Genomic DNA, 57,671 nt, shown 5'->3' with positions numbered 1-57,671 from the left:
GGATGGGCCATTGGTGAATATAGTCAGCTGATTGGTCCAGTTGCGGATCATTTTAGCGTATTCAAAAGCGCCGTCGCCATTGGCCAGGATACCGGTGGGGGTGTCTTTTATTTCATAGCCATGGCAATAGGGGCAATGCAGTGCGGAAATCCCCCAGCATTCTGCAAATCCTTTGATAGCGGGCATTTCATCTTTTACGCCGGTAGCAAACAGAAGTCTTTTAGCTGCAAACTGTTCGCCTGCAGCGGTGGTAACTGTAAAGCCTTCCGTGGTGGGAGTGGCGCCGGTTATTGTTCCTTCCTGGAAACGTACGCTTGGGTATTGCAATACCTGGGCTTTGGCCGCAGCCGCTATGGCGGCGGGTGTAGCGCCGTCCTGGGTGAGAAAGTTGTGGGAGTGCGGCGTTTGCCGGTTACAGGGTTTGCCGCTGTCTACTATCAGTACCTGCCGGCGTGCGCGGCCCAGGGCCATGGCGGCCGACAACCCCGCATAGCTGCCCCCGGCAATGATCACATCGTATGTTTGCATATGGTGGTATTTAATAATCATGTAAGAAGACAAAAATAAGATATTGCAACTTTGTTGCAAAATTAAAATGCGTCATACGTTATCGCCGGCGTTGGCGCGGATAGTGGAAATATGTTCTGCTATAAGGTGAAGGCGGTAATAGTATTTTTCAAAGATATCATCGTACATGCGGTGCCTGTTTTCCAGGAAAGCGTTCAGGGCTTCATAAATAAACTCTTCAAAAGTATGGTGTTCACTCACTTTGATCACGCATTCAAAGACGGGCTCCATGCTGGTGGCAAACTTCGTTTTCACCTGGATATCCGCCATACAGGTGATCATATCTTTATACAGGTGAGGGGCTTTGGCAAACGGAACATAATGGATAGCGGTAAAGCCATCTTCGTCATACACGTATTTATTCACTTCTTCCGACAATAAAAACTGTACTACCTCCCGGTTATTATTATGCCGGGTAGCCAGCAGCAAAGGGGTATCCATACTGGCCAGTACAAAATTGAAGTGGATGTTGTGCTCGATGAGGATCAGCAGTATGTCCGTGATGGCCGCCAGCCGGTGATGTTTGAAGATATAGGCAATGGCAAACAGGTAATCGGCGTTGCTGATGTGAAGGGAGGCGCCTTTTTTCAGCAGGTATTGTACAGCCTGCGGCTTATTGGCGCCTACTGCACAGAAAATGATTGGAATAATACCTTCCTTTTTATAATGGATGTCGGCCCCGCCTTCTTCAATCAGCAGTTCTGCTGCCTCAAAAAATATTTCCTGGTATTCCAGTAAATCGCATAGTAGTTGCGACCGTTCCTCCCGTGAAAAAAACGAAAGGTTATATCCGAGGAGGGTGATCATTTCATCTGGCTCCTGACTGTTTCTTAGCTTACGTTTCAGGTCGTACAGTGAAATTTTTTGCATAGCGTTTTCATAGTGTAATATCAGCAGGGAGAGAACCATTACATAGGATGAAAGCGTGACTGTAATGATACTGCAATATTAGCAAAAAAAGTTATTTGTTTTCCTGGTGTCTCCAAAGCTCCTGGAAAGCGGCGCTGTTGGCGCGCAGGTAATGGAAAGTACCTTCAGACACAATGCGGCCCTGGTCCAGCACATAGATATAATCGAACTGCGGGAGCAGGTGGAGTCTATGCATGGCTGAAATAATAGCTTTGTCGGAGAATGCCTGGAACATTTTTTCGTAGATCATGGCCTCGGTTTTGGGATCTACGCTGCTGGTAGGTTCATCCAGGAGGATCACCTGGCTGTTGCGCGCTGCGAGGATACCACGGGCAAGCGCCAGCCGTTGTTTTTGTCCGCCGGAAAGGTTCACGCCTTTTTCACGGATATCGGAAGCCAGTCCCTGTGGCAGCATTTCCACTACTTCCGAAAAGTGGGCGCTGCTGCACACAGCCATGATTTCATCCGGCTGAAAGGGCAGGCCGAGCGTAATATTATATTCGATGGTATTTTCAAAGATTTCGGGTTCCTGCGGGAACAGGGTGACGCTTTCATTCACGGTAGCCAACGGTAATGCGGCTCCGTTTACCTGTATCATCACGCCGGGTTCGGGTTCATAGAGTCCGCGCAAAATAGCCAGCAGCGTACTTTTTCCACTGCCGCTTTCCCCAATTAAAGCGATCTTTTTCCCTTTCTCCACCAGGATGTGGAGGTCGTGTAGGCGTTGCGGCGCTGCGTTATCCTCATAGGTAGCCGTGTGCGAAAAGCTCAGGGAGCTGATGGTGATCTGCTGCCAGTCGGCCGGCAGTTCCGGTGCAGCATCTGCCCGGTGATGCTGCGTATAGGCGTCGCTGATATTGCCGGCGGTATCCACCGCGGTATTGTATTGCACTACGTCGGTATATTGCCAGGCAACATCCTGGAACACGCTGGTGAACTGGTTTACATAGCCCAGCAAGGTGACGAGTCCCGCTACATAGAATATTTCTCCCGGTACCCAATGCTGGAAAACATAACCTATAGCAATAACACAGTAAATAAGTGAAATCATCATTTCTGCTACAAACCATTTCCATTCGTTGATCACCGTGTTTTTCCGGAAGGGTGGCCATATGCGTTTTATCTTTGCCAGTAAACCGTTTTCCATGCTCTTTTCCAGCCGCAGGGTAATAACGGTCATGATATTGGAAAGGCTGTCGAACAGCGTGGCAGATACTACGTGTTCGCCTTCATTTATTTCATTGAGTGTTCTGATAAAGGGGCGGTCGAACCGCAGCACAATCCATATACATAGCACGCCCAGCGCAATGCCGATACTTCCATAGAGGGGAGAAAAATACAGCATGGCGATCATGGAAAACAGCAGTTTACAGATCGCGTGGAGGTACATAAAGCCGCGTTCAAAGAACTCTTTCAGGGCTTCGTATGCTTTCCTGATACGGTTGATCACGGCGCCGCTATGGTTATCCTGGTGCCATTTTACGGGAAGATGGAGGGCCTGGTGATAGCGTTCCTGCAGGAAGTTCCGGCTCAGGTTAAATGCCAGGTGGCGCTCCATTACGCGGGCGGGGCCATGGAAGCACCATTCCAGGAATTTAAGTCCGAAGTAGGAGGCGCCAAAGATCATTGTATACCGGGGCAGATGGGCGCTGTCGCGTTGTATGCTCCCGATAAACCAGCCGAACAGCACCGGGTTCAGGGAAAAGATCACATTGGCCATCAGGAAAAGGAAATAGACCAGGAGGTATTTCTTACGCTCTTTCCGGGCATATTTCCAGGCGGTTTTCAGTAACGAGACATATGGGTTGGGCATGTTTCCGGGTTTAATCATTGGCCCTTAAAAGTAATGTTTTACGCTCAATTTGTATCGCAATGGCGATGAACAAAACGAAGTTCCTTACTGTTATGGTACGATATTAGCATTCCCTCTTACGTAAAAACTTACCATATGAAAAGGTTCTTTGTATTAAAAACAATGGTGCTCCTGCTGATGGGAGCCGTTATATCTACCGGCCTTTTTGCACAGGAAACAAAAGCGCAGCAAAAAGCGGATAAAGTAGCTAAGATCAAATCCCTGATTGACTCGCAGAATTACGTTTTTGTAGCGCAGAATGCTCTGCCCATGAGTGGCCGCATGCGTAATCTTACATCGGAGTACAACGTAATAGTAGCGGCCGACTCCGTAATTAGCTACCTGCCTTATTTTGGCCGTGCCTATACATCGGTGGACTATGGCGCCACCAGGTCGCCACTGGATTTCAAAACCAAATCTTTCGACTATAACGCCACTCCCGGCAAAAAGGATGGCTGGAATATTACCATTAAGCCCAAAGATCACAGATCAGTACAATCGATGAACCTGAGCATTTCCGGCGAAGGCTATGCATCGCTCCAGGTAACCAGCAGCGACAGGTCGCCGATCAGTTTTAACGGGTATATAACAGAAAGAAAAGTTAAAAAGAAGAAATAACGCAGCGCGGAGGTTGTCTTACTCAGGATTAAACTTATTACATTGATTACGCTGATTTGATCACTTTGGATTTTAGAAGATTTTGGGAAGATAGAAGCGGAGATTGTCTTACTCAGGATTAAACTTATTACATTGATTACGCTGATTTGATCATTTTGGATTTTAAAAGATTTGGGGAGATAGAAGAATAGGTTGTCTTACTCAGGATTAAACTTATTACATTGATTACGCTGATTTGATCACTTTTTGATTTAAAAGATTTGGGGAGATAAAAGCGGATATTTTCGCTTATATCTCCCCAATTATTTAAAATCCTTTATAAAATCTAAAAGTAAAAATCAGTAAAATCAGCGTAATCAGCGAGAAAGACAAAATCCGCGTCTCCCCAAATCTTTTAAAATCCAAAGTGATCAAATCAGCGTAATCAATGTAATAAGTTTAATCCTGAGTAAGACAACCTCCGCACAAATCCTTACATTAGCGTAGCAATAAATTTTTCTGCAGATGGACAACCATGTAAAGATTACGACGCTGTTCCTCGACATAGGCGGCGTATTATTAACTAACGGATGGGACAGGGCCGCGCGTAAACTGGCTATACAAACTTTTGGGCTGGATGCATTGGAAACGGAAGAACGGCATCACCTTACCTTTGATACTTACGAAGAAGGTAAACTCACGCTGGACGAATACCTGAGCCGCGTAGTGTTTTATGAAGACAGATCCTTTAGCCGCCAGGATTTCCGCGAGTTTATGTTTGCCCAGTCGGCGCCGTACCCGGAGATGCTGGAGCTGATCCCACAGCTGAAAGAAAAATACAAACTGAAAATTGCTATCGTTAATAATGAAGGCAGGGAGCTGAATGAACACCGGATCCATCATTTTAATATCAGCCGTTTTGTTGACTTTTACATTTCTTCCTGCTTTGTACATTTCCGCAAACCCGATGCAGATATCTATAAGATAGCACTCGATATTGCACAGGTTAAACCTGCGGAAGTGGTGTATGTGGAAGACCGCTCCATGTTCATCGATGTAGCTGCGGGTCTTGGTATCAACGGCGTTTGCCATACAGATTATGAAAGCACCGTAAAAAAACTGGCGGCTTTCGGATTGGTATTGTAGATTGTCGCGGATTTTGTCTTTCTCAGGATTACGCTGATTTTACTGATTTTTACTTTTGGATTTTTAGATTTAATAATTAGGGGAGATATAAGCGGACAAATTCGCTTTTATCTCCCTTAATCCTTTATAAAATCTAAAAGTAAAATCAGTAAAATCAGCGTAATCCTGAGAAAGACAAAATCCGCTTATATCTCCCCTAATAATTAAATCAAAAAAAATCCAAAAAGTAAAAATCAGTAAAATCAGCGTAATCCTGAGAAAGACAAAATCCGCCAGGTTTTTTACCGCTGGTGTAATTTTTTTGCTCCCACTGACTACTTTCTTGTAATTAATTTCTATTTTGGCACCCGTGATCAAAATTAGTCCAGTCCCACGTTTAGCGATAGTTGAGAATTTAAATTTCATTAACAATTGGGGTTGCCTATATAGAAAATAATGATGTATTAGCTATAGAGCTAAATGCATTTAGCAATCAATGTAAACTTTTTAAAAAAAATCCAGATCTATGCTTAGATGGAACAAGTTCCGTCCAAAGTTGAAACAGTTACGTGTGTACGACCGGAGAACTTTGGTATTGATTTTAAGTATTGGCAGTTGTCAACAGATGATGGCACAGAACAAATTGCCATTAACAGATTTATCTGCATTTCAGCAGCCCGCAGCCAACTGGCGTATAGCCGGTGGCGTTAAAGCAGACCTGCAACAGAACAACCTGCTGCAAACAACTGCAGGTACAGGCATCCTGGTAAACCTGCCTGAAAAGAATGCACATGGACAGGACCTTTTCAGTACACTGCAACATGGCGACCTGGATCTCGAACTGGACTATATGATGTCCAAAGGCTCCAATTCAGGTATTTATTTACAGGGAAGATATGAAATCCAGCTGCTCGACAGCTGGGGCACTTCAGCTCCCCGCGCTTCCGACAACGGAGGGATCTACGAACGCTGGAACGACAGCAAACCGGAAGGACAGCAAGGCTACGACGGTCATGCTCCCCGCCAGAATGTAAGCCGCGCGCCCGGCTTATGGCAGCACATGAAAATTTCATTCCAGGCGCCCCGCTTTGATGCCGCCGGCAATAAAACCGCCGATGCCATTATCCTGAAGCTGGAACTGAACGGCGTAACTATCCAGGAAAACGTAGTGCTTTCCGGACCTACCCGCGGCGCCGTACAAAATAATGAAGTGGCTTCCGGCCCGCTCCGTATCCAGGGAGACCACGGCACCGTAGCTTTCAGGAACATCGTGATCAATAACTACAGCGCTCCCAGACCAACACTGGAAGGCATAAAATACAGCGTGTACAAGGGAGGCTTTGATAAAGAACCCGACTTTGCTACCCTGAAACCCTTAACTACCGGAACTTCCGCGCTGCTGACCTCCAACATTGCAGGTTTGCCGGACAACGACTTCCTGGTGCGTTACACCACTACCATCGCCATTAAAACCGCTGGTAAATACAACTTTAACCTGCATACCTCCGGCGGCGGCGGCGTATTGAAGGTAAATAACCAGCCTGTTGTCACACCACGGGGCTGGGATGGCCACGGCAGCATTGAATTACAACCCGGCAGTTACCCGGTGGAAGTGCTGTATGTCAAAAATACCGACTGGGCAAAACCGTCCATCACTTTATCCGTGAGCGAAGCCGGTATCCGCGAATTTGTGATCAGCGATGCCAACGTACCGGTGGATGATCCTACTGATCCTATCCTGGTAACAGCCAACGAAAACACCGTGTTGCGCAGTTTCATGGATGTACCTGGTGGTAAACGCGTGGTACACGCCGTATCTGTGGGCAGTCCTGCTAAAGTGCATTACACCTACGATATGGACAATGGCTTACCCTTCCAGGTGTGGCGCGGCGAATTCCTGAACACCACGCCTATGTGGCACGACCGCGGCGATGGTTCTTCCCGTCCGCTGGGTACTGTGCAGGTAATTACCAATCAACCTGCGCTGGCCATTGGTAAACTGGCCACCAAAGAAACTGCCTGGAGCTCTGATACCGCCGGTACCGGCTTCCGTCCAACCGGCTATTCACTCGATGAAAGCGGCAAACCTACTTTCCGCTACAATATCTATGGTACTGCGGTAACCGACGATATCAGCGTGCTCCCGGAAAACCAGGGTATTCACCGTACCGTTACGGTGAAGCAACCTGCATCCGACCTGTATCTGCGTATAGCCGAAGGCGATAGTATTGAGCAGGTGTCTCCCGGATTATATGTGATCGGCGACAAATCTTATTATGTGAAGATGGATGATGCCAAAGCGAATCCTATTATCCGCAACCAGAACGGCCGCGCGGAGCTGATAGTGCCGGTACAGGCGAAAACAGGTTATGCGGTTATCTTCTAAGCAGCAACACTAATGACTATTATGAAACTGAATTATAAAAGAATTACAGCAGGAATAGCCGCAGGCATGTTCCTGATGACAACGGCCATCACGCCTGTAAAAGCACAGGAGTCCCCGAAGGAAGAGGACTTTTTCCGCATCGCGCGTATCAGCTCACCCGAAGGCACCCTGCTGGAAGTGGGTGGTTTATGCACCCTTCCCAATGGCGACCTGGGTGTAGCTACCCGCCGCGGCGATATATTTATAGTAGAGAATCCCACCAGCAAAACACCCTACTTCAGGAAAGTAGCTTCCGGGCTGCATGAAGTACTGGGACTGGCTTACAAAAACGGTTCCCTCTACTGCGCACAACGCGGTGAACTCACCAAAATGACCGATACCAACATGGACGGTAAAATGGACCTGTTTGAAACCGTATACTCCTGGCCTTTATCCGGTCACTATCATGAGTACAGCTTTGGTCCGGTTCTGGGCACAGACGGCTCCTTCTTTGTTTCCGGCAACGTTGCCTTTGGCGATGAAGAATGGTGGCGTGGTGAAAGCAAGGTACCCTGGAGAGGCTGGATGATGCATATTACAGAAGACGGTAAAATGGAACCATTTGCGACCGGTTTCCGCTCTCCATGCGGACTTGGTATGATCGATGGAGAACTGTTCTACACAGAAAACCAGGGCGACTGGATGGGATCGGGTGGGTTAACCCACGTGAAGAAGGGAAGTTTTGTTGGACATCCCGCAGGCTTACGCTGGACCAATCTGCCAAATTCCCCGGTAAAACTCACCACGGAAGAACTGTACAGCAAAGTAGATCCGCGTTTCCGCAGGGATGCAAACGGTCGTGCTATCAAGCCTGAAAACGTAGAGAACGAAAAGTTTGTAACGCTGTTTGATATGAAGAAATATTTCCCTGAAGTACAAGTGCCCGCTGTTTGGCTGCCACACGGTATTTTAGGTATTTCCAATGCACAGCTCACCACCATCCCCGAAGGTGCTTTTGGTCCGTTTGCCAAACAAGTGCTGATCGGCGATCAGGGACAGAGCAAAATTGTACGTGTATTCCTGGAGAAAGTAAAAGGTGAATACCAGGGCGCTGCCTGGGATTTCAGAAGCGGCTTCCAGTCGGGCGTACTGCGCCTCGCCTGGGGTAAAGACGGTTCCCTCTTTGTAGGTGAAACCAACCGTGGATGGGGTTCTGCCGGTGATGCCAACCAGGGCCTGCAACGCCTGGTATGGAACAACAAAGTACCGTTTGAAATGAGAACGGTAAGCGCCATGCCTGACGGTTTTGAAATTACTTTCACTTTACCGGTAGATAAAAAGTATGCAGAAGATATCGCTTCTTACAATGCAGAAAGCTTTATCTATAAATATCACCCGGTATATGGCAGTCCTACTGTTAACTCAGAAAAGCTGACCATCAAAGGTGTGCAGGTATCTCCCGATGGTATGAAGGTTCGCCTCGTGATCGACGGGCTGCGCCAGTACTACATCCATAAGCTGTCGCTGAATGGTATCCGTACCCAGGAAAATTCCTATTCACTGGTACATCCTGACGTGTACTACACCCTGAATAACATTCCTGATGGTGCAAAGCTGGCAGTTGCCGCACTGAGCACTAAAAACTCTGCTGCCAAACCAGCTACTACGGCTACCAAGGTGGCAGATGCAAAAGCAGCTTCCACAGCAGCCAAACCAGCTCCTGCAAAGACGCTGACCTACGAGCAGATCAAGCCATTGCTGAACAAGTACACCTGTTCTTCCTGCCACAATCCTGATAAAAAGCAGGTGGGACCTGGTTTCCGTGATGTAGCAAAAAGAAATTATTCTGTTGCCAAGATACTGTCGCTGATTAAAAATCCGCAGGCGGAGAACTGGCCTGGCTATGCTACGCCAATGCCTCCGTTCCCGCAGGTGCCGCAGGCAGATGCCACGAAAATTGCTACGTGGATCAATTCACTGAAATAAGCGGATTTTGTCTTTCTCAGGATTACGCTGATTTTACTGATTACCTGGATTTTTACTTTTGGATTTTATTTGATTAAGATAATTAAGGGAGATAAAAGCGATATCCGCTTCTATCTCCCTTAATCCTTTATAAATCCAAAAGTAAAAATCCAGGTAATCAGTAAAATCAGCGTAATCCTGAGAAAGACAAAATTCGCTGCACCCGCTGAACTTTTTTCCGTTATCCCTGTTAACTATGTATCACTATGAAAAACACCTATAGCGGCAATGCCCACCTGTATATGTTTTTCCCTTGCACGATATTACTGAAATGATGAAGATACGGTTGATAAACAGGCACAACATCTTGTAAGAGATGTGCAGGGGCGGGCCCTTAAGCGATGTAGCGCCCGCCCTTTTTTATTAAGTAAGACTGAACATGAACCCAATCCCATAAATATTCCGGATACTGATATTTTCATTCCCCTGGAAGTATTTGCGGAAGCGGGATACAAACACATCTAAACTTCTTCCTACAAAATAATCATTTGCTCCCCATACCTCGTGCAGGATATCTTCGCGGCGGATTACCTTATTGCTGTTGTGATAGAAGTGCAGCAGCAGGTCGCTTTCCAGCGGGGTGAGAATAGTTTCCTTGCCATTACCAATGAGCTTCAGGGAGTCTTTATGAAAGCGCATGCCCCCAAGTTCAATGGCATTGCTGGTGGCGATGCTGTTTACGATCTGGTTTCTTTTCAGGATATTTTTTATGCGGAGCACCAGTTCATCCACATCAAATGGTTTTACAATGTAATCGTCTGCTCCGATCTTCAGGCCGTACAGGCGGTCCTTCTTTTCACCACGCGCGGTGAGGAAGAGGAACGGAACGCTGGGTTGTATTTTCACCAGTTCCTGCGCCAGTTCGAACCCGTCCATTTCGGGAAGGTTGATGTCTATCAGAATAATATGCCAGGCAGTAGGAGTAGCGGTAAACGCCTCCAACGCCGATCGCCCGCTTTGTTGCCAGTCGACGGTAAAGTCCATCAGCTCCAGGTATTGCTTTACAACGTTACCGAGGTCCGTTTCATCTTCTACCAGCAGAATGTGATGTTTCATAGCGTTATATTTTTGAAGGTATGTTAATTACGAAAGTACTGCCAGTACCGGGTTCACTGCTCACCTTAATCGTCCAGCCATGCGCATCCACGCATTGTTTTACATAATAAAGGCCCAGCCCCAGGCCTTTGGTGGGCCTGGACAGGTTAGGCTGATGCCGGTAGAATTTTTCGAAGATATGGCGGAGGGTAGCAGCGTTCATGCCGATACCATTGTCTTGTATGATCAGTGCGATGGATTCTTTTTCCTGCAGCGTGGTAATGGTAATGACCTTCTCTGCCTGGTCGTTGTACTTCACGGCATTATCCAGGATATTTTGCAGCAGGGTGGTAAAATGAAAGGTGTCTGCTTCAATCACTACCGGTTGGCCGCTGTTGTGAAAATGGAAGCGGACAGGCTGTTTCATGGTATTAAGACTATACACTGCCAGTATCCCGCTGATCAGTTCATTGAGGTCGGTGGTGGTGGTTTTGAGCGCCAGTTTCTCCGTGGCGGCAATATTGATCACTTTTTCTACCAGTAGTTTCAGGCGTTCTGCCTGGCGGTGGATGATTTCGGACAGCGCGGTAACGCTTTGTTTGTTATCCAGCGTTTTTTCATTCTGGATATTTTTATTGGCAACGATGATAGCGGTGATGGGCGTGTTAAACTCGTGCGTAATGTTATTGATGAAATCGGATTTCATATCTGACAGATGCTTTTGCCGGATCCATTTGAAGAGTGTGATGGCAAACAATGTGATCACCGCCAGCAGGGTAAGCAGGCCGGGGAGGATGGTATATTTCATTTGCCGGAGCACCAGGGTGCGGCGGTTATAGGGATCTGCGTAAAATGAGAACGACAGGGAATAAGAATAGGGCAGGGGCGAATTGGCCACCAGCGAAGATGCCGCGCTGTTCTCATTGAGCTTCGGCAGGTTGCCGCAAATAAAGAGTCCCATTTCCTTTTGCCTGTCGGCCGGGATGAGCGGGTACTTTTTAAAGCGGTTGTATACGTTTACATACTGGCTGTCTTTGAACTTGATATCCAGCCGGTGAATGCATAAAGCAAACAGGAGGGAATCTTTGATCCCGTCGTTGGCCTTGATGGCTTTCAGCATGCTGTCGGTGTTCTCATGCTTTACCAGTTCCCGGATGATGCGGTTCACGAGGTGTTGTGCGGCGGTGTCGAAGCCGTGGCGGTTGGTGTTATACAGTTGTTCCAGGTAAGGGTACTGCGGCACAATGATACTGTCCAGCAGCGGCTGTCCTCCCGGGAACAGCTTATCATTGGCGATGGCCAGGTTATAGGCTTCGCCGATCCTTCCTTTTTCCACGTAGTTAAAACGGCTGTCCAGCAACTGATAGGTATTATATATCAGGAAAAACTGTACAATAGCCAACGCGATAATACAGATAACAGCTGTCAGGATATACAGCTTGATAGAATGCCTCATGCTTCGCTTTATTACTTTTGGTTGACTTTTCCTGTTCTTCACTTGATAACGACGTCCGCTCCCGATGCTTTTAAGTTTTGTTTACAATCCGTTAGGGATTTTTTAAAATTGATTCGATTCCTGTTGGCTATTTTCACCATTAAGATACTACTTTTTTGATATCAGAAAATCGATTTAGCATTTTTTATAAAATCCCTGTATGAAGAGATATTTATGTAATGTATTATTAGCTGGTTGCAGTCTTTTTACCCTTGCCACTTTTGCTGCAAAAAATGCAGGATGGATGGCGCCCGTGGTGAAGGATACTACCGCTATGCCGCCGCTTACCTGGAAAGAGCATTGGTTTGAGCATGCGCAGGTGATGCGCCGGGTATTCAGCAACTCGTCGGTGACGGTGTATTACGACAAAGAAACGCCTGAAAGCATTACCTGGCCGGACACGTTGTTAACGAAGGTATGGAACTACACTACTAAAACTTATGGCGCCTTTGGTAAGGATAACCGCCTGTTTGTGCTGTTGCATACCGGCAAATATGGCGGCGGGCACCCGTCTACCTATTTCGATGGTAGTCACGACTACCGCAACGTGATTGATGTGGGGCATGAAGGTGATTGGGTGAGTAATACCGGCTGGAACCTGGATGCCGCTGTGCATGAGGTGGGGCATATTGTGGAGGGCGCCGCCAAAGGAGTGCATGGGTCGCCTGCCTTCCCGATATGGAAAGACAGCAAGTGGATGGAGATCTATCAATATGATGTATACCGCGCATTGGGCTGGGATGCGGAAGCGCAGCGATGGTTTGATACGCAGATGAAGAATACAGATAATTTTCCACGGCCGGGTACACAATGGTTTAAAAACTGGTTTTACCCGGTTTACCATCAGTATGGCGGCGCCAAAGTATTAAACAATTTCTTTACCATACTGGCCGCCAATTTTCCCCGTAACGGTAATGGCTATACGCGCGATATGAACTGGGGAGAGTTCATACATTTCTGGAGCGGCGCTGCAGGTGTAAACCTGAAACCGCAGGCCACCATTGCTTTCGGCTGGCCCGCCAGTTGGGAGGAAGAGTTCCTGCAGGCGCAAAAGGAATTTCCCGGCGTAAAATATTAAAATCAAAAGCGGAGGGAAATTTCCCTCCGCTTTCAGCGTGTATAATACTTGCGCGCCATGAAGGAAAGTGGTAATCCGATCATGACCATCAATATGAGAATATTAATAACGGAGTTGACTAAACGCAGTGGTCCATGCGGTACCTGGCTTAACGGCAATACCACCAGGTTCATCACGCACCACACCAGTAACCCGTAAACGAGCCCTGTTGCCACCGGGTGCTTACGCAGTCCCGGTATCTTCGGATAAATGAGGAAAAAAACAAACGACCAGGCGAGCGCAATAAGATAGTGAAACAGTAATCCCCACCACATCATGGCCGGCTCCCCGCTAAAGGCCGCTTTACCAAATACACCGCTGCTGATGTATACCAGTATCCTGGTGACCGGCTGACCGTGGGTAACAATAAAAAAATGTACAAACGCAGAAAGAATGTCCAGGGTACCGGCAATAAGGCCGGCCAGTAAAACAGTTCCCGGAAAAGAGGAAACAGGACGCATGTGATTTGTTTTTATATGGTAAAACAGGATAGTGTGACTACATCTCTTAAATTAAAAAATTTTACTATAAAAACCTCACCATTGATAAGATTTTCACCGCTTTTATTAATAGATTATTAATAAATATTAAAAACAGCTTAAAATTTCAAGTGATTTTATTGATAATCATGCATATATAGTTGTAAATAATCAAAATTTAAACAAAGAGTTAAATAAACGCTTGTTTAAATTAAACGTTTGTTTAACTTTGTGAAGTCAAATTTAAAAAAGGAACATGGAAGAGTATAGTGAAAAACAGCTCTCAATTTTAACGGTTGCGGAGCGGCTATTTGCCGATCAGGGCTTTCATGGCACATCGGTAAGGGATATAGCCCAGGAGGCAGATGTGAATATCGCCATGATCTCCTATTATTTCGGTTCAAAGGACAAATTGCTGGAATCTATTTTCAAATATAGAATGGAGACTTCCCGGAAGTTCATCAATGAATTGTTGGAGAACGATACGATGGAGCCACTGGAGAAGATAAACAGTCTGATTGACCGGTTCGTCAACAAAATGCTCGGGGAGCAATACTTCCAGTGCATTATGAGCCGTGAACAGTTGAACAGCCAGCAAAGCCCGATCAGGGATCTTATCTGGCAACTGAAAGGAGAAATGCTCGGTCTGATGCGCCCCATCGTTACAAATGCCCAGGAAGCAGGCATCTTTTATAAAGATGTAGACGTGGAAATGCTGATGACTTCTTTATTCGGGACTATTCATCAGGTAATACCTGCCAAACATATATTGAGAACAAACCCTGAGGCGAAGGATTTGAATGACGATGAATACAGGGAGTATTTGAAAAACAGAGTAGGTACACATTTAAAAAAATTGTTCAAAGCAATCCTAACACATGAATTCTAAAAGCATATACACACGATTATATGCGCTTGCATCGGGAATACTGCTGACTTTTTTCTTTCAGACAGCATCCGCACAACAGAGCGTAAAACCGCTTTCGTTAAATGAAGCCATATCGCTGAGTATACAAAACAGCAAACAATTAAAGGTGAGTCACGCTAAAGTAGATCAGGCTACTGCCTCACTGAAAGAAGCCCATGAACGCCAGTTACCGGACGTAAGTGTTTCCGGTTCTTATTTGAGGCTTGCACAGCCTAACATCGACATGAAACTTAAGCTGGGAGATGATAGTAATGGTGGCGCCAAAAGTGAAAGCCCCAAAGTGAATTCGGCAGCTTATGGTATCGCCAGTGTATCCCTTCCCATCTTTTCCGGTGGATTGATACAAAGCGGTAAAGAATCTGCCCGTTACCTGGCAGAAGCTGCACGGCTGGATGTGGACAAAGACCGTGAAGATGTAATTCAGAATACCATTGCCGCCTACAGCAATCTTTATAAGGCAAAAGCCGCAGTAGCACTGGTACAGGAAAACATCCGGCAGTCGGATGAAAGAGTGAAGGAGTTTTCCAACAAGGAAAAGAATGGTCTCCTTGCCCGTAACGATCTTTTAAAAGCGGAGCTACAGCAATCCAATTACCAGCTGGCACTGATGGACGCTGAAAACAACCTGAAAATTGCGAATCTGAATATGGATATCATGCTGGGCCTTCCGGATAACACCGTGATCCAGGTAGACAGCACCGTATTTAAAGTAGATGATAAAGTAGATGGCCGCGGAGTGGCAGAGTTTGAACAACTGGCTTACCAGAACCGTAAAGATGCAGCTTCTCTCAGCGCACGTGAAAAAGCCGCCAATGCAGGAATCAAAGGAGCGAAAGCAGATTATTTCCCGTCACTCGCAGTAACCGGCGGATATGTGGCAGCTTACATTCCTAATGTAATCACCATTACCAATGCGGTAAATGCAGGCGTAGGACTGAAATACAATCTTTCTTCCCTCTGGAAAACAGGATCAAAAGTAAGTAATGCAAAGGCGCAACTGGCAGAAGTGCAGGCCAATGAGGCGAAGCTCGTGGATGGTATTCACCTGGACGTATATCAATCTTACGAAAACTACCTCCTGAGCCACAAGAAGATGGATACTTATATCAAAGCGATAGAACAGTCGGAAGAAAATTACCGGATTACGAAGAACAAGCATGATAACAACCTGGCTACCACAACAGACCTGCTCGATGCCGACGTTGCAAATCTGCAGGCGCATCTCAACTATGCGTACGCGAAGGCAGATGCACTTGTAGCATATAACAAACTGTTACAGTCTGCAGGTATACTGGAATCCAACAATAAATAATACCAACAAACCAATAAATATCAAAGCCGTGGAAACGCAAACTCAAACAAAACCTACTAACAATATAAACATGCAGGAAACAACCGCCCCTAAAAAGAAAAGCAAAGGGTTCGTCATAGTGCTGGCAGTGCTGGTGCTGGGTGGCGGCGCATTCGGTATCACCAAGTATGTTCATGGTCAGCATCATGAAGAAACTGATAACGCGCAGATCGATGCCAATGTGAGCCCGGTTATACCCCGTGTATCCGGTTATGTGAAAGAAGTAAGGGTGAAAGATAACCAGGTAGTGAAGAAAGGAGATACGTTAGTGATCCTGGACGACCGCGACCTGGCCATTAAAGTACAGCAGGCTGAAAACGCCCTCTATGCCGCACAGGCTAACCTGGGCGCCGCACAGGCTACCACCGCCGCTGCTGAAGCCGGTATCAGTACCGCACAGGCGCAGGTAGGAACCATTGATGCACAGATCGAAGCAGCAAAAGTAAACCTCTGGAGAGCCAGCCAGGATTACGACCGCTACGCCAACCTGATCAAAGATCATTCGATCACCCAACAGGAATTTGAACAGGCCTCTGCTGCCAAGCAAACTGCTGAACGTCAGCTCGATGTACTGGCCAGGCAAAAAGCCGCCGCCAGCCGCCAGACAAACGTGGTTAGCTCCCAGAGCGGCGCTACCTCCAAGCAGATCAACGTAGCCAATGCAGGTATCAAACAACGTGAAACAGATGTGGAAGATGCAAAGCTGAACCTGTCTTATTCCGTAATCCTCGCTCCGGAAGATGGCGTATTATCAAAAATCTTCGTACAACCTGGACAGTTTGTTACGGCGGGCCAGTCTTTATTCAGCGTGGTACTGAGCACTACTCCATGGGTAGTGGCCAACTTCAAGGAAACACAGCTGGATAAAATGAAACTGGGTCAGAAAGTGACCGTGCATATCGATGCTTATCCTGAAAAAGGACTGGAAGCAAAAGTAACTTCCTTTTCTCCGGCAACCGGCTCTAAATTCGCCCTGCTGCCTGCGGATAATGCCTCTGGTAACTTCGTAAAAGTAGTGCAGCGCTTACCGGTAAAAATCGAGTTCGATAACCCTAACGATGAACTGGTAAAACAGTTGCGCCCGGGTATGAACGTGCTGGTAGACGTGCATCTCAACTAATCATATACATGAATAGCAACGTATCCGGAGTTAATAATTAGTGGGAACCATGCAATAATTAACAGGCAGGCGTAATCGATTAGCTCTAACAACAGATCCTCAACAGAAAGGTCATGTTCGTCATTAATTATTAACTCCGGGTAGGGTTGTTCTCATTCAAAATATAATTGCTGCATGCAACAAGAATCATTGATAGAATACGGCTCACGCAGGGTGATCATTACGATCACCGCTATATTCTGCGCTTTGCTGGAGATAGTGGATACCACTATCGTAAATGTGGCGTTGAATGACATGCGTGGTAACATGGGCGCTACGCTCAGTGAAATCGGATGGGTCATCACTGCATACGCTATCGGTAACGTAATCATAGTACCGATGACCAGCTGGTTATCACAGCAATTTGGTCGTCGTAACTACTTCGCGGCGTCTATTATTATATTCACCGTTTCCTCTTTCCTCTGCGGTAACGCAACTGCCATGTGGGAGCTGATCATATTCCGCTTCATACAGGGTTTGGGTGGAGGTGCTTTGCTGGTAACTTCTCAAACGATTATCACAGAAAGTTATCCGCCTGAAAAACGCGGTATCGCCCAGGCCATTTACGGGTTGGGTGTAATCATCGGCCCAACATTAGGCCCTCCGTTAGGCGGTTTTATTACCGATAACTATTCCTGGCCTTATATCTTTTACATCAACATTCCTATCGGTGTAATCGCTACCCTGCTTACTTTGCAGTTTGTGCGCAGCCCGAAGTACGGAGCGAAAAGAGCGATGTCGGAGATAGATTTCCTCGGTATAGGGCTCCTGGCGGTGATGGTAGGAAGTTTGCAGTTTGTGCTGGAACGTGGGCAGGAAGACGACTGGTTCAATGACTCCACTATTACGGCCCTCACCGTTACAAGTGCATTGGCCCTGTTCTTCTTTGTATGGCGTGAGCTTACCTATAAGAACCCTATCGTGGAGCTGAGGGTGCTCAAAAACGGGAACCTCCGGGCAGGTACCATTCTCTCTTTCATCATGGGCTTTGGATTATATGGATCTACCTTTATTATCCCGCTGTACACACAGGGTTCGCTGGGATGGACCGCTACCCAGTCGGGTATGCTGATGATTCCCGCAGCATTGACTACCGCAGTAATGATGCCGCTGATAGGTAAAATGCTGGAGAAAGGTATTCCACAACAATACATGGTGGCAAGTGGTATGTTCCTCTTCTTTGTTTTCTGTTTCTGGGGATATAAAATTATCACACCGGCAGATACCGGCTCAGATGCCTTCTTCTGGATGCTGATCGTTCGCGGTATAGGTATGGGATTACTCTTTATTCCTATCACCACGTTGTCACTGTCTGGTTTGAAAGGGCAGCAGATTGGCCAGGGAGCAGCTTTTACTGGTATGATGCGTCAGCTGGGAGGTTCATTTGGGGTGGCTTTGATCACTACCTTTATGGCCCGCCAGAATATGCTGCACCGGAGCGACCTGGTATCAAAACTGGATACCAACAACCCTGATGTGATTAACCGGGTAAACGGCTTACAGCAAAGTTTTGGCGCGAAGGGAATGGACCCGCACCAGGCACTGAATACAGGTTATAAATTACTTGATTTTAGTGTTACGAAACAGGCCGCCATATTATCTTATATGGATGTGTTCCTGTACCTGGGCCTGATATTCCTCATTTGCGTACCGTTTGTACTCATGGTAAAAGCTAAGAAAGCTGCGAAACTCGATCCGTCTGCTATGCACTAACGGAAACAGTTTTTCAAGATAAAATATTGTTGCAATAACAGTGTAACAGTTGTAGGTTTAGGTAAATAAGCCCCGATTTTAATCGGGGCTTTTGTTTTTTCAGGGGCAATGAATTAAATTCATAGAAATACCCCGCTATGGAAACATTCGGCCATGTAAGAATGGTGATAGGATTTATCCTGAGCCTCAGCATTGCACATCTGCTCAAAGGCACTGCCAAATTCATCCAGCATCCCAACCGGGAAAAGCCTTACTGGATACACCTTTCATGGGTAGCCTACATCTTTGTGATGCTGGTGCATTTCTGGTGGTGGGAAATGCCGTTGCATGCACTGAAGAAATGGACTTTCCCGGAATATATCTTTATCATCTCCTTTATTACCACCTTTTTCCTGCTCTGTGCACTATTGTACCCCGACGATCTGAAAGATTATAAAGGATACCAGGACTACTTTTACTCACGACGAAAGTGGTTCTTTGGGGTGCTGGCGTTTTCGTTTATTGCAGATGTAATAGATACGCTGATAAAAGGACACGATTACTTTCATCATTTCGGGATAGAATACCCGATCCGTAATATCACGCACATTGTCCTCTGCCTGCTGGCCATCAGGATCAGTAACCGGACCTTTCACGGGGCGCTGGTTATTTTATTTATCTTATACGAGATGAGTTATGTATTACGGCTTTATTTGTCGGCTGCCACATGAGGCATTTACAGGCGGATGCCCACTTTTTTATAGATGAAACTCAGCAGCCATGCCGGCCCGATGAGCAGAAATTGCAGGTCCTTGAAGAAAGAAGGTTTTGCGCCTTCTATTTTATGGCCGATAAACTGCCCGATCCAGGCTGCTACAAAAATAAACAGCGCCACCTGCCAGATCACCAGCTGAGTGGCCGCTATAAGGCGCCATAGCCATAAGCAGATCACCCCTATCAGCAACATGCCAGCCGCCAGGGAAGGAGAGAGGCGCAAATAGTAAATGATCAGTAACAGCAATACCACATGCGCTACCGAAATGTAGGAACGTACGCCACCAATGGGCAATGGGATCGCGTATAAAAATCCGACGATACTAAAAAAAATAGCGGGTACACAAATCCAGTGAATCAGTTTGTTGGTATGGTTACGGTGGCTGCTGCCGTACTCGTCCAGCCATTGATGGATTGTTCTCATAGCGGTGGCGGTTTATAAAGTGCAGGTATTAAAATACGTTAAATAAGCGAAAATGAGTACTTCAGAAATTTCTTTACTAACAAAGCAATATCCAAATATGTTCCTATTAATCGTTTTGAATTGATAGATTTGAATCAGGAAGTCATTAACTGAAGTATTATGGAAACCATTGGATTTATCGGCACTGGCCATTTAGGCTATCCCATTGCAGAGAACCTGCTGAAGGCAGGATACACTTTAAGAATTTATAACCGTACGAGGGAGAAGGCGTTGCCGCTGGAGCAGCTGGGCGCTATACTGGTGGGCGGCCCGGAGGAAACCGCCGTTAAAGGAGGAATTGTACTGAGCCTGGTAGCGGACGACAAGGCGCTGGAAGCAATAGCTACCGATGCGCTGGTGCAGGCCCTTGGTGAAGGTGGTATCCATGTGTCTATGAGTACGGTATCACCGGATATTTCCAGGGAGTTGTCGGCGGGTCATGCAAAGCACGGGGTGTTATTTGTAGGGGCGCCGGTATTTGCGCGTCCGGAGGCGGCGACCGCGAAAGCGGGTAATTCGGTAATTTCCGGTCCGGCTAAGGCTAAAGAAAGGATCCGTCCTTTATTGGAGGCAGGATTTGCCCGCAATATTTTTGATCTCGGAGAAGACGCGGGCAGCGCCAATGTGCTGAAGCTGATGGGTAATTTTATGATTGCCGGGGCGTTGGAACTGATGGCAGAAGCTTTTGCGCTGGCGGAGAAAAACGGGGTAGATCCCAGGGAGGCATATGAAATGCTCACGACTACTTTATTTTCGGGTCCCATCTTCAGGAATTATGGAGCCATGATCCTGGACCGTAAATTTACCGGTAATCCTTCTTTCAGTGCGGAATTAGGGTTGAAAGATATGGACCTGGTATTGCAAACGGCGCGGAAATCGCATACGCCGATGCCGCTGGCTAACCTGGTGCAGAACCGGCTCACAACCATCCTGGCGAAGGATATACATGATGCCGACTGGACCGCACTGGCTTCCGGTGCGCTGGAAGACGCCGGACTTACGGTTTAACCTTTATCGGCCATAGCCGCTACGGTCTTTTCTTTGGACGCCTGGCGCGCTATGGCATCTTCCCGGTGCATGTTTCCCCAGTCGGAGATATGCTGCAACATACTTTCCATACTCCATCCCAGCGGGGTGAGTTCGTATTCCACCCGCGGGGGCACTTCCGGGTACACGATCCGCTTAACGAGGTGGTCGTTTTCCAGTTCCCTTAACTGCAACACCAGCACTCTTTCCGAAATGCCGGTGATCGACTTTTTCAGTTCGTTATAGCGTAGTTTACCATCCAGCAATCGCCACAGTATGCTGGGTTTCCAGCGTCCGCCGATCAACGACAGGGTATATGCTGTGCCGCAGTCGCCGCGCAGCTGCTTTCCGTTGATGGCATTAGAGGAATTTTCTTTTCGCATACGTTCAAATTTTCTTTTTCCGGGTATAAACGGGTATAAAGATACGCAATGCGCTGCTATCGTGAAGGATAACGCTATCCTTTTGGTAACCCTGTCCAGGGAAGCTTTATTTAACAACAAGGGAAGGCATCACGGCCCTCCCCTTGTTGTTATGCTTGCGGCAGTGACTATTCTGCCTGTTTACCGGCTTCGTTTTTCTTTGCCACATCTTCCAGCAGTCTGAGTCCGAGCAGTCCGCTGATCGGGCCGTTGGCGCTGTCTCCACCGTTGATGAGTACATCCGGCATGATACGGATCTGCTGCGTGCCGATGGCTTCCATTACTTTCAGTTGGGTAAAGTTGTTGCCACCCATTGCTTCTACCGCCAGTTTATAGGATTCTGCGCTGGACTGACCAATAGCCAGGATCTTTTCTGCTTCTGCCTTACCAGTGAGGGCAATTTTTTCTGCATCCGCTTTTGCAATCCATTCAGTACGTTCCGCTTCTGCTTTTGCCAGCAGGCGTACTTTTTCTGCTTCACCGCCGGCCAGTAATTTCATCCGGTCGCTTTCCGCGTTGGCTTGCAACCGCACACTGTTGGCATCGCCGGTCGCTTTTTTCACGGAGGCGTCTGCATGTCTTTCCGCAATCCAAACACCCTGGTCGGCTTTTACAATTTCCTTCTGCATTTCTGCAATGGCGGTTTCTTTTTCCAGCGTCTGGCGGGTTTCCTGTGCCAGTCGTTCTGTGTCGTAGGTGATTTTCTGTTCTTCCGCAATTTTACGGTCGGTCAGTGTTTTCATCAGTGTTTCCGGTGGCACAATGTCACCAATGAGGGTATCTACCCCGAACACATTATACTGGTCCAGTACCTGGCCGATATGCTCCTTCGCGGAGGTTTGCCGTTCCTTACGACTGGTGAGGAAACTGATCACGTCTGATCCCTGGGCGGAGTTACGGAAGTAGTTACCGATAGTGGGTTCCAGCACCTGTGTGACCAGGTTGCTCATATTACCAAAGCGGGCAATTACTTTGGGGGCTTCGGTAGTAGGGATGTGGATGATCTGTGCTACGTCGAGGTTAAAAGTAAAACCGTCGCGGCTCCTCACGGTGATGGTAGAGAGGTTCTTATCCAGCTGGTGGGCTTCACTTCTGGCGGTGGCCCAGTTCAGCACCAGGTTGGTGGTAGGTACCAATTCTACTTTCATGATATAGGGATTAACAGGATACTTACCGGGTCCCAGTGGTTCTGCCCATACGCCTTTGGTACCTTTGGCCACAATATTACCGTGTTTGAATTCTGCGCCGCTGAGATCCACGCCATCATTACCCACGAAGGAAATGACCACGCCTACATGGCCGATCGCGATTTCCGTCATGCGAACCATTTCCAGTTTGGCAAACCAGGGGTTAATAAAGTAGGAGCCGGCCAGGATCACCTGTTCCTGCAAGCCTTTGTAACCGCCTTTTTCGAGGAAGGCATCCACATCCTGGAAGTTGTTGTGTTTGTCGATGGTTTTACCCGCAATGGAGCCGGTTTCAATGGCTTGTCCTTCGAGGGTAGTCACAATTCCTACCGCATTATCGGGGATGGACAGCATGTCCGTGATTTCCACTTCAAACAGGAAGGTATTGATACGGTACGATCCGGGCGTGATAATAGCAGTTTGCCGGCCTTTGCGGCCACCATTCTGGAGAAAGGCCACTGCGTCCTGGAAGGAGTCGCAGGGAACCTTGCGGGCCAGGATAGCACCTGTTTCCAGTTCTGAACCGTCTTTAGCCAGTACCAGTCCTATTTTACCGGTAGGGATGATGGTAAATGGCTGGAAGGTAACGCTGTACTGCCAGATCCATTTCCAGAAGTATACGCCGGGAGCAAGTGTTTGCGCCTGGAAGCCAGCTTCGCCGTTGGTGGCGAGGATGCGGCCTTCCGGCAGTTCCTGTTTACCGATCAGTACAAATTTTTTAGTAACCAGACCAATACGGTCTTCCGGTACAATGACTACGCCAAAGCATATACGAAGAATTACTTTGTACAATACAAGGCAAAGAATGGGCAGGCCGATAAGCAAAGCCCATCTGAGAAATGTGTTTTCCATTTGCAGGGTTGTTGTTAAGGTATGTATTTGTGTAAGATGAATTTAACGGCATGGCGATACGGCTGACGGACTTGTCAGATCAGGGTTTGGGCCATGCAGGTATGTTTCAGAAAAGTGGGGGCGAAGTGTTGAAGTTCGTAGCGATATAAGATATCAGGATGTTGTTGCCGGAGCAATGATCAGATTCCATTGAAGAATGAATTACGATGTAAAAGTGATGATTATTTTTCATCTGTCAAAATAATTCCGGGCAAACGATAGTTTCTTTAGCACGGATTTTCAGATAAGTTGTTCCGGATCATTTTTGCAAACTGTTTCAGATAATGCCGGGCAGTTTTTTTTGATATCCGTTGAAAATTTGTCCGTTTTTTTTGATTTTTGGAAAAACGCCCTATATTGGGAGGAGTTTAACCATTATTCACTCTGCTAAAACGATTTTTCCAAGCATGTCAACCAAATAGTTTTTTATATTTGTATAGCTTTAACGATTTAGCAAAACATTCTATTATTGAATTTATGACAAATTCCACGGCGTTAGGAATAGATATCGGCGGCTCTCACATTACCGCAGCACTCGTAGATCTTGGCACAAGATCCATCATAGAAAGTTCATGGAACCGTACACGTATTAACTCACAGGGCGAAGTAGCAGATATCATCGATGGCTGGGCGGCTGTTATCAGTGAGGTTTTCGCCCACGCTTCTGCAGATGTACGGCACATCGGCATCGGGATGCCAGGCCCGTTCGACTATGAGCGGGGGATCAGCCTCATGAAAGGGCAACACAAATATGACGCTTTATACAACCTGAATGTAAAGGAATTACTGGCAACGCGCCTCGGAATTTCCCCCCAGCAAATCCGCTTTATCAATGATGCCGGCTGCTTCCTGCAGGGCGAAGTATTCAGCGGCGCCGGCAGGAATCACCAACAGGTAATTGGCCTTACACTGGGTACAGGACTGGGTTCTGCCATTTATCGCGACGGAGCAGCCAACGATGCCAATCGCTGGTGCGCTCCCTTTAAAGAGGGTATGGCGGAAGACTATCTCTCTACGCGCTGGTTTGTAAAACGCTATGAAGAAATAAGCGGCGAAGCAATAGCAGATGTAAAAGCGCTGGTAGCACGTATAGGCGTTGACGATAGGATACCGCAGCTGTTCAATGAGTTTGCGGTAAACCTCGGTACTTTTCTTACCACCTTTATTAAAGAAGAACAACCTGAAATTGTAGTGATCGGCGGAAATATCGCCAATGCGGCAGAACTGTTTCTTCCCCAACTAAAAAAAGAACTGGAAAAACAACAGATCACCATCCCGGTAGTTATAGCTACCCTCGGCGAAGCCGCAGCACTGATCGGCGCAGCCAGCTTATGGCATGCCTTCCAGGAAGCATAAGCACCCCCCGTTCAGCAAAAGCATAAAATAAAAAGAAGCTATTGGCGCAATGACCAAAGCAGGTAAGTTCCCGGAGCATATTCATCTCCGGAAAAAATATCCGCTCCGGTGCCTGTGCCAGTAGCTTTTTGTTTATTGCTTTCAGCTTTCTGCTTTTTCCTTTATATTAGGGGCATCAACCACTTCTAAATATTTACTGTTTGAAAGACCGCCTAATTGCAGCTGATAATATTTTGTGGAACAATGTCATCCTGGGGGATCAACAAGCCTACAGGGAGTTGTATGAAATGTATGCGGATATGCTTTTCCGGTATGGCCTGAGATATATAAAAGATACCAGCACGATAAAAGACTGTATCCAGGAGCTTTTTACCAGTCTTTATCACTACAGGAATAACCTGGCGCATGACGTGAACATCCGGTTTTACCTGCTCCGGTCATTCCGCAGGAAAATCCACCAGGCCGTAAAAAAGAATGCCACTATGCTGCATACTGCCAATCCGGAAGACTATTTCTCGATCTTCTATGAGCCGGATGCAGAACAGCTGCTGATTGCAGCGGAACAGCAGCAGGAATTGCTCCGGCTGCTGGCCCGTGAACTCAACGAATTACCCGCCCGGCAGAAAGAAGTCCTTTTCCTCAAATTCAACTGCAGCTTGTCGTACGAAGAAGTGGCGGGAATCATGAAAATAAGTGTACCAACCTGCCGCACTCTCGCCTACAGAGCGTTCCGGCAACTGCGTGCCAACATGGAAAAGGTACCGGTGCTGCCGTTAATGATCCTCTTAATGTCCTGGATTTCCCGGGAGCATCCCTGAATAAAAAAAAGTTTCGTTCCGGAGTCTATATCCTGTTTGTTTGTTGCTCTATATAGCAAAGATGCCGAAAGATGCCTGATAAGAAACACCTGAAACTGGAAGACCTGCTTGGTAATGACCATGAGCCGCCTGCACAAAGCGATGATCCCGTGCAACAGCAAATGGCAGATGCCGTGCAACGCATGATCACAAACGCCGCCACAGAAACGTGGGACCCGGCCGATAAAGCCCTGCTGTGGCAGGATATCGCCGCGGGATTAGCAGCCAAACCATTTGTGCACAGATACCTGTTCCTCAAAATCGCCGCTGCCGTCTTGCTGTTGTTGTCCGTGGCCACCTGGTTGTTCTGGCCCCAGGCTCCGCACTCACTGGTACAGTTTGCTCAGCAGCAACACCTGGAACGCGCCACCGATACCCGCCTGATCCTTGGGAAGCAACCCGCGATCGTAGTAAAAGGAAAAAACGCATCACTGGTGTATGGGGGTCAAGGCGTAACCATCAACGCGGATAGTACCCTGTCGTCCACAGCTCCATACAATACGCTGTTGGTACCTTACGGCCGCCGCGCCCGCCTCCAGCTGGAAGATGGCACCATCGTGCTGCTGAATGCCGGCTCCCGCCTTGTTTATCCCGCTACCTTTCACCGGAAAAAACGGGAAGTATACCTGGAAGGGGAAGCCTTTTTTGAGGTAGCCCCCAATGCCGGATCGCCATTTTTCGTATATGCTTCACGTATAGAAACAGAAGTGCTCGGCACCTCCTTTAATATCAGCGCTTATCCGGACGACCACCAGCAAAGCCTGGTACTGGCATCGGGAAGTGTGCGCCTCCACCTGCCTTCACAGCGCCGCTTCGGGCAACATTCCCGTCAGCTGCAACCCAACGAAATGGCTACGGTAGGCATGGAGAGCGAAAACCTGCAGGTAAGCACCGTGAACGTAGCTACCTATACCGCCTGGAAAGACGGGCGCCTGCTGTTTTACAGCACACCGCTGAAAGAAATCCTGAAAAAATTAACGCGTTACTATAATATACAGCTGGACCTTGCATCAACACAACCCGGACTGGAAACCTGTTCCGGCGACCTTGACCTGGAAGATCATCTTGAAAACGTACTTGACGTGATATGCGCTACCAACTCGCTGCGCTATGAGCGCCAGGGACAGCGCATCGTACTGAAAGAGAAAGACTAATTACCATACATATCACCAAAAAAAAGCCGGAAGATGGTGGGACATCTTCCGGTTGCACAGCCCCGCCGAAGCGGGGACGGGCTTGTCTTTTTGTTTAACTAAAAAAACTGTAGTGAAGTTATGAAAAAAATCTATGCACAATGGCGGGTACCGCCAGGCAATGTTTTTGCCATTAAACTCCTGAGAACAATGAAACTGACTGTAATTTTACTGTTCATCGCTATCCTTGGGGTTTCTGCTACCGGCAAGTCGCAGGACGAACACCTCAACATCAAACTACACCAGGGAACCTTACCCCAGCTGTTTAACCAGATCCAGTCGCAAAGCCGCTGGCGTATCTTTTATAAAGATGAACTGGTAAACAGGGAACAACCGCTGACGCTTGATCTGCAGGACAAAAAGATCAACGAAGTACTGGACAAAGCCCTGTTAAATACAGGTCTCAGCTACCGCATCATGCGCAACCAGGTAGCCATCATCCCGAAGGAAAAAGGTAAGCCGGAGCAACGCCTGTCCACCATCTCGCTGTTGGAAGACAGTACCTATCTCATACGCGGACGGGTATACGATACGCATGAACCTCCGCAGGCGCTACCGGGAGTAACTATCCGGGTAAAAGACAATAACAGTCTTGGTACCACTACCGACGCTGATGGCTACTTCACCTTCCGCGCTAAAAAAAATGCGGTGCTTGTTTTTACGCAAATGGGGTACCTCGCGCAGGAATATACCATTATCCGGAGCCACAATGCACTGAATATTTCCCTGAAAGAAAACGTAGCTGCCCTCGATGAAGTAGTAGTGGTGGGCCTTTCAGAACAGCAACGGAAACATATTGCCAGCTCCATCAGCTCTGTAAATATTGCACAGCAAACCAATGGCAAGCCCATTACCGCATTATCACAGGCATTGCAGGGAGGCGTTACCGGTTTGCAGGTAACGCAAAGTTCCGGTCTGCCCGGTGGCGATGCTGCTATAATAAAGATCCGTGGCATCAGCACGACGAACGCCTCCAATCCATTGGTAATGGTGGATGGCGTGCCGATGGACATGAACTATATTGATCCCGTTACCGTGGAAAGCGTTACCATCCTGAAGGATGCCGCCGCTGCCGCTGTGTACGGCGCCCGCGCCGCCAACGGTGTTATACTGGTAACTACCAAACGCGGCGTAGCCGGAAGGGTAGCCGTTACCTACGATGGCTATTATGGTGTGCAGTCGCCCTCCTCCATGCCGGCGCTGGTGGAAGCGCCGCAATATATGCGCATGTTTAACGAAGCACAGGTGAACGCCGGCAACGCGCCATTCTATTCGGAAGAAGATATTCAACATACAGCAGCCGGCGACGACCCGGTAAAATATCCTAACACCGACTGGCAGAAGGAAATCCTGAACCGCGCGGCGCCTATTACCAGTCACTCGGTGGGAGTGAGCGGCGGTAACAGCCTCGCACGTTTTGCCTTAACGGCCAACTATCAGAACCAGCAAGGGATGATTCCCCTCAACCACTCCAATAAGTATAATATCCGCGCCAATACCTCCATTACCCTTACCAAAAAGTTCCTGGTATACATGGACATGCTGGCCATCAAACGAAATACTTTTTACCCTAACCGTCCCAATGGGAGTAATGGAAACAGGATATTGGAAGATATTTTCCGGGTACCGCCTACTATTCTTCCCAAATACCCGGCAAAAGATGGCGCACCGGTCATGTATGGCCGCTACGTGGATATTGTAAACCCGGTGGCCTACGCAGAACATGGCGGTCAATCTGCCAATGAGTACGGTCAATCCAGTATTAACCTGCAGCCTAAATGGGAAGTATTGCCTGGCCTGAATCTCCGCGGACAATTCAGCTTCCGGTTGAACAGCGACGTGACCCGCACTTCCCGTGACAATTATTACTTCTTTGATTATTATACCGGTAAACTGGTGCAAACATGGGGTGTGCAGCGGACTGCCGCTATGGATAGGACTACGTACTATTACGCAGGCGTAACGGCCGACTATACCTATGACCTGAAAGATCATCACTTTTATCTGATGGGTGGCTATTCACAGGAAGAGAACAATAGTAAATTCTGGGATATAAATTCCCTGTTATCGTTTTATGGAAAAGTAAATTATTCTTATAAAGATAAATACCTGCTGGAAGGAGCCATTCGTACAGATGGTTCATCACGTTTTGGTCCGGGTCATAAATACGGTACATTTCCTTCCGTAGCGTTGGGCTGGAATGTACATAAGGAGTCCTTTATGGCGCCCGTATCTGTTATTAGCAGCATGAAGCTCCGTGCATCTTACGGCCGGCTGGGTAATGAGAATATAGACCTTTACCAGTACCAGAATATGATCAGCGCCACAGATGGCGTGGAATCAATTTTCGGTAACCCGGATATTACCTGGGAAACAGTGGACATGTTGGATCTGGGACTGGACCTGGCTTTGCTGCAGAGTAAACTGGAGCTTACGTTCGACTTCTACAACAAAACTACCAATGGTATTATTCTCAAGCCACCGGTATCTTATGTAGGCGGTATGGGCACTCCTCCCATCAACGCAGGCAAATTGCGGAACAAAGGAGTGGAGCTGTCGCTGAATTATAATGGTCGTATTGGTAAAGATGTCACCCTCTCTGTACGCCCTGGCGTTTCTTATAATAAAAACACCTTCCTGACGGTATTGGGCGGCCCTTATATCAGTGGCAGGAACATTGACAAGGAAGGATATGCACTGAAGAGTTTATATGGTTATAAAACAAATGGTTTGTTGCAGGCCGCGGATTTTAAACCGGATGGCACGCCGCTGGTACCAGTGATCGCTAATGCAAAACCAGGAGATATCCGCTACCTGGATCAGAACGGGGATAATATCATTGATGGCAACGACCAAACAGTGATCGGTAATCCTACACCGCGCGCCGACTTCTTTGCCAACTTCCGCATCACCTATAAAAAATGGGAACTGGAAATGCTGTTGCAGGGTGTGAGTAAAAGCGATGCGGTGCTGTCAGGTATGCTGGCCTATCCATTGGATATGTCTTTTGACGGAGGTGTTCCTACACAATATTATGCAGACAACTATTGGACGCCTGAGCGTACCAATGCCCGCTTTCCCCGCTTAACCACTACACCGGATATCAATAAGCTGTCGTCCGATTTCTGGATCCAGAACGGCGCCTACATCAGGATGAAATATATCCAGCTGGGTTATAATTTCAGCAGCACTACGTTAAAACGTATAGGCGTTAACGGTGCCAGGGTATACCTGAATGCACAAAATCCGTTTGTATTCACTTCCATGAAACTGGTAGACCCTGAAAGCCAGGGCAACCAATGGACGTATGGCATTATGAAAATGTATACTGCAGGGGTAAGTATTCAACTATAACCATTCAACTTTTTCGCAATGAAAATGAAATTCAACATAACGATGATACTGGGCCTGGTATTACTGTGTTCACCGGGCTGCAAAAAATTTCTCACCCACGATAACCCCTCCGGTGTTACTGACCTGGAGTGGTGGAAAACGGAGAGTCATGCCTATAATGCGCTGGGCTCTATTTATGCCGGGGTGCCGGCAGGTTCCAGCGGCAGGAATGTAATGTTCTGGTCGGGCCTGAGCGACGAAGCCGTTTGCCGCGGCGACTTCAGAGGTAACTACGATATTTACACCCGCGGATTGCAAAACCCTACCTGGGATGTGGCCGAATGGATCTGGCGGGATGATTATATAGATGTACGCCGTGCCTGCCGTTTTCTTGAAAACGTGGATAAATGTTTTATGGACGAGCAGTTGCGCACCCGTATGAAGTATGAAGCCCGTGCATTACGTGCCTTTTATCATATGGAGATCATGCTGTTTTTTGGTGACATTCCCATTGTAACAAAGTCCGTTACCCCGCTGGAAAATCGCCTGAAAAGAGATCCGGCGGAAAAAGTATATGAATTTATCCTGAGCGAGTTAAAAGTGTGTGCGGAGAACTTACCGAAAGAATACGACAGCGATGAAACATGGCGTATTTCCGCAGGGGCTTGTAATGCGCTGATCGTGCGACTGGCATTGTTTTTCCATCACTATGATGTGGCCAGGGATGCGGCGGCCAAGATCATCGGCACCGGGGTTTATAAATTACACCGCAGTGAAAAAGCAGGCGTGAACAGTTATGCGGAATTGTTCAGTTACACCGGTGAATTAAACAAAGAGCGTATTTTTTTCAAGGCCAATGGTTGCGACAACGCCTGGACCACCTTTGCGCCTTATGGCATCGGGGGAGAAACCTACGTGTCGCCCACGGCGCAGGTAGTAGATAACTTTGAAACAAAACAGGGTAAAACCCCGGCGGAGCTGGGCCCTGATTCCATGGCGATATACCGTAAAGATCCCAACTATAAAAATAACCGTGATCCCCGGTTGGCTGTGTCTGTCCTGTATCCCGGTCAGTCGTACCTCGATGCCAATTATATCCTTTCTCCTTTTGATAATGCTACCAACAACACCGATAAAATAGGTGTGCAGAAATCTACTGCCACCGGCTACTGGATCCGGAAATACCTTGATCCGCGCGACCGGCAGGGCAGGAGTGGCTCCCTCGATTTTATGTACATCCGTTACAGTGAGATATTGTTATCCTATGCAGAAGCCGTGATTGAGCTGGGCAACTGGCAGGATCCACTGATCATACAATATCTGAATGATGTTCGTACCCGGGCTGGCATGCCGGTGGTTGACCAGCAGCGCTACAATAGTGCAGCCATGCTGCGGCAGCTGGTGCGCCGGGAACGGCAGGCGGAGCTGGCATTTGAAGGACAGCGGTATTTTGATATCCGGAGATGGGGCATTGTTAAGCAGGTAATGAACGGACAGGTATTTGGCGCTACCAATCCCGAAACAGGTGTGGCCGTCAAGGTGCAGGACCGTTCGTATACCGACCGGGATTACCTGTGGCCAATACCGGAAAAGGAAATGTTATCTAACCCGGAAATGACGCAGAACACCGGGTATTAATTTTTTACCGTTTATCAAATTTTCGTTACTGTACTTGCATATCATCTTGTTAGATTATATCTTACCATTCATACAACCACGATGTGACAATACAGTGAATATATCATCATACAGTGAACTAATACTATCAATCAAAACAAATCCAGGCATTCAATTAAACTGAATTATGGCGAAACAAAACAGCGATTCAAGGCGGGCATTTCTCAAAAATTCCCTGGGAGCGCTTGCTGCATTTACAATTGTGCCCAGGCATGTGCTGGGCCGCGGTTACCTGGCGCCCAGCGACCAGCTGACCAAAGCCGTTATAGGCACCGGTGGCATGGGACGCGGCCACTTTGGTTACGCCGGCACCCGGGTAGTGGCGCTCTGCGATGTAGACCGCAGTCACCTGAAACTGGCAATGGACCAGCTGGGAGATAAAAGTAAAGGCGTAAAAACCTTTAGCGACTACCGCGAAGTGATCACCCTGCCGGAGGTAGATATTGTACACGTGGCTACGCCGCCGCACTGGCATGGTATCATTGCCGCAGACGCTGCACGCGCCGGTAAAGACATCTGGTGTGAAAAACCGATGACAGCCACCATCGGCGAAGGCAAACGCCTCGTGGAAGCAGTACAGCAACATGGAAGGATCTTCCGCCTGAATACCTGGTTCCGCTTTGAAGACCGTTTTTATGGAATGGGCACCACAGTGAAGCCGATTAAAAAACTGGTAGACAGTGGCCTGCTTGGCTGGCCGCTGAAAGTTACCGTGAGCAAGCATACGGGTTTCGACTGGAAATTCTATTGGGTGGGTAAAACCAACCTGGAAGCCATGCCGGTACCGAAAGAACTGGATTATGATATGTGGCTGGGGCCGGCGCCTTACCGGCCGTATAACCCCCACCGGGTGCACCAAACCTTCCGTGGTTACTGGGATTATGATGGAGGTGGTTTGGGAGATATGGGTCAGCATTACCTGGATCCTATCCAGTATTTCCTGGGTAAAGATGACACCAGCCCGGTAAGTGTGGAAGTAGATGCGCCACAACAGCATCCTGATGCAGTGGGCACCTGGAGAAGAATTACCTACACCTATGCAGATGGCTGCCAGATCATCCTCGATGGCGATGGCGCCGATGAAAAGGCCGCTTATATAGAAGGACCCAAAGGAAAACTCTACCCGGGTTTCCGCTCAGATATCCAGGACCTGGAAAAGAAACTGGCTGCATTCCCTGACCCCGCCCCACAGCAAACAGATTTTGTGGATGCTGTAAAGAACCGCCGGAAGTTTGCGCTGAACGAGGAAAATGGTCATCGTTCCGCTACCCTCGTGAACATGGGTAAGATTGCCCTGCGCCTGAACCGCTCGCTGAAATTCGACCCGGTGAAACAGGAATTTATAGAGGATGCAGGCGCCAATGCGCTGATCTATCAGCCAATGCGCGGACCGTGGACTATCTAAACAATCAAGTAAACGAATTATGAAAAAGATACAATACTTACTCGTTGCATTACTGGTTGGCTGGAGTAGCCTGGTTTCCGCACAGGGGCCATCAGATCAGCGTGCGTTTCATACTAAAATAGCCGATGTGCTGGCGTTGATGCCAGCCCCCAATAAAACGCAGTTTAACACCAATATGGAGTCGATTGCGGCGCTGGGGGAAGAAGGGCTTACTACCATTGCCGGCATGCTGGCAGCACCCGGAAAAGGTAATAATACGCAGTTGGAATACGCGCTGGCCGGATATGCTTATTATGTTACGCAACCCGGAAAAGAAGCAGCCCGCAAACAGGCTTCTGCTGCGCTTTGCAAAGCATTGGCCAAAACAGCGGAGCCGGAAAATAAGTTTTTCCTGATCACCCAGCTGGAAACCCTGGCAGATGATAACGCCACCGGCACGTTGCAGTCGTACCTCACAGACAACCGTTTGTGCGATCCTGCTGCCCGCGCATTGGTAAAGGTTAACACACCCGCCGCGCAACAGGCACTGTTGCAGGCGCTCAGCACCGCTTCAGGCGATAACCGTATCACCCTTACAGAAGCGTTGGGGGATGGCCGTTATACTGCAGCTGCAACAGCTATTGCACCACTGGCCACCAGTGCCGATAAGAAACTCGCCAAAGTAGCGCTGTATGCGCTGGCGCAGATCGGTTCGCCGGCTTCTGCTCCTGTATTGGCTACCGCCGCTGCCAACAGCGGTTACTCCTATGATGTAACCGACGCAACGGCGTCTTACCTGTACTACGCTAATAATATCACCGATAAAACAGCCGCCGCGAAAATAGCAGAGAACCTGCTGAAGCAAACAAAAACAGATGCGCAGGTGCATACCCGCACAGCTGCATTAAAACTACTCACCGCCATCCGTGGTGAAAAGAATATGCCGCTGCTGATGGCCGCTGCTGATGATAAGAATGCAGCATACCGTGATGCTGCACTGAAATTTGTGGGTCAATACGGCCTTGCCGGCAACGCCTTATGGCTAAAGAAACTGCCGGGTGCCGATAATGCCAATAAAGCCGCGGTAATAGGTATGTTGGGAGATAATAAAGTAGCCGCTGCTTTACCTGCGCTCCAGAAATTACTGGGTAGCAAAGATGAAGGCGTGAAACTGGCAGCTATCAAAGCGGCCGGCCAAACCGGCGGCGCCGCTGCCTTACCCTCCCTGCTGCAAACCATGAAAACCGGCGATGCCGCTACCGTGGAAGCCGTAAAACAGGCGCTCCTGATTATGCCCGGCGACGAAGTAGCCGCACAATCCGGCGCCTCCCTGGCCACCATGCCAGCTGCAGCGCAAACAGCCTTACTAACGGTACTGGCTGCACGTAAAGCAGACAGCCGTGTAAATGATGTACTGCCCCTCACCGCCAGCACAGATGCCGGTACCCGCAGTGCGGCCATTGCCGCATTGAAGGATGTGGCCACAAAGGCAAATCTTCCGGAACTATTTACCTTACTCAATAACACCGCCAGTGAAACGGATATCGCCAGCATACAGGCTGCGCTCATCAGCGCCGGCGCCACCAGCAGCGATGTGCTTGCACAAATGAAGCAGGCGCCTGCCGGTCAGCAATCCCGCTACCTTCCTGTGTTGGCAGGTATCGGCGAAAAAGATGCACTGGTACCGGTAGTTAACTCCTTTAATAACGGTGACGCTGCTACGAAAAAAGCCGCAGTAAAGGCATTGTCTTCCTGGAAAGATATGGCCGCTATCCCTGCGCTCTTAAAAATTGCGCGTGAAGATGCTACCTATCGTGATGAAGCACTTACCGGCTACATAGCGCTTACCCGCCGCTCCGCTTTGCCTGCCGATCAGCAGCTGCTGATGTTCCGCAACGCCATGGAGCTGTCGCCCTCAACGGTAATACAGCAGAAGGTGCTGGAAGGTGTTGAGCGCTGCAAAACACTGCCTGCGTTACTATTTGCCGGCAACTACCTCGACAATGCACCGGTACAACAGGCGGCTGCCAATGCCGTAATGAACATCGCGCTGGCAGATAAAAGCTACAATGGCGCCATCGTGCGTTCCCTGTTAGAGAAAACAGCCAAGGTGCTGAACGGCCCCGATGCCGATTATCAACGGCAGTCGATCCGCAAATACCTCGCTGAAATGCCCGCTGGTGAAGGATTTGTTCCGCTCTTCAACGGTAAAGACCTTACCGGCTGGAAAGGGCTCGTAGAGAACCCAATAGCACGCGGTAAAATGGATGCCAAAACACTCAGCAAAGCGCAGGACAAAGCAAACGACAACATACGCAAAGGCTGGTCCGCAAAAGACGGCCTGCTGGTGTTTAGCGGCAGCGGTGATAACCTCTGTACCGAAAAGAAGTATGGCGACTTTGAGATGCTGGTAGACTGGAAGATCACCTCACAGGGCGATGCCGGTATTTATCTCCGTGGTTCCCCGCAGGTACAGATATGGGACACCTCCCGCACCGATGTGGGCGCACAGGTAGGATCCGGCGGTTTATACAATAATCAGCAGCATGAAAGCAAGCCTCTTAAATTAGCAGACAACGCTATCGGCGAATGGAATCATTTCCGCATCCTCATGCAGGGCGATCGCGTAACAGTATATCTCAACGGAGAACTTGTTACTGATAATACCATCCTGGAAAACTACTGGAACCGCGGATTGCCGATCTTCCCGGAAGAGCAGATTGAGCTGCAGGCGCATGGTACCTATGTGGCGTACCGCGACCTGTACATCCGTGAAATTCCCCGTCCGAAGCCTTATGTGCTGAGCGATGAAGAGAAGAAAGCCGGCTACAAATTGCTGTTCGATGGCACCAACATGCATGAATGGACAGGCAACACCAAAGACTATGTAATCGATAACGGTAACCTGGTGATCTATCCAACCAATGGTGGTCACGGTAACCTCTATACGAAAGATGAATACAAAAACTTCTCTTTCCGTTTCGAATTCCAGTTGACACCAGGCGCTAACAATGGCCTGGGTATCCGCGCACCACTGGAAGGCGATGCCGCCTACGAAGGTATGGAATTACAGATCCTCGATAACGAAGCAGACATCTATAAAGACCTGCAGGTATATCAATATCATGGCTCCGTATACGGTGTAATTCCTGCCAAACGTGGCTTCCTGAAACCTGTTGGAGAGTGGAATACGGAAGAAGCCATTGTTGATGGCACGCACATCAAAATAATACTGAATGGCACCGTTATCCTCGACGGCGACATTGCAGACGCCCGTAAAAACGGTACACTGGATCATAAGAAGCATCCCGGCCTGAACAGGGAAACCGGTCATATCGGTTTCCTGGGACATGGATCAATTGTGAGGTTCAGGAATATCAGGGTGAAAACGCTGTAGTTTTTTGTTTGAGATATAGAACCGTTCCTGCGCAAGTAGGAGCGGTTTTTTTATGGCTGTACCGGTCAATATTTCTTCCTTCCGGGCCCCGGATAGTACAAGACAAAATCCCACGAATGTGGGATGACCCGGTTAATAATAAGTTAATTACTTTTGACCCGGATTTAACTGATTTTTACTATTTTGCGTCAGAATTAACTGTAGTGTTCAACCCAGTAAGAATGTAACTGTTTACCCTGATAGTAAGTCATAGTTGTATACCTGATAAGTTGGTTTTATTATTTTATCCTTTATTTATGAAATATTCTTGTTCCCTGCTTCTTTCTTTTGTGGCGTTGAGCAGCTACGCCCAGAATAAACTGGAAGCCACCGGTAATGCAGGTATTGGCACCACTTCTCCCACAGAAAAGCTGGAAATTTACTCCGCGGGTTTATCAAACATAAAACTGACCCATCCCTCCGACGTTTTAGGCGTGGTAGGTGCGCTTAAGTTTAATATGGCTGGTTCTAACCTGGGAAAACTGGAAGTAGAGAGAACTGATTCCTCTGGGAGGATGTCCGCTATGAAGTTTTTTGTAAGAGGCAGTGGTGGTGAATTTGAAGCGATGAGGATTGCAAATAATGGATTTGTTGGGATTGGAGAAACCTCACCGTCTGCCAGGCTGCATGTTGATGGTTCGCCTGGAACTGTATTTGCCAGATTTACACAAACTGATGTTTCTGCGGCCGATGGCGCACTGAGTTTTATGAATGGCACTGGTAGCGCGGGGAATTATATTCCTGTTATCAACGGACGGGGTTATATCCCAGGTCGTTCGTTGGGTCTTTATCTTATAGCTGATGTGGAGGATGTACTTCCGGCTTCTGATATTGCCTATGGCGGAATAATACTTGACAGCAGAAGTAAAACAGGGGCGAAGCTTACAACCAGTAATGTCCTGGCTGTTAACAGTGCCGGCGTAAACCTCATGTTGGTAAAAGCCAATGGCAGCGTAGCCATAGGAACCGCAGATACCAAAGGCTATAAGCTGGCCGTAAACGGCAGCGGCATCTTTACAAGAGTAGTGGTGAAATCCTATGCTAACTGGCCGGATTTTGTTTTTCACGCAGATTACAAATTGCCAACCCTGTCTGAAGTAGAGCAGTTTGTTGTAAAGAATCAACATCTTCCTGGTATTCCATCTGCCAGTGAAATAGAAAAAGACGGAGTGGATGTAGGAGAGATGAATAAGCAGTTATTGCAGAAAGTAGAGGAGCAAATGTTGTATATTATAGAGATGAATAAGCAGCTGGCTACTCTTTCTAAAGAAGTAGAAGTGCTTAAACAGAAGATCGCCACCAAATAACCCCCGGATTTGCCATGAAAACTATTTATCAACTGACCTTACTATTGTTCGTCTGCCTGTGCACCGCACAGGCGCAGGACAGCCTGCTGCAGAAAGCCAATGCCATTCCGGGTAAGTACCTGTCGCAGGTAAAACAAAAGTCAGATAAAATGGAGCGGCAGATCACCCAGCGCAGCGAAAAAGCCCTGAGCCGGTTTATGAAACAGGAGGAAAAGCTGAAACGCCGGCTGGGCCGCATTGATTCCCTGAAAGCCAATAATCTTTTTGCACATTCCATCGATTCCCTCGGAAGCCTGAAATCCCGTATGAAAGGCAAGCTGGGAAGGTATTCCGGTGCCTTAACCCAATCCGGCGGTCCTTATCTTGATAGCCTTAGCAATTCATTGTCCTTTCTAAAAGATTCCAAAGGTTTACTGGAAAAGTCCAAGGGTGTTACCGATAAATTGAATGGCTCGTTAAAGTCAGTCGATAACCTGAAAGACAAACTGGCCCAGGCAGAGCAGATTAAAGCGTATATCCGTGAACGTAAACAACTGCTGAAGGAACAGTTAAGTCAGTATACTGGCTTCACCAAAGATCTGCAGAAGATGAACAAAGAAGCCTACTATTATGCGCAGCAACTAAAGGAGTATAAAGAAGTTTTTAAAGATAAAAAGAAAGCGGAACAAAAAGCAATGGAAGTGATTAAGAAGATCCCCGCTTTCAATGACTTCATGCAAAAACATTCCCAACTCGCCAGCCTGTTTAATATACAAGGGGGGAGTGCATCAGCTCCCAACCTTGAAGGACTGCAAACCCGCAACCAGGTAGAACAGCTGATCCAGCAGCGCTTAGGCAGCGGCCCCAATGCCAGTGCCGCCGTAAGTCAGCAGATGGCAGAAGCCCGCAGCAAATTCGACGAACTGAAAAGCAAGTTCCCAGATCTTGACAACGCTGCGGAGATGCCCGATTTCAAGCCAAAGGAAATGAAAACAAAAAGCTTCCTGCAGCGATTGGAGTTTGGCAGCAACATCCAGTTTCAGCGCAGCAATAAATTCTTCCCTACTACCGGCGATCTCGCCGGACAAGCAGCCTATAAATTCCATAAAAATGGAAGCGCCGGTCTTGGTCTTTCTTACAAACTGGGCATGGGTACCGGCTTTGATAACATTCATTTCTCCGGTCAGGGTATGGGCATCCGCTCCTTCATCGACTGGAAACTCAAAGGCACCTTTTTCCTGAATGGCGGCTATGAGCAGAATTATCAACCGGATTACGCAGGGGTACCGGAAGGAGTAGGGCAGAAGTGGACGCAGAGCGGGTTGATTGGGATCAGTAAGAAGTACAAGATCAATAGTAAGCTGAAAGGCAATATGATGGTGTTGTTTGACTTTTTGTATAACCAGCATGTGCCGCGGACGGACCCGGTAAAGGTGAGGCTGGGGTATAATTTTTAAGCCCGCATATCATATTTAACGACGAAAAATTCTTAAAACCTATACTTAGCTTATTTAAACAGTGAAATACCGTTCAATAGGCACATCAACCAAGATTATACAATATGTCCAGTTATTTCTATCAAAAAGTAAGATGTTTTTTAGTCTTTCTTTCTATGCTCCCGTTATTTCTGAGTGCCCAGAATAATTATCTTAATACAAAAAATGTAGTACTGCCTTCCCCCAATGTAGCAGCCATACAACGATATGGAAACTGGCCGCTAGGTAGTTTCACCGGAACCGCCCCAATCAGTATTCCTTTATTTGAAATTAAGTCGGGCGAGTTGTCCTTACCGGTTTCTCTGTCGTATAGTTCAGGAGGGATCAGGGTCAATGATGTTGGTTCAGAGGTAGGAATAGGATGGTCGTTAAATGCTGGTGGTGTGATCAACAGAACTATGATGGGAGGACAAGTGGACGATAATTCCAATGATGGATTCTGGGCCCGGTACCCAATAACATTTGTTCCAGACAATCCCTATATGGAATATGATAGGGTGAACCTTTATAGTTTGGGAAAGTTGGATGCACAGCCGGATCTTTTCAGTTATAATGTATCTGGTATGAACGGTAAGTTTGTTTTTGATCACCAGAAAAATGTTTACCCTATTCCTTATTCCAGTAATCTGATAACTCCAATAATTCAGGGTAGCTTTAGAAATTCATATACAGGTATTACTGTGGCGGATGCGATTGTCGGTTTTAATCTTGTGGATGAAAATGGTACTCAATACCAGTTCTTGAAACCTGAATTATCTGTAACTACACCATATACTTATATAGATGGTAATTCCAGTCCTCAGCCGCCTGATGATTTTATCCATGTATCTGAAAGTTATATATTCAATTGGCATTTGACTAATATTATAAGTGCCAGTAAAAAAGACACTATCAGTTTTGTATATGAAACTGCGGATACCTATTATTGGACTTCGGGTTCTAGTGACATTCATTCCACCAAACAATTAGCCGGTAATCTCGCACCAAGACTTACACCGTATAAAAGTAGGACCAACTTTAAAAATCAGATTGAATCACAGCGGATAAAGTTTATAAAGTTCAATGGCGGCTATCTCCAATTCTACGGAACTACGGATCGTAAAGATATGCAGCAAGGGAAATGTTTAGACAGCATTGTTCTTTATAATATAAAAAATAACAAGATAAAGTCATATAATTTTGAATACCAGTACTTGTATAACACCTTTTTGTATAAAGATGCTGAAGTGCCGGGAGCCGCGGCAAAAGAGGAGCTGAGATTAATGTTACGTAGCGTTAAAGAAACCGATGCAAATGGTAGTTCTTTACCGCCTTATCTTTTCGACTATGAGCATTCGATAGGGTTACCTTCACGACTGATGTCCGGTGGAGACACCTGGGGATTTGCCAATGGGAAGAGTTATAAAGCAATTGGTGACGTTATTCCGGGCAGAAGCTTTGATGCATTTCAGGGGTATCAAAGGGATTTAACACTTCTAAAAAGGCCGGATTTTAATTATGCTGTCCAGGCTGTTCTTACAAATATTCAATATCCCACCGGGGGGAGTACCGCCTTTGTGTACGAGCCTCACTTCAATGAATCTGTAGCAACAACAGAGCCTGTTGAAGTATGTGATGGTAACATTAATACTAATTTTACAGGAGTACAGTTTGCCCCTCTTATTCCCAATGATCCGGATGCTTTGGCACCTCGTGAATTTCATGTTTCTGTTAATAGTTCTATTGTAGAAGTTGTCACTTCGCTTGATTCCAGGTATAGTAATTTTCCACCGTATTACTACATCGAAATAAGAGATAGTGCCACTAACAACCTCATTTACACCTATCGTAATAACTCATTATTTTGTGATAGCTATTCGCAGTATCCATACCCCACGTGTACGAAAAGCCTAACATTGAATAAAGGAACCTACTATATATACCCTAAAAATAACGGCCAGACTTACCCGGGAAGCGCGGCAGATATTTTTTGTAATATGAGGATTGCCCCTTTTAATTGTCATACGGAATATATTACAACAGTAGACAATGTTGCAGCTGGTGGAATAAGACTTAAAAGCGTTACCGATATTGATTCTGCATCAGGAAACAAAATGATGAGGGAGTATGAATATAGTAATGGTGTAAAGCCTCCGTGGAATGGAAATTATTATTTTGAGAAGTATGCTGATTTCCTCTATACTGATTTATCCGGTCAAAACGATGGCTACTCCAGTGAACAGGAGAAAGTAATCTCTTCCAGTAGTCTTTATCCAATTCTGGATATGATGGGTGGCGTAATTGGATATGGTACAGTAAAGGAAACCCAACGCAATCTTACAACTGGTGCTACCAATGGATGCACGATTACCTACTTTGATAATAATATTGATGATTCCCCGGGTGGAGAAAATTATAAGTTCATACCTTATCCACCATTTACGGGTAATAGTTGGACCTATGGAAGATTATTTGGAAAATCTGTGTATAAAGTTCAAGGAACAGGAATATCCCTGGTATCAGAGGAGAAGCGAAGTTATTCGGACTTAAAGCGTAATAGAAAAGCCTATGGAGAAGCATTTTTTGCATCCAGGTACTTGCTTCCTGGTAGTTCTTATCCATTTTGGAGCAATGGTCACCATGAATACCAGTTACAGGAGTATTTCAGACATACCACTTTTTACTATACATCTGGATATAGTACACTAGATAGCGTTGTGGTAAAAACATATGATGATAATGGCAATGTAAATATTGTAAAAGAACAATATGACTACGATACTGCTACCACTTTACTGAAGCAAACAAAGAAGAGCGACAGCAAAGGAGAAATGATTATTACGAATATTCTGAGAGCATCTGACTATGGGAACCTGACAGCTACAGATGCTACTACTGCCGGCGTTAAGCTATTACAGCAAAGGCATGTGTATGCACCGGAAATAGAGATGAGTAGTTATAAGGCGAATTCAGATGGCACCAATCAACGGTTGTTATCTTCCTATTACTTCTCATTTCGTTCAGATTTACCTCAGAAGGATAAGGTTTACAGTTTAGAAAACAGTGTGCCGATAACTGATTTTATTGCATCCAGGAATCTGACAGGGGCTGTCACAAAAGATACGCGATATACAGAGCGTATTTCATTTAATAAATATGATGTCAGGGGAAACCTGATAGAGCAACAAAAAACAAATGATGTTAAGGAAACTTACTTGTGGGGATACGGAGGGATATATCCAGTCGCCAGGGTAATTGGAGCGGAGTATGATACAGTGAAACAATACATTAATCAAACTATCCTAGATAATCCAACTGATGATGTTCAGTTACGTACCGAACTCGCCAATTTGAGAACCAAACTCCCAGGTGCAATGGTGACTACATATACCTATAGCCTCTTAAAAGGGATGACATCTGAAACAGATCCTTCTGGTAAAACAGTCTTTTATGAATACGATGGTTTTGGAAGACTTAAGCTCATAAAAGACCAAAACGGAAAGATATTGAAGCAGTTTGATTACCAATACAAGCAAACGAATTAACTAAACTAATTGCAGATACCTAAAGTAACTATATGTTTTATCTGTCGTCCCGTATTTTAAAAATAACTGCTTGTGTATTGCTGCTTATAATCGCAGTCAACGTACAGGCTCAAACACCCGGCGGAACACAATTGCCGACAGCAGTACCTGTTCCTTTGCCTTCCGCTTATACTAACCCGGTAATCAATTACGTCCGCACCTGGGAACCGGCATTGCCAACCACCGACACTGCCTATGTAGCATCCGCCAATCGCTCAGTTGCGGAGGTAAGGCAAACAACCGCCTATGTGGATGGACTTGGCAGACCGTTACAAACGGTGTCAAAAGCCATGAGCTTCGGAGGTAACGACATTGTATCTCCTATAGTTTATGATCAATTTGGAAGAGAACAAACTAAATATCTTCCTTATGTTCCACAAAACGTGAAAGATGGTAAGTTTAAAACAGATCCATTTAACGCGCAGAAGAGTTTCTATCAAACACAGGTGCCTGGTGCCAGTGGGGAAAGTGTGTATTATAGTCGTATTGATTATGAAGCATCGCCTTTAAACAGGGTTTTAAAAACCTATGCGCCAGGTAATAGCTGGGCAAAGAATGACCCATCAACAGTGGAAAGGGGAGGGAATCATCCAGTCCAGAATCAATACCTGATAAACGCCCTTGCAGATTCAGTGCGTATCTGGGATTTTATTGCCGGAGCTACTATTCCTACCAGTGTAGCAGGGCGTATATATGCCGCTGGCCAGCTGTATAAAAATGTATCAATCGATGAGGCCAATAATCAGCTAGTTGAATACAAGGATAAGGAAGGGAAGGTCATTCTTAAAAAAGTACAATTGGGTACAAATCCCGGCACTGGCCACATGGGCTGGCTTTGTACTTATTATGCATATGACGATCTGGGAAACCTGCGTTTTGTAATTCCACCCAAAGCGGTGGAAGCCATTATCAGCAACTGGATGATCAGCCCTGCTATTGCAGCCGAGCTCTGTTTTATGTACCGTTATGATGGGCGCAACCGCATGGTCGTAAAAAAAGTGCCCGGCGCCGACTCCACAGAAATGGTTTATGATGTACGCGACAGGTTGGCTTTCTCGCGCGATGGCAATATGAAGGGCAAAAGCTGGCTGGTTACTTTTTATGATGGGCTGAACCGGCCAACGATGACCGCTCTTTACAACGTTGCTACCGACCGGCTCACATTGCAGGGAACTATGAACGCAGCAATCAGCAATACGCAGAGCCTGTCGTATAACTTTCCTGGAACAGCGGACCTGGTACTGGCATCCCATAATGGAAGCACTTCTTACGTAGCTACTAATAGTATTACACTAACAGATGGTTTTGACACCGGAACAGGAACAGAAGTGATCGCTGAAATCAATGCGGCGGCTACTAATGGTAATGCCAATATTACGGTTACCAATCCGCTGTCTAATATACCCATCAGTGCCCTAACACCGCTGACTTATACCTTTTACGAGAGTTACGGGTTTGCTGATAAGGAAAATTACGCCAGTACAGATATCACCAAACCACAAGCCGGTAGCAACTTAAATGCGGAAGCACTACCTGCCGTTGCCAGCACTATGATAAAAGGACTGGTTACAGGTACTAAAGTAAAAGTGTTGGATACCGATCAATGGTTGACCACCACCAACTATTACAACGACAATGGACGGTTGATCCAAACGATATCGGACAATGTCAGCGGAGGGCAGGATGTGAGCACTAATCTTTATGATTTTAACGGGAAATTACTGAGTACCTATCTTCGTCACAGAAACCAGCGTAGTGGCACTATTCCTCAAACTGAGGTATTAACCATGTTGGCATACGACGCCGGCGGTCGCCTGCTTAACATAAAGAAGCGACTGAATAATGATGTAAATCTTGAAAGGACAGTAGCCGTAAATGAGTATGATGAACTGGGTCAGTTAAAGAAGAAGCGTTTAGGGATTACTGGTGCCAGTACTCAGCTGGAAACTTTGAATTACGACTATAATATCCGTGGCTGGCTGAGGGGAATTAACAAGGATTTTATCCCGGCAGTGGGAAGCACAACAAACTGGTTTGGGCAGGAGCTTAATTATGATTACGGTTTTACCACGCCTCAATTCAATGGAAACATTGCCGGATCGAAATGGAAAAGCCGCAATAATGGTATTGCGCGCGGCTATGGATACAGTTACGATAAGGCTAATCGCCTGACCGTAGCGGATTTTACGCAACAGAATACCGGTAGTTCCAACTGGACTGATAATTTGGCAAACTTTTCTGTAAGCGGGTTATCATACGATGCCAACGGTAATATCTTATACATGAACCAGAAAGGGTTAAATGGCGCAGTAGTGCAAACCATTGACAGCTTAAAATATGGTTATCTTGCTACTAGTAACAAATTATCATTTGTAACAGACCGAAAAAATAACACGCAAAGCCAGCTGGGCGATTTTAAAGAGATCAATAACAATGAAACAGCAGACTATGCGTATGATGCCAATGGTAATCTTACTAAAGACGCCAATAAAAATATAGTCGCAATTCGCTATAATCACCTCAATCTGCCAGATAGTATAGCCATTACCAGTAAAGGCATTATTAAATATCAGTATGATGCTACCGGTAATAAACTAAGAAAGATAGTTATAGATAATACGCTTACTCCTGCAAAAACAACTACGACAGACTATATTAACGGGTTTGTTTATCAGAATGATACCTTGCAGTTTTTAAGTCATGAGGAAGGACGTGTGCGTACTGTTTTTCAATCGGGCCAATTGCCAGCCTTTAAATACGATTACTTCGTAAAGGACCATCTGGGAAATATACGAATGGTATTGACTGAGCAATCAGATTTCTCCATGTATGCCGCCACCATGGAAACCTCCGCAGCTGCAACAGAAACGGCTTTGTTCAGTAATATTGATAACACCCGTTCTGCTAAGCCGGCGGGATACCCATCAGATGAGAGTGCAGGCACTAATGCCTCCGTGTCGAAATTGACAGCAACCAGCGGTGGTAAAAAAATAGGCCCTTCTCTTGTACTGAAGGTCATGGCAGGTGATACGATCCAGATTGGCGCAAAAGCTTTCTATAAATCCACAGGACCGCAGGATAAGAATAACTCACCGGCACCTGCTGAAAGTATGCTGGCTGACCTGGTACAGGTATTTGGTGGCGCCGCTTCTTCAGATGCTACTCACGGTGTTGCTTCCTCGCAACAGGCTACGCCGTTTAATAGCAGTTTTTATAACAATGATTACCAGAACCTGAAGGAAAAGGAACCTGATCAGCCAAACACAGACAGGCCTAAAGCATACCTTAATTTTGTTTTGTTCGATGATCAGTTTAAATTAGTAGACGGAAATAGTGGAGTTAAGCAGGTAAAAGCAGAGCCGGATCAATTGCAGACATTGGCCCAGGACAAAATGGTGATGGAGAAAAGTGGGTTTCTGTATGTTTACACGAGTAATGAAAGCCCGCAGGAGGTGTTCTTTGATAATGTAGTAGTGGCTCAGGCGAGTGGACCGTTGTTGGAGGAGACGCATTATTATCCGTTTGGGTTAACGATGGCGGGGATTAGTTCTAATGCGTTGAAGGGGACGAATTATACCAAAAATCGGAACGAGTTTAATGGAATAGAACATACAACAGACTTAGATTTGAATCAATACGATGCGTTTTATCGGAATCTAGATCCACAAACAGGCCGATGGTGGCAGATTGACCCAAAAGTAGATCTCTTTGAAGATTACAGCCCTTATAGCCATGTTCTTAACAATCCAATTGGATTGAGTGATCCATTTGGTGACGACACAGTGCATGTGAGCGATTTACCCAAAGTTTGGAATGAATTTAATACTAATACTGATGTAGTAAGATTAAATGGAATAGACGTTACACCAACAAAAGTTACTACTGGTTGGGATGACTATGGATATGGATTGACCTTTGGGATTGGGTATAAAGCAGGACCGTCAAGAAGTCCCATGGAAGAATATTTTGGAGGCCAGCGGCAGAGAGGGGGACATGTTGTTAACCGGGCAGGTTATATAACTTCCGATTTGGCTACTAGATATGTTGCTGGAATGCCTCCTGATTATGTCGATGTGGGAGGAGTTAACCTTGGCAGGAATTTATGGAAGATTAGAAATGTTCTGGGAACTATTAAGGCTATGAAATTTTCTAAGATAGGAAGAGTAATAGTCGAGTCTGGTGATGCAACAAAAGTTTTGGATAAATTGGGACCTTCAGCAAGAAAAAGTGTTGAGGAAGCGCTGGAGTTAATTCGCCATGGGAAGGCCGGAGGAAATCAACATGTTTTAACAGGGAATTTGAAAGGATTTAATGCGATTGATGTTAAAGGGAGTGGAAAAGGTAGAGGGGCACTTCGTATAGTTTTCCAATCCACTGAGGATGAAATATTTATTCATAGTATACAAGATTATCATTAACCAATAATATGAGCATTAAACAACTTAAAATAAATGTGAATGAGCCAGTTTCTAAGTGGCATGATTTATTAATGAATAACAGTTATGCTAATGACTTTATTTTATTTGAAACTGACCAAGATAGGTTAATTTGGTTTATGACAAACTATACTCAATATTTGGTTCGAAAGGGTGCTAACGAGGTTGTTCCACTATATGGGAATGCTATTAATAGTTTAGAGACTTTTATTTATCAGGTGAATTTAAGCCTGCCAGTAGGCTACCAATTAGGTCCAAGATTGGATGCACTTTATGACTTGTTGTTAAATTTTGAAACAGAGCCAGAGAGGAGATTTATTATTTGGAATGATTCAAGTTATTTGTTCAATAATAATAAAGCTGATTTTGAAAGTATTTTTGAAAAATTGATAGTAGCTGCATATTGTAATAGGAATGGGATTTCAACTATGAAGGAAGATGGAACACGTTATAAAGTCGATCAAAGAAATATATTCATTTTTAATGATAATAAGTTAAAAGACATAAGAGATTTATTGGATAAAGAATATTTTATCCCATCAATAGATGAGCAATATCAATTAGATAAGATTTTGGACTTCAATTTAATTGAATTAATTGAAATATAAGGAGACAGAAAGCCGCAGATATTTTGCTGCGGCTTTTCTTATATTCCCTCACCCCTTCCCCACAGGATCCTGCCTGAATATCCTTACCAGCATCCCATACAACTCCGGGTGCTTCTCCGCCAGCAAATCCGGCCGTTCAAAAAAGTACTCCGATATCACTGCAAAAAACTCCGCTTCATTCATCGCGGCATAAGGGTTGATATCCGTATGCCCTTCTGAAATCTCCTGGATCGTTTGATGCACCAGTTTCATCCACGGAATGCTATAGCTGTGATCCAGTAGTTTACTCGGGAAGCCGTCAATGACGCCATCAGTTTTATCCAGGAGGTGCACAAATTCATGAATAGCGGTATTGTTTTTATCGGTTACATTGGAGAAGCCTTCCCGCAGCGCGGAGCGGGAAAGGATCATTTGTCCATTCAGTGTGCCGCTGCCTACCATGCCGAGGATGTTACGGCGATTGCCTTCATACTGGTAAGTTTCGTCGAAGGTGTCGGGGTAGAGGATTACGTTGGTAAGATTGAAATATTCCCAGTCTTTGAATCCGAAGATGGGGATGATGGCGCTGGCGGCTACCAGCACGCGGTCCAGCGGTTCCACTTCGGTGCCTACGCCTTCTATGCTGGTTCTTTTGAGGAAGCGTTGCAGCATGCCTTCAAAGCGCGTTTTTTCTGCTGGTTGCAGCTGCTGGTAGTAGCGTACATGTTCTTCTAACAACGACTGGTACCCTTCAGGTACCGCCGTTTTCTTCCCTTTCCTGCGGCCGTACATATTTTGAAAGTACAGGAACAGGATGAGTCCTATCATTATCAATCCGAATAAAACCATGTCTGTAGTTATTTTCTGTATGCTTTAAACTCTGAACCTTTCTTCCATGCAGGGAAACTGCTTTCATTGCTGAGGTGGTAGCCTACGTCAAATAAGAGGCGGATATCTTCTACCATGCCGTCCATGTTCCAGGTGGCGGCATTAAATTCATCGGTAGGGGAGTGGTAACGTAAGCGGTTATACGCAGCTGTCTGTTCTTTCCCCCAGCCGGTTTCATGGCCTATGGCATCGTTGCCCGGACCGATATACAATCCCGGCACGCCCTTTTTGGCGAAGTTGAAATGGTCGGAGCGGAAAAACCAGCCACCTTCAGGATTGGCTTCGGGCATGGTGATGCGGCCTTGTTTTTGGGCGGCGCGCAGCGCGTATTCGTCCAGTTCCGATTGACCGAAACCTATCACCGTGATGTCGCGGGTACGGCCAAACGTATTGAGTACATCAAGATTGATATCTGCTACGGTCTTCTCCATCGGGAACACTGGATGCGCCGCGTAGTATTCCGATCCCAGCAGCCCTTGTTCTTCGCCGGTAACGGAAAGGAACAGGAGGGAGCGTGCCGGGCGCTGTGGCAGCCTGGTGAAGGCTGTGGCCAGTTCCAGCAGTCCTGCGGTGCCGGTGGCATTATCTACGGCGCCGTTGTAGATAGAGTCGCCTTTAACGGGCTCGCCTATACCAAAATGATCCCAGTGGGCCGAATATACGACGCATTCCTGCGGGCGTTTGGCGCCCGGCAATACGGCCAGCACATTATGCGAGGTAGATTTTTTAATACTATTATTGATAACGAGAGATGTTTGCAGGTGGAGGTCTACCGGCTTGAAACCTTTTGTCCTGGCCTGCTGCATAATATCAGGTGCTAGGCCGGCCAGCTGGAAGATCTTCTTTGCAGCATCCAGTGTGATCCATCCTTCCAGCGCGGTACGATGCATATTGTTGTTGGCGGTTTGCAGGTGCAGCTTGGAGTTTGACCAGCCGCTGCGCACTACCTTCCAGGGATAGCTGGCGGCGGCGGTTTCATGGATGATGATCACGCCGGCAGCGCCTTGCCTCGATGCCTCTTCAAATTTATAGGTCCAGCGACCGTAGTAGGTCATGATGCGGCCTTTAAACAGCGTGCTGTCGGCAAAGCCGGGGTCGTTGATCATTACAATCACCGTCTTTCCTTTTACATCCAGCCCTTTATAGTCATTCCAGTTATATTCCGGCGCTACAATACCATAGCCGGCAAATACAAGTTCGCTGGTGGGAATGGTTACCTGCTCCTGCACGCGGCGGGTGGCGGCCACAAAGTCTTCGAGGTATTGCAGCGATACTTCACCTCCGGCACCTTTTATTACCAGGTTGCCGGCGGGCTTGGAACTGATAGACACCATCGGTACTTCCTGGAAATAGCTGTTGCCATTACCGGGCTTTAACCCCAGCTGCTTAAACTGTGCCGCCAGGTATTGAATGGAGCTGTCTTCCCCGCGGGTAAAGGGCTTGCGGCCCTCAAAGGCGTCGGATGCAAGTACGCTGATGTGCCGTGCAAAATCTGCCGGGTTAATAGCTTTGATGGCCGTTGAATCCTGCGCTTTCAGTCCCATACCGGGGAAAAGCGCCGCAAGCGCCAGTATGATAGGTACTTTCAATGTTTTACGGTTTATTCAGGGCAAAAATTAGCGGACTTAAGCTAGATTTCCAAAAAATAGGTGAGTTGATAATATGCGGATATTTTTTAAATTTCGGTAGAAGATGAGTTTTTTCGGTTAAAATCTGCGTAGTATTGATTAATTACAGCAGCGTGCTATCGGGCCTCCACGGCTATTTTTGTTGACATAAAAAAGATAGGAAAAAATGGCAGCAATTAACTGGCAAGGCGTATTTCCCGCACTGCTCACCCCTTTTACTGCGGATGATCATATTGATTATGAGATGTTCGACAAAAACCTGCAGGCACAGATCGATGCAGGCGTTAATGGTATTATCCTCGGCGGCTCGCTGGGAGAAGCCAGTAGTTTACTGAACGAAGAAAAGTATGCGCTCGTAAAACACGCAGTGGCTTTTCTGGCTGGTAAAGTACCGGTAGTGATGAATATTGCAGAGCAAACTACTGCTGCAGGTATCGCCTGCGCGAAAGCCGCAGAGGAAGCCGGTGCAGCAGGACTGATGCTCCTGCCTCCCATGCGCTACAAGGCAGATGACCGCGAAACAGTGGCCTACTTCCTCGCTATTGCAGGCAGCACTTCTTTGCCAATTATGATCTACAATAACCCGGTGGATTATAAGATCCTCGTCACACTGGATATGTTTGAAGAATTGTCGAAAGCGCCCAACATCCGGGCCGTGAAAGAATCTACCCGCGATACTACCAACGTAACCCGCATGATCAACCGCTTTGGCGATCGTTTCAGTATCCTCTGCGGCGTGGATACGCTGGCGCTGGAATGCCTGGTACTGGGTTCCAATGGTTGGGTAGCTGGATTGGTAGATGCCTTCCCCCGCGAAACAGTTGCTATCTATCGCCTCGTGAAAGCCGGCCGCATCGCGGAAGCACTGGCCATCTACCGCTGGTTTATGCCACTGCTGGAACTGGACATCGATCCTAAACTGGTGCAATATATTAAACTGGCAGCCACTGCTACGGGTATCGGCACTACGAATGTACGCGCACCACGACTCATACCACAGGGCGCCGACCTGGCCTACGCGGAAAACGTAATAGCAACAGCACTGGCTGTACGCCCGCAACTACCGGATTATTTAAAACTCCCTGCATGATAACAGGCAAAAATATTATCGGCTTCACGGCGGCTGCTACGGGAACGGATACACTTCGTGCATACGATCCCGTTAGCAATGCCGCCCTGCCGGAAATGTTCGCAACAGCAACAACAGAAGAAGTAAACCTGGCAGTAGAAAAAGCCGCTACGGCTTTTAAAACATACCGCCAAACTTCCCCGGAACAACGGGCCGTATTCCTCGAAGCCATCGCAACGGAAATACTGGCCATCGGCGATCCGCTGCTGGAAAGGGCCGTAGCGGAATCCGGACTCCCGCTGGCCCGCATCACCGGTGAACGTATGCGCACAGTGAACCAGCTCCGCCTCTTCGCAGCAGTGCTGCGTGAAGGCTCCTGGGTGGAAGCCATCATCGATCCGGCCCAACCGGAACGTACCCCGCTACCGCGGGCGGATATCCGAAAAATGCTGGTGCCATTGGGCCCCGTACTCGTATTTCCTGCCAGCAATTTCCCGCTGGCATTCTCTACTGCCGGAGGCGATACCGCATCCGCACTGGCTGCCGGTAACCCCGTTATTGTCAAAGCCCATGAATCTCATTTAGGCACCAACGAACTGGTGGCTTTCGCTATACAGAAAGCAGCCCAATCCTGCGGTATGCCCGATGGCGTATTTTCCAGCCTGAATGGCCCGGGCGCATTGCTGGGACAACAACTCGTAAAACATCCCGGCATTAAAGCCATCGGCTTCACCGGCTCCTTCAAGGCAGGCACCGCTATCTTTGATGCAGTGAACCAAAGAGCAGAGCCTATCCCCGTGTACGCGGAAATGGGCAGCATTAACCCCGTACTGCTGTTACCCGGCAAACTGGCGGAATCCGCGCAACAAACAGCACAACAGTATGCGCAATCTATCACGCTGGGCACAGGGCAGTTCTGCACCAACCCCGGTCTCCTGGTAGCACTGGCCGGCGATGCCACGGAACAATTCGTGGTGGCATTGCAAAAGGAGTTGGCTTCCATCAACGCCGGAACCATGCTCAATCCCGGTATCTGTTATCACTATTATGAAAACAGGGACCAGCTGTCGCGCCGCAAAGGAGTACAAACCCTGTACGCCGGCAAGCCGGAAAAAGACGCTACCAAAGGCTCTCCGGCGCTCTACCGCGTAGCGGCGCAGGATTTTATAACCAATGAAGAACTGCAACAGGAAGTGTTTGGCCCCGCGTCATTACTGGTAGTATGTAAAGATGCTACGGAGCTGACAAAGTTGTTATTACATTTACACGGTCAGCTAACCGGTACTGTAATGGCTACGCCTACGGACTTGTTAGCATATGAAGAAGCCGTGGAAACCCTGTGCCAGAAAGTAGGCCGCGTTATTTTAAATAATGTGCCTACCGGCGTGGAACCCGGTTACGCCATGCATCACGGTGGCCCGTTCCCTGCTACCACGGATATACGAAGTACCTCTGTGGGCGCATCGGCGATCATTCGTTTTGCACGACCGCTGTGTTTCCAGGACTGGCCGCAGCAGCTGCTTCCGGATGCCCTGAAAGATGAGAATCCCTTAGGTATCTGGAGAAAAATAGATGGTCAGCTGACAAAGGACACCGTTAGTCGTTAAAATATTAAATGCTTATGTCGACCAAAACATTTTTTTGTATAGATGCGCATACCTGCGGCAACCCGGTTCGACTGGTTGCCGGCGGCGGCCCGGTGTTGAAGGGTAACAACATGATGGAAAAACGCCTGCATTTCCTGCAGGAGTTCGACTGGATCCGTAAAGGGCTCATGTTTGAGCCCCGTGGCCATGATATGATGAGCGGCAGTATCCTGTATCCACCCACTGATGAAGCAAACGATACAGGCGTATTATATATTGAAACCAGCGGCTGCCTGCCCATGTGCGGCCATGGTACCATCGGTACCGTTACCATCGCCATTGAACAGGGCCTGATCATCCCGAAAGTCCCCGGCCAGCTGCGACTGGAAACACCAGCAGGACTGGTACTGGTCAGCTACGTACAGGAAGGAAAGAAAGTGAAATCAGTAAAGCTCACCAACGTAAAATCTTTTCTCGCTGCAGAAAACCTGGAAGTAATGTGCCCCGATCTCGGCATGCTGAAAGTAGATGTGGCCTATGGCGGTAACTTCTACGCAATAGTAGATCCGCAGGAAAACTTCAAAGGACTGGAAAATCATACCGCGGATCAACTGGTATCCTGGAGCCGGGAACTACGGAAAAGACTAAACGAAAACTATTCCTTTGTGCATCCGGAAAATGAGCACATCAAAGGATTAAGCCATATTCTCTGGACCGGCGCCACCATTAGCCCGGAGGCAACCGCGCGCAATGCGGTGTTTTACGGCGATAAAGCCATCGACCGCTCACCCTGTGGCACCGGCACATCCGCAAGGATGGCACAGTGGCACGCCAAAGGAAAACTGAAAGCAGGCGACCGCTTTATCCATGAAAGCATCATCGGCTCACAATTCACCGGCACCATTGAAGCAGAAACCACCATCGGCGGCAAACCCGCTATTGTACCGGGCATCGAAGGCTGGGCAATGGTAACCGGCTATAACACTATTATACTGGATGACGACGACCCGTATGTACACGGATTCCAGGTGATCTAACTTATTAAAACATGAAAGCAATCGTCATCGGTGGTGGAATTATTGGTCTTTGTACCGCTTATTACCTGAACGAAAGCGGTTGGGATGTAACTGTACTCGATAAAGGAGATTTCAGTAACAACTGCTCCTATGGAAATATGGGCATGATTGTACCCAGCCATTTTGTACCACTGGCAGCACCAGGCATTATTTCACAGGGAATCCGGTGGATGTTTAGCAGCAAAAGCCCTTTTTACGTGAAACCTTCGCTGAACAAACAACTGGTCAGCTGGGGCCTTAAATTCATGAAAAGCGCTACGGCAAAGCATGTAGAAGCCTCCGCGCAGCCGCTGCGGGATATTAATTTACTCAGCCGCTCGCTGTACACATCGCTGGCGCAGCAGCCCGGGTTTAACTTCGGACTGGAACGGAAAGGCATTATCATGTATTATAAAACAGCGGCTGTTGCGGAAGAAGAAGCGCACCTTGCAGCGCAGGCCAATACCATGGGACTGGACGCTGTAGTGCTGGATAAAGCCGCTCTGCAGGCGCTGGAGCCACAGGTGCAGCTGGATGTGCTGGGCGGCGTACATTATCGTTGCGACAGCCATCTCTATCCCAACGACCTGATGCAGCAACTGAAACAATACCTGGAACAAAAACAGGTACAGTTCCTGCCGCAGCGCGAAGTAACAAAGATCAAAACCAATGGTAATAAAGTAACAGCCGTAATAACCGGGCAGGAAACACATGCCGCAGATGTGTTTGTATTGGCAACCGGCTCCTGGAGCCCTGCTGTAGCACATCTGGCAGGCGAACGGCTGCCCATGATGCCCGGCAAGGGATATTCCGTTACCCTGGAGGCGCCATCCGTAAACTTAAATATTCCGGCCATCCTTTGCGAGGCAAGGGTAGCACTAACGCCAATGGGTAATCGTTTGCGTTATGGCGGCACTATGGAAGTAGCGCCGGTGAACGACCAGGTAAATATGAACCGTGTGGCGGGGATCGTGGATTCCGTGAACTGTTATTTCACAAATCTCCCTATACAAATACCTAACAAAAATCAGGTATGGAGCGGTTGCCGCCCCTGTTCACCGGATGGCCTGCCCTATATCGGTTACGCGCCCTCTCATACAAATCTGCTCATGGGTACAGGTCATGCTATGATGGGCCTCAGCCTGGGCCCCGCTACGGGCAAGCTGTTGGCGGAACTGGCCAATAACGCCAATACCAGTATGGATATTGCTGCATTTTCTCCCGCAAGATATCGTTAGCTAACAGCTAATAGTTATATTTGTTCCATGCAAACAGATATCGGAAAGAAAGCAGCAGGCGAAAAAGCCGCTGAGTATATTAAGCCTGGTATGACCGTTGGTTTGGGTACCGGGAGCACCGCATATTATACAATTCTGCGTATAGGCGAGTTAGTTAGGGCCGGCCTTGAAATAAAGGCAGTAGCTACCTCTGCACAGTCAGAGCAGCTGGCTGTTGAACAGCAGATCCCCCTGGTGGATTTTGAAAAAATTGAAAAGATAGATATTGATATAGATGGGGCAGATGAAGCCGATGCCCAGTTGCAACTGATCAAAGGAGGAGGCGGCGCATTGCTGCGGGAAAAAATTATTGCAGCAGCTTCCAAAGAAATGCTGGTGGTGATAGACGAAAAAAAATTCGTGAAGCACCTGGGCAAATTTCCTTTACCGGTAGAAGTGGCCACCTTTGGATGGGAGCTTACCTTCAAACAACTGGCAGCGCTGGGAGCCCATCCCGTATTGCGTTTAAAGGATAATAACCGCTTTGTAACAGATAACGGTAATTATATCCTCGATTGTCATTACCAGAAAATACACAATGCGGCCGCGCTGCATACACAGCTGAATAATATTCCCGGCGTAGTGGAAAATGGTTTATTTCTCCACTACGCCAGCCGGCTGATTATCGGTAACGCCGATGGCACCGTCAGGGAGATCACGCATCCCTATCAAGCAAAGACGTCTTTTTAGTATCCCGCGAAGTGGCGTATACCAGCAGCGAAATAAAGATGCAGATGGTTACATACCAATAGTACAGCGGTTCATACCCAATCTTTTTAAAGTACAACGCAATAGGTTCTGCCGTGCCGCCAAACAGCGCCACCGTAATGGCATAGGGAAATCCAACACCTAATGCCCGCACCTCTGCGGGGAACATTTCCGCTTTTACCACGGCGTTGATAGAAGTATACCCGCTTACGATCAGCAGCGCCATTAAAATAAGCAAGAAGGCCGTCCACTCGGAGGCCGCATGGCTAATCCCCGTGAGAATAGGAACGGTAAACAGCGTCCCTAACACTCCAAAGCCGATCAGTAAAGGCTTCCGCCCATAGATGTCTGAAATCCAGCCGAAAAGCGGTTGCAAAACCGCGAAAATAAGCATGAGGAAAAAGGTGAGGGTAGTGGCGTGTTCTATTGTAAGATGTACGGTGTTTACCAGGAACTTCTGCATATAAGTGGTATAAGTATAGAAGGCCAGGGTACCGCCCATCGTTAAGCCTACCACCGTCATCACTGCCCGCGGGTGCTTTTTAAACAGCAGCTTCAGGGAGCCTTTATCTTTTGTTGCTTTTATTTTTTCGAAAGAAGTTGATTCCTGCATATGCCGGCGCAGGTACAGCGCAAAAAATGCCAGCGCGGCCCCGATCACAAACGGAATACGCCATCCCCATTCATGCAGCTGCTCAGGTGTAAGGAATACCTTTTGCAGCAACATCTGCACGCCAAGCGCTACCAGTTGCCCGCCTATGAGCGTTACATACTGGAAACTGGAATAAAAGCCCCGCAGGTCCTTTGTGGCAACTTCACTGAGATAAGTAGCGGAAGTGCCGTATTCACCGCCTACGCTGAGGCCCTGTAACAGGCGCGCTATCAGCAGCAGTGCGGGCGCCGCCAGGCCAATGTTGTTATAGGAAGGGGTAAATGCAATCAGCAGGGAACCAAGCGACATCAGGAGCACCGACAGCGTCATAGAGGCTTTACGCCCCTGTTTGTCGGCAATGCGGCCAAACATCCAGCCGCCGATAGGCCGCATCAGGAAACCCACCGCAAATATGGCCGCCGTATTAAGCAGCTGTGCCGTATAACTGCCCTTCGGAAAAAAGACCGGCGCAAAATAAAGGGAAAACGTGGCGTAAATGTACCAATCGTACCATTCTACGAGGTTGCCGGCAGACCCGGTTAATATGGCTTTAATTCGCCATGCGTCAGGATGTTTCATATAGAATGCGAAAATATATTTTAATACGGAATTATGAGCCAGGAGGCCATGGTGGCGAAGAAAAAGTTGAAAAAAAATTAGGGTTGTATTCTGGAAAACACCTATCTTCGTATTGCTTCTTAAGGATAATGTATTGCAATTCTGTTGGTAGATCACCTCTCACATT

41 protein-coding genes (1 of these 41 only partly in view) are annotated in these 57,671 nt (G+C 47.3%); 28 read left to right on the top strand and 13 right to left on the bottom strand.

Annotated elements, in window-relative coordinates:
• From ACLHR0_RS17205 to ACLHR0_RS17195, 3 genes are all read right to left on the bottom strand, one after another.
• Window positions 1-528, bottom strand: the 5' portion of a protein-coding gene (locus tag ACLHR0_RS17205) for an NAD(P)/FAD-dependent oxidoreductase (protein ID WP_436488193.1). It extends 375 nt beyond the left edge of the window; 528 of the gene's 903 nt are visible here — the first part of the coding sequence; its start codon is at window positions 526-528; its stop codon lies off the left edge, out of view.
• Between the two features lie 72 nt (window positions 529-600).
• Window positions 601-1,437 carry an ankyrin repeat domain-containing protein gene (locus ACLHR0_RS17200; RefSeq protein ID WP_436488191.1) on the bottom strand — a complete coding sequence of 279 codons (837 nt, stop codon included), beginning with the start codon at window positions 1,435-1,437 and terminating at the stop codon, window positions 601-603.
• Between the two features lie 91 nt (window positions 1,438-1,528).
• Entirely contained in the window at window positions 1,529-3,289 is a 1,761-nt protein-coding gene (locus tag ACLHR0_RS17195; RefSeq protein WP_436488189.1) for an ABC transporter ATP-binding protein, read from the bottom strand.
• Between the two features lie 135 nt (window positions 3,290-3,424).
• Between ACLHR0_RS17195 and ACLHR0_RS17190 the strand changes: the two genes are divergently transcribed.
• Window positions 3,425-3,946, top strand: coding sequence for a DUF4251 domain-containing protein (locus ACLHR0_RS17190; RefSeq protein WP_436488187.1), 522 nt, complete (start codon window positions 3,425-3,427; stop codon window positions 3,944-3,946).
• 504 nt (window positions 3,947-4,450) lie between these two features.
• Window positions 4,451-5,071, top strand: coding sequence for an HAD family hydrolase (locus tag ACLHR0_RS17185; protein ID WP_436488186.1), 621 nt, complete (start codon window positions 4,451-4,453; stop codon window positions 5,069-5,071).
• A gap of 69 nt (window positions 5,072-5,140) precedes the next feature.
• Here ACLHR0_RS17185 and ACLHR0_RS17180 read toward each other — a convergent pair whose 3' ends face one another.
• The gene (locus tag ACLHR0_RS17180; RefSeq protein ID WP_436488184.1) at window positions 5,141-5,476 is read right to left on the bottom strand and encodes a hypothetical protein; all 336 of its coding nucleotides are present in this window, start codon (window positions 5,474-5,476) and stop codon (window positions 5,141-5,143) included.
• Window positions 5,477-5,576: 100 nt separating this feature from the next.
• Between ACLHR0_RS17180 and ACLHR0_RS17175 the strand changes: the two genes are divergently transcribed.
• Window positions 5,577-7,436, top strand: coding sequence for a family 16 glycoside hydrolase (locus ACLHR0_RS17175; protein WP_436488182.1), 1,860 nt, complete (start codon window positions 5,577-5,579; stop codon window positions 7,434-7,436).
• A 21-nt stretch (window positions 7,437-7,457) separates the two neighbouring features.
• Window positions 7,458-9,401 carry a hypothetical protein gene (locus tag ACLHR0_RS17170; protein WP_436488181.1) on the top strand — a complete coding sequence of 648 codons (1,944 nt, stop codon included), beginning with the start codon at window positions 7,458-7,460 and terminating at the stop codon, window positions 9,399-9,401.
• Between the two features lie 402 nt (window positions 9,402-9,803).
• Here ACLHR0_RS17170 and ACLHR0_RS17165 read toward each other — a convergent pair whose 3' ends face one another.
• The gene (locus tag ACLHR0_RS17165) at window positions 9,804-10,496 is read right to left on the bottom strand and encodes a response regulator transcription factor (protein ID WP_370907473.1); all 693 of its coding nucleotides are present in this window, start codon (window positions 10,494-10,496) and stop codon (window positions 9,804-9,806) included.
• A gap of 4 nt (window positions 10,497-10,500) precedes the next feature.
• A complete protein-coding gene (locus ACLHR0_RS17160) occupies window positions 10,501-11,931 on the bottom strand; it encodes a sensor histidine kinase (RefSeq protein WP_436488179.1) in 1,431 nt (476 codons plus the stop codon).
• Window positions 11,932-12,130: 199 nt separating this feature from the next.
• Here ACLHR0_RS17160 and ACLHR0_RS17155 point away from each other — a divergent pair, with 199 nt between their 5' ends.
• Window positions 12,131-13,048 carry a hypothetical protein gene (locus ACLHR0_RS17155; RefSeq protein WP_436488177.1) on the top strand — a complete coding sequence of 306 codons (918 nt, stop codon included), beginning with the start codon at window positions 12,131-12,133 and terminating at the stop codon, window positions 13,046-13,048.
• Window positions 13,049-13,080: 32 nt separating this feature from the next.
• On the opposite strand, the gene ACLHR0_RS17150 is transcribed toward ACLHR0_RS17155, so the two are convergent.
• Window positions 13,081-13,548 carry a hypothetical protein gene (locus ACLHR0_RS17150; protein WP_429049642.1) on the bottom strand — a complete coding sequence of 156 codons (468 nt, stop codon included), beginning with the start codon at window positions 13,546-13,548 and terminating at the stop codon, window positions 13,081-13,083.
• A 274-nt stretch (window positions 13,549-13,822) separates the two neighbouring features.
• Between ACLHR0_RS17150 and ACLHR0_RS17145 the strand changes: the two genes are divergently transcribed.
• The 5 genes from ACLHR0_RS17145 to ACLHR0_RS17125 all read left to right on the top strand — a co-directional run bounded on the left by ACLHR0_RS17145 (window position 13,823) and on the right by ACLHR0_RS17125 (window position 19,427).
• Window positions 13,823-14,455, top strand: coding sequence for a TetR/AcrR family transcriptional regulator (locus tag ACLHR0_RS17145; protein WP_429049639.1), 633 nt, complete (start codon window positions 13,823-13,825; stop codon window positions 14,453-14,455).
• On the top strand, window positions 14,445-15,806 hold the full coding sequence (locus ACLHR0_RS17140) for a TolC family protein (protein ID WP_370907468.1): 1,362 nt from the start codon (window positions 14,445-14,447) through the stop codon (window positions 15,804-15,806). The genes ACLHR0_RS17145 and ACLHR0_RS17140 overlap by 11 nt, the downstream gene beginning before the upstream one ends.
• A 70-nt stretch (window positions 15,807-15,876) precedes the next feature.
• The gene (locus ACLHR0_RS17135) at window positions 15,877-16,965 is read left to right on the top strand and encodes an HlyD family secretion protein (protein ID WP_370907467.1); all 1,089 of its coding nucleotides are present in this window, start codon (window positions 15,877-15,879) and stop codon (window positions 16,963-16,965) included.
• Window positions 16,966-17,139: 174 nt separating this feature from the next.
• Window positions 17,140-18,717, top strand: coding sequence for a DHA2 family efflux MFS transporter permease subunit (locus ACLHR0_RS17130; protein ID WP_370907466.1), 1,578 nt, complete (start codon window positions 17,140-17,142; stop codon window positions 18,715-18,717).
• A 137-nt stretch (window positions 18,718-18,854) separates the two neighbouring features.
• Window positions 18,855-19,427 (top strand): hypothetical protein, encoded by a 573-nt coding sequence (locus ACLHR0_RS17125; protein ID WP_370907465.1) that lies wholly within the window; start codon window positions 18,855-18,857, stop codon window positions 19,425-19,427.
• Window positions 19,428-19,432: 5 nt separating this feature from the next.
• On the opposite strand, the gene ACLHR0_RS17120 is transcribed toward ACLHR0_RS17125, so the two are convergent.
• Window positions 19,433-19,894, bottom strand: a complete 462-nt coding sequence (locus ACLHR0_RS17120) for a DUF962 domain-containing protein (protein WP_370907464.1) — start codon at window positions 19,892-19,894, stop codon at window positions 19,433-19,435.
• A 159-nt stretch (window positions 19,895-20,053) separates the two neighbouring features.
• On the opposite strand from ACLHR0_RS17120, the gene ACLHR0_RS17115 reads away from it, so the two are divergent.
• Entirely contained in the window at window positions 20,054-20,941 is an 888-nt protein-coding gene (locus tag ACLHR0_RS17115; protein ID WP_436488172.1) for an NAD(P)-dependent oxidoreductase, read from the top strand.
• Here ACLHR0_RS17115 and ACLHR0_RS17110 read toward each other — a convergent pair.
• Both ACLHR0_RS17110 and ACLHR0_RS17105 read right to left on the bottom strand, forming a co-directional pair.
• Entirely contained in the window at window positions 20,938-21,342 is a 405-nt protein-coding gene (locus ACLHR0_RS17110) for a winged helix-turn-helix transcriptional regulator (RefSeq protein ID WP_370907461.1), read from the bottom strand. The genes ACLHR0_RS17115 and ACLHR0_RS17110 overlap by 4 nt on opposite strands.
• A gap of 167 nt (window positions 21,343-21,509) precedes the next feature.
• Window positions 21,510-23,420, bottom strand: coding sequence for an SPFH domain-containing protein (locus ACLHR0_RS17105; RefSeq protein WP_436488170.1), 1,911 nt, complete (start codon window positions 23,418-23,420; stop codon window positions 21,510-21,512).
• A gap of 516 nt (window positions 23,421-23,936) precedes the next feature.
• Here ACLHR0_RS17105 and ACLHR0_RS17100 point away from each other — a divergent pair.
• The 12 genes from ACLHR0_RS17100 to ACLHR0_RS17045 all read left to right on the top strand — a co-directional run bounded on the left by ACLHR0_RS17100 (window position 23,937) and on the right by ACLHR0_RS17045 (window position 48,084).
• Window positions 23,937-24,815, top strand: a complete 879-nt coding sequence (locus ACLHR0_RS17100) for an ROK family protein (protein ID WP_436488168.1) — start codon at window positions 23,937-23,939, stop codon at window positions 24,813-24,815.
• A gap of 200 nt (window positions 24,816-25,015) precedes the next feature.
• Entirely contained in the window at window positions 25,016-25,633 is a 618-nt protein-coding gene (locus ACLHR0_RS17095) for an RNA polymerase sigma factor (RefSeq protein WP_429049620.1), read from the top strand.
• Window positions 25,634-25,704: 71 nt separating this feature from the next.
• Complete coding sequence (locus ACLHR0_RS17090) at window positions 25,705-26,826, top strand: FecR family protein (protein ID WP_436488166.1); 1,122 nt, start codon at window positions 25,705-25,707, stop codon at window positions 26,824-26,826.
• A 120-nt stretch (window positions 26,827-26,946) separates the two neighbouring features.
• Window positions 26,947-30,219, top strand: a complete 3,273-nt coding sequence (locus ACLHR0_RS17085; RefSeq protein ID WP_436488165.1) for a TonB-dependent receptor — start codon at window positions 26,947-26,949, stop codon at window positions 30,217-30,219.
• 18 nt (window positions 30,220-30,237) lie between these two features.
• A complete protein-coding gene (locus tag ACLHR0_RS17080) occupies window positions 30,238-31,836 on the top strand; it encodes a RagB/SusD family nutrient uptake outer membrane protein (RefSeq protein WP_429049611.1) in 1,599 nt (532 codons plus the stop codon).
• Between the two features lie 166 nt (window positions 31,837-32,002).
• Window positions 32,003-33,280: a Gfo/Idh/MocA family oxidoreductase gene (locus tag ACLHR0_RS17075; RefSeq protein ID WP_370907454.1), complete on the top strand. Its 1,278-nt coding sequence runs from the start codon at window positions 32,003-32,005 to the stop codon at window positions 33,278-33,280.
• A gap of 19 nt (window positions 33,281-33,299) precedes the next feature.
• Complete coding sequence (locus ACLHR0_RS17070) at window positions 33,300-36,656, top strand: DUF1080 domain-containing protein (protein WP_436488163.1); 3,357 nt, start codon at window positions 33,300-33,302, stop codon at window positions 36,654-36,656.
• A 296-nt stretch (window positions 36,657-36,952) separates the two neighbouring features.
• Window positions 36,953-38,002 carry a hypothetical protein gene (locus ACLHR0_RS17065; RefSeq protein ID WP_436488161.1) on the top strand — a complete coding sequence of 350 codons (1,050 nt, stop codon included), beginning with the start codon at window positions 36,953-36,955 and terminating at the stop codon, window positions 38,000-38,002.
• Between the two features lie 14 nt (window positions 38,003-38,016).
• Complete coding sequence (locus ACLHR0_RS17060; protein WP_436488159.1) at window positions 38,017-39,438, top strand: hypothetical protein; 1,422 nt, start codon at window positions 38,017-38,019, stop codon at window positions 39,436-39,438.
• 104 nt (window positions 39,439-39,542) lie between these two features.
• Window positions 39,543-43,001, top strand: coding sequence for a hypothetical protein (locus ACLHR0_RS17055; protein ID WP_436488157.1), 3,459 nt, complete (start codon window positions 39,543-39,545; stop codon window positions 42,999-43,001).
• Window positions 43,002-43,033: 32 nt separating this feature from the next.
• Entirely contained in the window at window positions 43,034-47,458 is a 4,425-nt protein-coding gene (locus tag ACLHR0_RS17050) for a DUF6443 domain-containing protein (protein ID WP_436488155.1), read from the top strand.
• A gap of 8 nt (window positions 47,459-47,466) precedes the next feature.
• Window positions 47,467-48,084 (top strand): barstar family protein, encoded by a 618-nt coding sequence (locus tag ACLHR0_RS17045; RefSeq protein ID WP_436488153.1) that lies wholly within the window; start codon window positions 47,467-47,469, stop codon window positions 48,082-48,084.
• 48 nt (window positions 48,085-48,132) lie between these two features.
• On the opposite strand, the gene ACLHR0_RS17040 is transcribed toward ACLHR0_RS17045, so the two are convergent.
• Window positions 48,133-48,891 (bottom strand): zinc-dependent peptidase, encoded by a 759-nt coding sequence (locus tag ACLHR0_RS17040; protein WP_436488152.1) that lies wholly within the window; start codon window positions 48,889-48,891, stop codon window positions 48,133-48,135.
• A 29-nt stretch (window positions 48,892-48,920) separates the two neighbouring features.
• Complete coding sequence (locus ACLHR0_RS17035; protein WP_436488150.1) at window positions 48,921-50,540, bottom strand: M28 family metallopeptidase; 1,620 nt, start codon at window positions 50,538-50,540, stop codon at window positions 48,921-48,923.
• A gap of 205 nt (window positions 50,541-50,745) precedes the next feature.
• On the opposite strand from ACLHR0_RS17035, the gene ACLHR0_RS17030 reads away from it, so the two are divergent.
• Genes ACLHR0_RS17030 through rpiA form a run of 5 tightly spaced genes read left to right on the top strand, consistent with a single transcriptional unit; the run spans window position 50,746 to window position 56,256 of the window.
• On the top strand, window positions 50,746-51,669 hold the full coding sequence (locus ACLHR0_RS17030) for a dihydrodipicolinate synthase family protein (protein WP_436488148.1): 924 nt from the start codon (window positions 50,746-50,748) through the stop codon (window positions 51,667-51,669).
• Window positions 51,666-53,255: an aldehyde dehydrogenase (NADP(+)) gene (locus ACLHR0_RS17025; protein WP_370907442.1), complete on the top strand. Its 1,590-nt coding sequence runs from the start codon at window positions 51,666-51,668 to the stop codon at window positions 53,253-53,255. The genes ACLHR0_RS17030 and ACLHR0_RS17025 overlap by 4 nt, the downstream gene beginning before the upstream one ends.
• A gap of 14 nt (window positions 53,256-53,269) precedes the next feature.
• Entirely contained in the window at window positions 53,270-54,271 is a 1,002-nt protein-coding gene (locus tag ACLHR0_RS17020) for a 4-hydroxyproline epimerase (RefSeq protein WP_370907441.1), read from the top strand.
• An 11-nt stretch (window positions 54,272-54,282) separates the two neighbouring features.
• Entirely contained in the window at window positions 54,283-55,527 is a 1,245-nt protein-coding gene (locus ACLHR0_RS17015) for an NAD(P)/FAD-dependent oxidoreductase (protein ID WP_436488146.1), read from the top strand.
• Window positions 55,528-55,554: 27 nt separating this feature from the next.
• Window positions 55,555-56,256 (top strand): ribose-5-phosphate isomerase RpiA, encoded by a 702-nt coding sequence (rpiA, locus tag ACLHR0_RS17010; protein WP_370907439.1) that lies wholly within the window; start codon window positions 55,555-55,557, stop codon window positions 56,254-56,256.
• On the opposite strand, the gene ACLHR0_RS17005 is transcribed toward rpiA, so the two are convergent.
• Window positions 56,222-57,505 carry an MFS transporter gene (locus ACLHR0_RS17005; protein ID WP_436488144.1) on the bottom strand — a complete coding sequence of 428 codons (1,284 nt, stop codon included), beginning with the start codon at window positions 57,503-57,505 and terminating at the stop codon, window positions 56,222-56,224. The two genes, rpiA and ACLHR0_RS17005, sit on opposite strands and share 35 nt — an antisense overlap.
• Window positions 57,506-57,671 lie beyond the last annotated feature (166 nt).

The organism is Chitinophaga sp. ARDCPP14 (assembly GCF_051362515.1).
In the GTDB taxonomy this organism is placed as follows: domain Bacteria; phylum Bacteroidota; class Bacteroidia; order Chitinophagales; family Chitinophagaceae; genus Chitinophaga.
The sequence above is the reverse complement of the archived record's forward strand: the minus strand, read 5'-3'. Positions and strand labels throughout refer to the sequence as shown.

What these genes read in the sequence shown, in the direction of transcription:
- ACLHR0_RS17200 (WP_436488191.1), bottom strand. Translation starts at nt 1,437, where the DNA reads ATGCAAAAAATTTCACTGTACGACCTGAAACGTAAGCTAAGAAACAGT.
- ACLHR0_RS17195 (WP_436488189.1), bottom strand. Translation starts at nt 3,289, where the DNA reads ATGCCCAACCCATATGTCTCGTTACTGAAAACCGCCTGGAAATATGCC.
- ACLHR0_RS17190 (WP_436488187.1), top strand. Translation starts at nt 3,425, where the DNA reads ATGAAAAGGTTCTTTGTATTAAAAACAATGGTGCTCCTGCTGATGGGA.
- ACLHR0_RS17185 (WP_436488186.1), top strand. Translation starts at nt 4,451, where the DNA reads ATGGACAACCATGTAAAGATTACGACGCTGTTCCTCGACATAGGCGGC.
- ACLHR0_RS17180 (WP_436488184.1), bottom strand. Translation starts at nt 5,476, where the DNA reads ATGAAATTTAAATTCTCAACTATCGCTAAACGTGGGACTGGACTAATT.
- ACLHR0_RS17175 (WP_436488182.1), top strand. Translation starts at nt 5,577, where the DNA reads ATGCTTAGATGGAACAAGTTCCGTCCAAAGTTGAAACAGTTACGTGTG.
- ACLHR0_RS17170 (WP_436488181.1), top strand. Translation starts at nt 7,458, where the DNA reads ATGAAACTGAATTATAAAAGAATTACAGCAGGAATAGCCGCAGGCATG.
- ACLHR0_RS17165 (WP_370907473.1), bottom strand. Translation starts at nt 10,496, where the DNA reads ATGAAACATCACATTCTGCTGGTAGAAGATGAAACGGACCTCGGTAAC.
- ACLHR0_RS17160 (WP_436488179.1), bottom strand. Translation starts at nt 11,931, where the DNA reads ATGAGGCATTCTATCAAGCTGTATATCCTGACAGCTGTTATCTGTATT.
- ACLHR0_RS17155 (WP_436488177.1), top strand. Translation starts at nt 12,131, where the DNA reads ATGAAGAGATATTTATGTAATGTATTATTAGCTGGTTGCAGTCTTTTT.
- ACLHR0_RS17150 (WP_429049642.1), bottom strand. Translation starts at nt 13,548, where the DNA reads ATGCGTCCTGTTTCCTCTTTTCCGGGAACTGTTTTACTGGCCGGCCTT.
- ACLHR0_RS17145 (WP_429049639.1), top strand. Translation starts at nt 13,823, where the DNA reads ATGGAAGAGTATAGTGAAAAACAGCTCTCAATTTTAACGGTTGCGGAG.
- ACLHR0_RS17140 (WP_370907468.1), top strand. Translation starts at nt 14,445, where the DNA reads ATGAATTCTAAAAGCATATACACACGATTATATGCGCTTGCATCGGGA.
- ACLHR0_RS17135 (WP_370907467.1), top strand. Translation starts at nt 15,877, where the DNA reads ATGCAGGAAACAACCGCCCCTAAAAAGAAAAGCAAAGGGTTCGTCATA.
- ACLHR0_RS17130 (WP_370907466.1), top strand. Translation starts at nt 17,140, where the DNA reads ATGCAACAAGAATCATTGATAGAATACGGCTCACGCAGGGTGATCATT.
- ACLHR0_RS17125 (WP_370907465.1), top strand. Translation starts at nt 18,855, where the DNA reads ATGGAAACATTCGGCCATGTAAGAATGGTGATAGGATTTATCCTGAGC.
- ACLHR0_RS17120 (WP_370907464.1), bottom strand. Translation starts at nt 19,894, where the DNA reads ATGAGAACAATCCATCAATGGCTGGACGAGTACGGCAGCAGCCACCGT.
- ACLHR0_RS17115 (WP_436488172.1), top strand. Translation starts at nt 20,054, where the DNA reads ATGGAAACCATTGGATTTATCGGCACTGGCCATTTAGGCTATCCCATT.
- ACLHR0_RS17110 (WP_370907461.1), bottom strand. Translation starts at nt 21,342, where the DNA reads ATGCGAAAAGAAAATTCCTCTAATGCCATCAACGGAAAGCAGCTGCGC.
- ACLHR0_RS17105 (WP_436488170.1), bottom strand. Translation starts at nt 23,420, where the DNA reads ATGGAAAACACATTTCTCAGATGGGCTTTGCTTATCGGCCTGCCCATT.
- ACLHR0_RS17100 (WP_436488168.1), top strand. Translation starts at nt 23,937, where the DNA reads ATGACAAATTCCACGGCGTTAGGAATAGATATCGGCGGCTCTCACATT.
- ACLHR0_RS17090 (WP_436488166.1), top strand. Translation starts at nt 25,705, where the DNA reads ATGCCTGATAAGAAACACCTGAAACTGGAAGACCTGCTTGGTAATGAC.
- ACLHR0_RS17085 (WP_436488165.1), top strand. Translation starts at nt 26,947, where the DNA reads ATGAAAAAAATCTATGCACAATGGCGGGTACCGCCAGGCAATGTTTTT.
- ACLHR0_RS17080 (WP_429049611.1), top strand. Translation starts at nt 30,238, where the DNA reads ATGAAAATGAAATTCAACATAACGATGATACTGGGCCTGGTATTACTG.
- ACLHR0_RS17075 (WP_370907454.1), top strand. Translation starts at nt 32,003, where the DNA reads ATGGCGAAACAAAACAGCGATTCAAGGCGGGCATTTCTCAAAAATTCC.
- ACLHR0_RS17070 (WP_436488163.1), top strand. Translation starts at nt 33,300, where the DNA reads ATGAAAAAGATACAATACTTACTCGTTGCATTACTGGTTGGCTGGAGT.
- ACLHR0_RS17065 (WP_436488161.1), top strand. Translation starts at nt 36,953, where the DNA reads ATGAAATATTCTTGTTCCCTGCTTCTTTCTTTTGTGGCGTTGAGCAGC.
- ACLHR0_RS17060 (WP_436488159.1), top strand. Translation starts at nt 38,017, where the DNA reads ATGAAAACTATTTATCAACTGACCTTACTATTGTTCGTCTGCCTGTGC.
- ACLHR0_RS17055 (WP_436488157.1), top strand. Translation starts at nt 39,543, where the DNA reads ATGTCCAGTTATTTCTATCAAAAAGTAAGATGTTTTTTAGTCTTTCTT.
- ACLHR0_RS17050 (WP_436488155.1), top strand. Translation starts at nt 43,034, where the DNA reads ATGTTTTATCTGTCGTCCCGTATTTTAAAAATAACTGCTTGTGTATTG.
- ACLHR0_RS17045 (WP_436488153.1), top strand. Translation starts at nt 47,467, where the DNA reads ATGAGCATTAAACAACTTAAAATAAATGTGAATGAGCCAGTTTCTAAG.
- ACLHR0_RS17040 (WP_436488152.1), bottom strand. Translation starts at nt 48,891, where the DNA reads ATGATAGGACTCATCCTGTTCCTGTACTTTCAAAATATGTACGGCCGC.
- ACLHR0_RS17030 (WP_436488148.1), top strand. Translation starts at nt 50,746, where the DNA reads ATGGCAGCAATTAACTGGCAAGGCGTATTTCCCGCACTGCTCACCCCT.
- ACLHR0_RS17025 (WP_370907442.1), top strand. Translation starts at nt 51,666, where the DNA reads ATGATAACAGGCAAAAATATTATCGGCTTCACGGCGGCTGCTACGGGA.
- ACLHR0_RS17020 (WP_370907441.1), top strand. Translation starts at nt 53,270, where the DNA reads ATGTCGACCAAAACATTTTTTTGTATAGATGCGCATACCTGCGGCAAC.
- ACLHR0_RS17015 (WP_436488146.1), top strand. Translation starts at nt 54,283, where the DNA reads ATGAAAGCAATCGTCATCGGTGGTGGAATTATTGGTCTTTGTACCGCT.
- rpiA (WP_370907439.1), top strand. Translation starts at nt 55,555, where the DNA reads ATGCAAACAGATATCGGAAAGAAAGCAGCAGGCGAAAAAGCCGCTGAG.
- ACLHR0_RS17005 (WP_436488144.1), bottom strand. Translation starts at nt 57,505, where the DNA reads ATGAAACATCCTGACGCATGGCGAATTAAAGCCATATTAACCGGGTCT.